General features: G+C 70.5%; 54 protein-coding genes (2 of these 54 only partly in view). 26 read left to right on the top strand and 28 right to left on the bottom strand.

The features are described from left to right. From AC1HIL_RS32535 to AC1HIL_RS32510, 6 genes are all read left to right on the top strand, one after another. Positions 1-419, top strand: the end of a protein-coding gene (locus AC1HIL_RS32535) for a TonB-dependent siderophore receptor (protein WP_479669181.1). The gene continues 2062 nt to the left of window position 1, outside the view; only the last 419 of its 2481 coding nucleotides appear in the window; its start codon lies beyond the left edge, outside the window; the stop codon is at positions 417-419. A gap of 2 nt (positions 420-421) precedes the next feature. Further along, positions 422-1141: a hypothetical protein gene (locus tag AC1HIL_RS32530; protein WP_479669182.1), complete on the top strand. Its 720-nt coding sequence runs from the start codon at positions 422-424 to the stop codon at positions 1139-1141. Between the two features lie 6 nt (positions 1142-1147). Continuing rightward, entirely contained in the window at positions 1148-3745 is a 2598-nt protein-coding gene (locus AC1HIL_RS32525; protein WP_479669653.1) for a PepSY domain-containing protein, read from the top strand. Positions 3746-3824: 79 nt separating this feature from the next. Continuing rightward, positions 3825-4481, top strand: a complete 657-nt coding sequence (locus AC1HIL_RS32520; protein WP_479669183.1) for an ABC transporter ATP-binding protein — start codon at positions 3825-3827, stop codon at positions 4479-4481. Then, positions 4478-5269: an ABC transporter permease gene (locus AC1HIL_RS32515; RefSeq protein ID WP_296724700.1), complete on the top strand. Its 792-nt coding sequence runs from the start codon at positions 4478-4480 to the stop codon at positions 5267-5269. The genes AC1HIL_RS32520 and AC1HIL_RS32515 overlap by 4 nt, the downstream gene beginning before the upstream one ends. Positions 5270-5413: 144 nt before the next feature. Continuing rightward, entirely contained in the window at positions 5414-5896 is a 483-nt protein-coding gene (locus AC1HIL_RS32510; protein ID WP_057598520.1) for a transcriptional repressor, read from the top strand. Position 5897: 1 nt separating this feature from the next. Here AC1HIL_RS32510 and AC1HIL_RS32505 read toward each other — a convergent pair whose 3' ends face one another. Next, positions 5898-6653: an FTR1 family protein gene (locus tag AC1HIL_RS32505; protein WP_296724706.1), complete on the bottom strand. Its 756-nt coding sequence runs from the start codon at positions 6651-6653 to the stop codon at positions 5898-5900. Between the two features lie 147 nt (positions 6654-6800). Here AC1HIL_RS32505 and AC1HIL_RS32500 point away from each other — a divergent pair, with 147 nt between their 5' ends. From AC1HIL_RS32500 to AC1HIL_RS32490, 3 genes are all read left to right on the top strand, one after another. After that, on the top strand, positions 6801-7142 hold the full coding sequence (locus AC1HIL_RS32500; protein ID WP_057589884.1) for a hypothetical protein: 342 nt from the start codon (positions 6801-6803) through the stop codon (positions 7140-7142). Positions 7143-7519: 377 nt separating this feature from the next. Then, positions 7520-9673, top strand: a complete 2154-nt coding sequence (locus AC1HIL_RS32495; protein WP_479669184.1) for a TonB-dependent receptor — start codon at positions 7520-7522, stop codon at positions 9671-9673. Positions 9674-9746: 73 nt separating this feature from the next. Then, positions 9747-10277 (top strand): transcriptional repressor, encoded by a 531-nt coding sequence (locus AC1HIL_RS32490; RefSeq protein ID WP_057598519.1) that lies wholly within the window; start codon positions 9747-9749, stop codon positions 10275-10277. A gap of 25 nt (positions 10278-10302) precedes the next feature. On the opposite strand, the gene AC1HIL_RS32485 is transcribed toward AC1HIL_RS32490, so the two are convergent. From AC1HIL_RS32485 to AC1HIL_RS32425, 13 genes are all read right to left on the bottom strand, one after another. Beyond that, on the bottom strand, positions 10303-12852 hold the full coding sequence (locus AC1HIL_RS32485; protein ID WP_479669185.1) for a TonB-dependent receptor: 2550 nt from the start codon (positions 12850-12852) through the stop codon (positions 10303-10305). 128 nt (positions 12853-12980) lie between these two features. Next, positions 12981-13937 carry a FecR domain-containing protein gene (locus AC1HIL_RS32480; protein ID WP_479669186.1) on the bottom strand — a complete coding sequence of 319 codons (957 nt, stop codon included), beginning with the start codon at positions 13935-13937 and terminating at the stop codon, positions 12981-12983. Beyond that, positions 13934-14461 (bottom strand): sigma-70 family RNA polymerase sigma factor, encoded by a 528-nt coding sequence (locus tag AC1HIL_RS32475; RefSeq protein ID WP_479669187.1) that lies wholly within the window; start codon positions 14459-14461, stop codon positions 13934-13936. The genes AC1HIL_RS32480 and AC1HIL_RS32475 overlap by 4 nt, the downstream gene beginning before the upstream one ends. A gap of 87 nt (positions 14462-14548) precedes the next feature. Then, positions 14549-15286 (bottom strand): DUF4198 domain-containing protein, encoded by a 738-nt coding sequence (locus AC1HIL_RS32470; protein WP_479669188.1) that lies wholly within the window; start codon positions 15284-15286, stop codon positions 14549-14551. A gap of 11 nt (positions 15287-15297) precedes the next feature. Beyond that, positions 15298-17739, bottom strand: a complete 2442-nt coding sequence (locus AC1HIL_RS32465) for a TonB-dependent siderophore receptor (protein WP_479669189.1) — start codon at positions 17737-17739, stop codon at positions 15298-15300. Between the two features lie 135 nt (positions 17740-17874). Further along, positions 17875-18885 carry a FecR domain-containing protein gene (locus AC1HIL_RS32460; RefSeq protein ID WP_479669190.1) on the bottom strand — a complete coding sequence of 337 codons (1011 nt, stop codon included), beginning with the start codon at positions 18883-18885 and terminating at the stop codon, positions 17875-17877. Then, positions 18875-19384, bottom strand: a complete 510-nt coding sequence (locus tag AC1HIL_RS32455) for a sigma-70 family RNA polymerase sigma factor (protein ID WP_413765369.1) — start codon at positions 19382-19384, stop codon at positions 18875-18877. The genes AC1HIL_RS32460 and AC1HIL_RS32455 overlap by 11 nt, the downstream gene beginning before the upstream one ends. Before the next feature lie 103 nt (positions 19385-19487). Continuing rightward, on the bottom strand, positions 19488-20339 hold the full coding sequence (locus tag AC1HIL_RS32450) for a ChbG/HpnK family deacetylase (protein ID WP_479669191.1): 852 nt from the start codon (positions 20337-20339) through the stop codon (positions 19488-19490). Beyond that, positions 20336-21901, bottom strand: a complete 1566-nt coding sequence (locus AC1HIL_RS32445; RefSeq protein WP_057589846.1) for an ArnT family glycosyltransferase — start codon at positions 21899-21901, stop codon at positions 20336-20338. Before AC1HIL_RS32445 ends, AC1HIL_RS32450 begins: the two co-directional genes overlap by 4 nt. Next, a complete protein-coding gene (locus tag AC1HIL_RS32440; RefSeq protein WP_172705300.1) occupies positions 21898-22911 on the bottom strand; it encodes a glycosyltransferase family 2 protein in 1014 nt (337 codons plus the stop codon). Before AC1HIL_RS32440 ends, AC1HIL_RS32445 begins: the two co-directional genes overlap by 4 nt. Further along, positions 22908-23471 (bottom strand): phosphatase PAP2 family protein, encoded by a 564-nt coding sequence (locus AC1HIL_RS32435; RefSeq protein WP_422099079.1) that lies wholly within the window; start codon positions 23469-23471, stop codon positions 22908-22910. The genes AC1HIL_RS32440 and AC1HIL_RS32435 overlap by 4 nt, the downstream gene beginning before the upstream one ends. A gap of 194 nt (positions 23472-23665) precedes the next feature. After that, positions 23666-24115 (bottom strand): hypothetical protein, encoded by a 450-nt coding sequence (locus AC1HIL_RS32430; RefSeq protein WP_479669192.1) that lies wholly within the window; start codon positions 24113-24115, stop codon positions 23666-23668. 102 nt (positions 24116-24217) lie between these two features. Beyond that, positions 24218-25141 (bottom strand): LysR family transcriptional regulator, encoded by a 924-nt coding sequence (locus tag AC1HIL_RS32425; protein WP_057589843.1) that lies wholly within the window; start codon positions 25139-25141, stop codon positions 24218-24220. 95 nt (positions 25142-25236) lie between these two features. On the opposite strand from AC1HIL_RS32425, the gene AC1HIL_RS32420 reads away from it, so the two are divergent. From AC1HIL_RS32420 to AC1HIL_RS32395, 6 genes are read left to right on the top strand one after another with little or no spacing between them, the layout of a single operon-like run. Continuing rightward, positions 25237-26256, top strand: a complete 1020-nt coding sequence (locus tag AC1HIL_RS32420) for a Bug family tripartite tricarboxylate transporter substrate binding protein (protein ID WP_479669193.1) — start codon at positions 25237-25239, stop codon at positions 26254-26256. Positions 26257-26262: 6 nt separating this feature from the next. After that, positions 26263-26949, top strand: coding sequence for an RraA family protein (locus AC1HIL_RS32415; RefSeq protein WP_479669195.1), 687 nt, complete (start codon positions 26263-26265; stop codon positions 26947-26949). Positions 26950-26982: 33 nt separating this feature from the next. Beyond that, entirely contained in the window at positions 26983-27885 is a 903-nt protein-coding gene (locus AC1HIL_RS32410; protein WP_261213228.1) for an amino acid ABC transporter substrate-binding protein, read from the top strand. A 24-nt stretch (positions 27886-27909) separates the two neighbouring features. After that, positions 27910-28575: an RraA family protein gene (locus tag AC1HIL_RS32405; protein WP_479669196.1), complete on the top strand. Its 666-nt coding sequence runs from the start codon at positions 27910-27912 to the stop codon at positions 28573-28575. Between the two features lie 35 nt (positions 28576-28610). Continuing rightward, complete coding sequence (locus AC1HIL_RS32400) at positions 28611-29276, top strand: RraA family protein (RefSeq protein ID WP_479669197.1); 666 nt, start codon at positions 28611-28613, stop codon at positions 29274-29276. Then, positions 29273-30493, top strand: a complete 1221-nt coding sequence (locus AC1HIL_RS32395; protein WP_479669198.1) for a pyridoxal phosphate-dependent aminotransferase — start codon at positions 29273-29275, stop codon at positions 30491-30493. The genes AC1HIL_RS32400 and AC1HIL_RS32395 overlap by 4 nt, the downstream gene beginning before the upstream one ends. A 7-nt stretch (positions 30494-30500) precedes the next feature. Here the strand turns inward: AC1HIL_RS32395 and AC1HIL_RS32390 are convergent, their stop codons facing one another. From AC1HIL_RS32390 to AC1HIL_RS32380, 3 genes are read right to left on the bottom strand one after another with little or no spacing between them, the layout of a single operon-like run. Then, the gene (locus AC1HIL_RS32390; RefSeq protein ID WP_479669199.1) at positions 30501-31181 is read right to left on the bottom strand and encodes an alpha/beta hydrolase family protein; all 681 of its coding nucleotides are present in this window, start codon (positions 31179-31181) and stop codon (positions 30501-30503) included. Beyond that, positions 31178-32005, bottom strand: a complete 828-nt coding sequence (locus AC1HIL_RS32385) for a TatD family hydrolase (protein WP_479669200.1) — start codon at positions 32003-32005, stop codon at positions 31178-31180. Before AC1HIL_RS32385 ends, AC1HIL_RS32390 begins: the two co-directional genes overlap by 4 nt. Positions 32006-32044: 39 nt before the next feature. Next, positions 32045-33658, bottom strand: coding sequence for a tannase/feruloyl esterase family alpha/beta hydrolase (locus AC1HIL_RS32380; RefSeq protein ID WP_479672797.1), 1614 nt, complete (start codon positions 33656-33658; stop codon positions 32045-32047). Between the two features lie 241 nt (positions 33659-33899). Between AC1HIL_RS32380 and AC1HIL_RS32375 the strand changes: the two genes are divergently transcribed. Next, positions 33900-34535: a TetR/AcrR family transcriptional regulator gene (locus tag AC1HIL_RS32375; protein ID WP_479669202.1), complete on the top strand. Its 636-nt coding sequence runs from the start codon at positions 33900-33902 to the stop codon at positions 34533-34535. Between the two features lie 32 nt (positions 34536-34567). Here AC1HIL_RS32375 and AC1HIL_RS32370 read toward each other — a convergent pair whose 3' ends face one another. Both AC1HIL_RS32370 and AC1HIL_RS32365 read right to left on the bottom strand, forming a co-directional pair. Continuing rightward, the gene (locus AC1HIL_RS32370; protein WP_479669203.1) at positions 34568-34804 is read right to left on the bottom strand and encodes a hypothetical protein; all 237 of its coding nucleotides are present in this window, start codon (positions 34802-34804) and stop codon (positions 34568-34570) included. A gap of 22 nt (positions 34805-34826) precedes the next feature. Beyond that, positions 34827-35753: a helix-turn-helix domain-containing protein gene (locus tag AC1HIL_RS32365; protein ID WP_261213212.1), complete on the bottom strand. Its 927-nt coding sequence runs from the start codon at positions 35751-35753 to the stop codon at positions 34827-34829. A 185-nt stretch (positions 35754-35938) separates the two neighbouring features. Here AC1HIL_RS32365 and AC1HIL_RS32360 point away from each other — a divergent pair, with 185 nt between their 5' ends. The 4 genes from AC1HIL_RS32360 to AC1HIL_RS32345 all read left to right on the top strand — a co-directional run bounded on the left by AC1HIL_RS32360 (position 35939) and on the right by AC1HIL_RS32345 (position 40954). Then, on the top strand, positions 35939-36808 hold the full coding sequence (locus AC1HIL_RS32360; protein WP_479669204.1) for a fumarylacetoacetate hydrolase family protein: 870 nt from the start codon (positions 35939-35941) through the stop codon (positions 36806-36808). Positions 36809-36818: 10 nt separating this feature from the next. After that, positions 36819-37607, top strand: coding sequence for an alpha/beta fold hydrolase (locus AC1HIL_RS32355; RefSeq protein ID WP_479669205.1), 789 nt, complete (start codon positions 36819-36821; stop codon positions 37605-37607). Between the two features lie 61 nt (positions 37608-37668). After that, positions 37669-39009 (top strand): metal-dependent hydrolase family protein, encoded by a 1341-nt coding sequence (locus AC1HIL_RS32350; protein ID WP_413765388.1) that lies wholly within the window; start codon positions 37669-37671, stop codon positions 39007-39009. A 106-nt stretch (positions 39010-39115) separates the two neighbouring features. Further along, positions 39116-40954 carry an ATP-binding response regulator gene (locus AC1HIL_RS32345; protein ID WP_413765389.1) on the top strand — a complete coding sequence of 613 codons (1839 nt, stop codon included), beginning with the start codon at positions 39116-39118 and terminating at the stop codon, positions 40952-40954. Between the two features lie 14 nt (positions 40955-40968). Here the strand turns inward: AC1HIL_RS32345 and AC1HIL_RS32340 are convergent, their stop codons facing one another. The 3 genes from AC1HIL_RS32340 to prpR all read right to left on the bottom strand — a co-directional run bounded on the left by AC1HIL_RS32340 (position 40969) and on the right by prpR (position 43631). Further along, a complete protein-coding gene (locus AC1HIL_RS32340; RefSeq protein WP_093349783.1) occupies positions 40969-41262 on the bottom strand; it encodes an addiction module antidote protein in 294 nt (97 codons plus the stop codon). Then, the gene (locus AC1HIL_RS32335) at positions 41234-41554 is read right to left on the bottom strand and encodes a type II toxin-antitoxin system RelE/ParE family toxin (protein ID WP_431514042.1); all 321 of its coding nucleotides are present in this window, start codon (positions 41552-41554) and stop codon (positions 41234-41236) included. Before AC1HIL_RS32335 ends, AC1HIL_RS32340 begins: the two co-directional genes overlap by 29 nt. A 109-nt stretch (positions 41555-41663) precedes the next feature. Then, a complete protein-coding gene (gene prpR, locus AC1HIL_RS32330; protein WP_479669206.1) occupies positions 41664-43631 on the bottom strand; it encodes a propionate catabolism operon regulatory protein PrpR in 1968 nt (655 codons plus the stop codon). A gap of 208 nt (positions 43632-43839) precedes the next feature. Between prpR and AC1HIL_RS32325 the strand changes: the two genes are divergently transcribed. Continuing rightward, a complete protein-coding gene (locus AC1HIL_RS32325; protein WP_057589879.1) occupies positions 43840-44793 on the top strand; it encodes a tripartite tricarboxylate transporter substrate binding protein in 954 nt (317 codons plus the stop codon). Positions 44794-44833: 40 nt separating this feature from the next. Further along, the gene (locus AC1HIL_RS32320) at positions 44834-45694 is read left to right on the top strand and encodes an isocitrate lyase/PEP mutase family protein (RefSeq protein WP_093349771.1); all 861 of its coding nucleotides are present in this window, start codon (positions 44834-44836) and stop codon (positions 45692-45694) included. A 34-nt stretch (positions 45695-45728) separates the two neighbouring features. Here AC1HIL_RS32320 and AC1HIL_RS32315 read toward each other — a convergent pair whose 3' ends face one another. Together AC1HIL_RS32315 and AC1HIL_RS32310 are read right to left on the bottom strand one after the other, a co-directional pair. Beyond that, positions 45729-47312 carry a class I adenylate-forming enzyme family protein gene (locus AC1HIL_RS32315; protein ID WP_479669207.1) on the bottom strand — a complete coding sequence of 528 codons (1584 nt, stop codon included), beginning with the start codon at positions 47310-47312 and terminating at the stop codon, positions 45729-45731. A 35-nt stretch (positions 47313-47347) separates the two neighbouring features. Next, positions 47348-48169 (bottom strand): SDR family oxidoreductase, encoded by an 822-nt coding sequence (locus AC1HIL_RS32310; RefSeq protein ID WP_413765392.1) that lies wholly within the window; start codon positions 48167-48169, stop codon positions 47348-47350. A 185-nt stretch (positions 48170-48354) separates the two neighbouring features. On the opposite strand from AC1HIL_RS32310, the gene AC1HIL_RS32305 reads away from it, so the two are divergent. Then, positions 48355-49047, top strand: a complete 693-nt coding sequence (locus AC1HIL_RS32305; RefSeq protein ID WP_479669209.1) for a glutathione S-transferase family protein — start codon at positions 48355-48357, stop codon at positions 49045-49047. An 11-nt stretch (positions 49048-49058) separates the two neighbouring features. Here the strand turns inward: AC1HIL_RS32305 and AC1HIL_RS32300 are convergent, their stop codons facing one another. Together AC1HIL_RS32300 and AC1HIL_RS32295 are read right to left on the bottom strand one after the other, a co-directional pair. Continuing rightward, positions 49059-49940 (bottom strand): PhzF family phenazine biosynthesis protein, encoded by an 882-nt coding sequence (locus AC1HIL_RS32300; RefSeq protein WP_479669210.1) that lies wholly within the window; start codon positions 49938-49940, stop codon positions 49059-49061. A 44-nt stretch (positions 49941-49984) separates the two neighbouring features. Next, a complete protein-coding gene (locus AC1HIL_RS32295) occupies positions 49985-51160 on the bottom strand; it encodes a pyridoxal phosphate-dependent aminotransferase (RefSeq protein ID WP_479669211.1) in 1176 nt (391 codons plus the stop codon). A 193-nt stretch (positions 51161-51353) separates the two neighbouring features. Between AC1HIL_RS32295 and AC1HIL_RS32290 the strand changes: the two genes are divergently transcribed. After that, positions 51354-52823: an aminotransferase-like domain-containing protein gene (locus tag AC1HIL_RS32290; protein WP_479669212.1), complete on the top strand. Its 1470-nt coding sequence runs from the start codon at positions 51354-51356 to the stop codon at positions 52821-52823. Positions 52824-52836: 13 nt separating this feature from the next. Here the strand turns inward: AC1HIL_RS32290 and AC1HIL_RS32285 are convergent, their stop codons facing one another. Continuing rightward, positions 52837-53439: an NADPH-dependent F420 reductase gene (locus AC1HIL_RS32285; RefSeq protein ID WP_479669213.1), complete on the bottom strand. Its 603-nt coding sequence runs from the start codon at positions 53437-53439 to the stop codon at positions 52837-52839. A gap of 43 nt (positions 53440-53482) precedes the next feature. Continuing rightward, complete coding sequence (locus tag AC1HIL_RS32280) at positions 53483-54454, bottom strand: quinone oxidoreductase family protein (RefSeq protein WP_479669214.1); 972 nt, start codon at positions 54452-54454, stop codon at positions 53483-53485. A gap of 294 nt (positions 54455-54748) precedes the next feature. Between AC1HIL_RS32280 and AC1HIL_RS32275 the strand changes: the two genes are divergently transcribed. Continuing rightward, positions 54749-55375 (top strand): TetR/AcrR family transcriptional regulator, encoded by a 627-nt coding sequence (locus AC1HIL_RS32275; RefSeq protein ID WP_479669215.1) that lies wholly within the window; start codon positions 54749-54751, stop codon positions 55373-55375. A gap of 140 nt (positions 55376-55515) precedes the next feature. Next, on the top strand, positions 55516-55619 hold the 5' portion of the coding sequence (locus AC1HIL_RS32270) for a glycosyl hydrolase family 28-related protein (protein ID WP_479669216.1). 1291 nt of this gene lie beyond the right edge of the window; the window shows 104 of its 1395 coding nt (coding positions 1-104); it begins with the start codon at positions 55516-55518; its stop codon lies off the right edge, out of view.

Raw genomic sequence — 55619 nt, 5'->3', positions numbered from 1 at the left:
AGCTCGGCAGGAACTGGAGCGCGATCGCGAGCTACGCCTACATCGACGCCAAGACCACCGAAGACCCGCTGTACGCCGGCAACCGGCTGTGGAACGTGGCGCGCCAGACCGCGTCGCTGTCGGCCGTGTACGACTTCGGCCAGGTCTTCGGCGCCGAGGGCCGGCTGCGCGTGGGCGGCGGCGTGCACTACGTGGGCAAGCGGCCCGGCGACTCGGCCAACAGCTTCATGCTGCCGGGCTACACCACCGCCGATGCCTTCGCCACCTACGACACGCGCATCCACGGCCGCAAGGTCAAGTTCCAGCTCAACGTGAAGAACCTGTTCGACAAGACCTACTACCCCTCGGCCGCGAACACCTATTTCATCTCCATGGGCGACGCGCGCCAGGTGTCGCTGCTCACCACCTTCGAGTTCTAGGCATGAAGGACGTCGCTTCCATCGATCGCCGTGGCGCGCTGCTGCGGCTCGCGCTGCCGCTTGCAGCGGGACTGGCCGGCGCGGCCGGCGCTCAGGCCGCGTCCGGCCGCAAGCTCGTGCTGCTGGTGCAGCGCGGCAGCCCCAACGCGGCGGTCGACGAGCAGGTCGCGCAGCACCTGGGCACGCACGGCTTCGCGGTCGCCATGCTCGACCAGGCGGTGGAGCCCGGCGCGGCGGCGGGCGCCGAGCTGGTCGTGATCTCCTCGACCGTGGCCGCGAAGGACGTGCATCCCGGCTGGCGCCAGCTGCCGGTACCGCTGCTGACCTGGGAGAACGACCTGCTCGACGATCTCGCGATGACGGGCAAGCGGCACGACGTCGATTTCGGCGAAGCCGCGAAGGAACGCTACCTGTGGCTGGTCAACGCACCGCATCCGATGGGCGCGGGCCTGCCAGCCGGCGTGGCCAACGTCTACCAGCGACAGGCCGGCATGAGCTGGGGCCGGCCCGGACTCGGTGCCACCACCATCGCCACCCTCTACGGCCAGCCCGAGAAGGCGGCCATCTTCGGCTACGAGAAGGGCGCCACCATGGACTACGAGTCGCTCGCGCCGGCGCGCCGCGTGATGTTCTTCCTCGGCAACGACGGCTTCACCAACTTGGCACCGGCCGGTCGCGCGCTCTTCGACGCGGCCGTGGACTGGGCCGCGGGAGCGCGCTGAATGACGATGCCGACATGGCGCCAGGCCTGGTTCCAGCTGCACTGGCTGCTGGGCATCACAGCGGGCAGCGTGCTGCTCGTGATCGGGCTCAGCGGCGCGGTGCTGTCGTTCCGCGAGGAGCTGATCGATGCGCTCAACCCGGGCGGCCGCCATGTGGCGGTGCAGCCGCAGGAGGCGCTCGCGCCGCCGCAGCTGCTCGCGGCCGTGCGCGAGGCCTTCCCGGGCCGCCAGGTCGGCACGCTCGCGCTGTTCGCCGAACCCGGCGCCGCAGCGCGCGTGATTTTCGCGCCGCGCCCCGGCGAGCGCCGCGGCGACACCGTCTACCTCGATCCCTACGCGGGCCGGCCGCTGCCGCCGCTGGTGGGCGCGGAGTTCTTCGAATGGGTCGAGGCGCTGCACCGCTGGCTGCTGCTGCCGCGCGAGCCGGGCCGCGTCGCGGCCGGCGTGCTGGCGATCGGGCTGTTCGTGCTGGCGCTGTCGGGCCTGTACCTGCGCTGGCCGCGGCGGCCGCTCGACTGGCGCGCCTGGTTCACCTTCGATCCCGCGCTCGAGGGCCGGCCCTTTCTCTGGGGGCTGCATTCGGTGGCCGGCACCTGCGCCCTGCTGCTGTACCTGGTGTTCACCACCACCGGCGTCTACTGGGCCTTCGACGTCGTGCGCGACCGCGTCGATGCCTTCGCGGGCCAGCCGCGCGCGCCCGCGCAGGCACGCAATGCGCCGCGCGTGCGCAACATGCCGCGCGACGACGCCGGTGCGGTCGACGTGGCGCCCGCCTGGGCCACGTTCCAGCGCCGGGCCGCCGCGAGCGGCTGGAGCGAGGTCATCCTGCGCGTGCCCACGGGGGCCGCGCCCACGGTGCTGTTCACCTGGCTCGATGCGCATCCCGCGCACGAACGCGCGCGCAACCGCATGACGGTGCGCCTGCCGGGCGGCGAGGTCGCGCAGGACGAGCGCCATGCGGACAAGCCCGCGGGCGGCCGCTTCCTGGCCGCCATCTATCCGCTGCACATGGGCACCTATTTCGGGCTGCCGGGGCGCATCGCGATGATGCTCGCGGCGCTGATGCTGCCGGTGTTCACGGTCACGGGCTGGATGCTCTACCTCGATCGCCGACGCAAGAAGCGCGCGGTGGCCGCGGAACGCTCGGCGTTCGCGGCCGGGGCAGGGCGGCCGCCGGCGGACAGCGCGACAGCGCCCGAGAGCGTGCTCGTGGCCTTCGCGAGCCAGTCGGGCACGGCCGAGGGCATCGCGCTGCGCAGCGCCGCTGCGCTCGAGGCCGGCGGCCTGCGCGTGACCGTCGCTTCGCTCGCGCGGCTCGACCCCGAGCAGCTGCGCCATCACCAGCGCCTGCTGCTGGTGGCCAGCAGCTTCGGCGAGGGCGGCCCGCCCGATGCGGCGCGGCGCTTCGCCCAGCGGCTGGTGCGGGTCGGCGGCGATGCGCTCGCGCACCTGCGCTACGGCCTGCTGGCGCTCGGCGACCGGCACTACGCGTGCTTCTGCGGCTTCGGCCATGCGCTCGACCATGCGCTGGTGGCGGCGGGCGCGCAGTCGCTGTTTCCGATGATCGAGGTCGACAACGGCGACACGGCCGCGCTCGCGCGCTGGCGCCGCCAACTGGTGGCGCTGCGCGGCGCCGATGCGGGGCCGGCCGGGGCGCTGGCCGATGAACCGCTCGAGCCCGCGTTCGAACCCTGGACCTTGAACGCGCGCCGGCTGCTGAATCCCGGCAGCCTCGGTGCGCCGCTCTACGAGATCGAACTCGCCGCGCCGCCCGAAGCGGCTACGGCGTGGCGGCCCGGCGCGCTGGCCGAACTGCAGCCGCGGCTGGCGGCCGACACGGTGGCAGCCCTGTTGCGCACGACGCCGTGGACCGCGGATGCACCCGTCGTGTTCCAGGGCCGGCACTGCACGCTCGCCGAGGCCCTGGCCCGCAGCGCCGTGCCCGCGCCGCAGGCCCTGGTGCAAGGCCTCGACGCGCAGGCGCTGGCCGATGCGTTGGTGCCGCTGGCCACGCGCCGCTATTCGATCGCGAGCCTGCCTTCGGAGGGCCACGTGCGGCTGCTGGTGCGGCAGGCGCGCCATGAGCAGGGCCTGGGCATCGCCTCGGGCTGGCTCACGGCGCATGCGCCGTTGACGGCGCAGGTGCCGCTGCGCCTGCTCGCCAACCCCGGTTTCGCGCCCGTGGCCGACGACCGCCCCTGCATCTTCGTGGGTAACGGCTCGGGTTATGCCGGCCTGCGCGGCCACCTGCGCGAGCGCATCGAGCGCGGCCATCGGCGCAACTGGCTGGTGTTCGGCGAACGCCAGCTGGCGCGCGACGCCTTCTTCATGGACGAACTGCGCCACTGGCAGGCCGCGGGCCAGGTCGAACGCGTCGACCTCGCGTTCTCGCGCGACCATGCGCCGCGCATCTACGTGCAGGACCGCCTGCGCGAGCATGCGGGCGACCTGCGCCGCTGGGTGGGCGAGGGTGCCGCGATCTTCGTCTGCGGCAGCCTGCATGGCATGGCGGCGGGCGTGGACGAGGCGCTCGAGGCCGCATTGGGGCGTGCCACGCTCGACGACCTGATCGCCGAAGGGCGTTACCGGCGCGACGTGTACTGAGAAGGCGTGCGCGGAGGCGGCGCTTCAGCCGCCGTTCAGCTTGATCGGCAAGCTCGGGGCTTTGGCCATTCTTTCGCGCATGCCCGAGCTTTCCCGTCCTTCCGCCCCTGCCCCGGCCCCGGCCCACCTGTCCATCGAGGGCCTGCGTGCATTGCACGTCGGCCCCATCGCGCTGCAGGCCGCGCGCGGCGAATGCATCGCCATCCTCGGCCCCTCAGGCTCGGGCAAGAGCGTGTTCCTGCGGCTGGTGGCCGACCTCGACCCGGGCGAGGGCCGCGTGGTGCTCGACGGCATCGATCGCGCGGCGCTGTCGGGTCCCGAATGGCGCCGGCGCGTGATCTACCAGGCGGCGGAGCCGGCGTGGTGGGGCATGGGCGTGGCCGAGCACTTCCCGGCCGGCCTCGACAGCGGCGTGCTCGCGGGATGGATTGCGGAGCTGGGCCTGCCGCGCGACGTGCTGCAGGCCGACATCGCGCGGCTGTCGACCGGCGAGCGCCAGCGGCTGGCCCTGCTGCGCTCGCTCGCGCACCGCCCCGTGGTGCTGCTGCTCGACGAACCCACCGCCTCGCTCGACCCCGCCACCACGCTCGCGGTCGAAGCGCTGCTGGCGCGCGAACAGGCCGCGGGGCTCACGCTGCTGTGGGTCACGCATTCGCACGAGCAGGCCGCGCGCGTCGCGGCACGCCATCTCGAACTGAACGCGGGCCGGCTGCAGCCGGCGGGGAACGTCGCATGAGCCCCATCCACCTCGACGCCACCGACCTCGTGCTGGCCACGGTGCTGGTGCTGCTGAACGCGCTCGCCTCGCTGCTGCTGGGGCTGCAACTGCATCGGCAGGTGCTGTGGGCGGCCGTGCGCATGGTGGTGCAGTTGCTGCTGGTAGGGCTGGTGCTGCGCTTCGTGTTCGCGGCGGCCTCGCCGGGCGCCACCCTGGCCATCGTGCTGCTGATGATCCTGGCCGCGGCGCGCGAGGTGGCGGTGCGGCCCGCGCACCGGTTGCGCGGCGGCGGCAACTTCGGCATCGGCGCGGCGGCCGTGGGCGTGTCGAGCGTGGCGACGGTGGTGCTGGCGCTGATGACCGCGATCCGGCCACAGCCCTGGTACGACCCGCGCTATGCGATCCCGCTGATGGGCATCGTGCTCGGCAGCGTGCTCAATTCGGCCAGCCTGGGCCTCGACAGCTTCTTCGAGGGCGTGACCGAGGGGCGTGCGCGCATCGAGGCCCGGCTGGCGCTGGGCGCGACCATTCACCAGGCGATGGCGGCGCTGATCCGCGCGTCCATCCGCAAGGGGATGATCCCGATCGTCAACCAGATGTCGGCGGCCGGCGTGATCACCTTGCCCGGCATCATGACCGGCCAGCTGCTCGCGGGCATGGACCCGGTCGAGGCCGCGAAGTACCAGATCCTGCTGCTGTTCCTGCTCACAGGTGCCGGTGGCATGGCCGCCGCCGGCGCAGTCTACCTGGCGGCGCGCTCGCTGACCGACGACCGGCAGCGGCTGCGTGCCGACCGCCTGCGCTGAACCGGCAACCCCCTGGACGGACGATGCGCCCATCTTTACCTGCTGTTTTCAATCCGTTCGGCAGTTTTGCAACTGCGCTGCATCATGCTTTTGGAGAGCGCGCCGCACCGCGGCAGCCACCGTACCGACCCATCGACCATGCCCATGCCTGCTGAAAAACACCGGGAAGAAACGCTCGGCGACGACGTCGTCCGCCAGCGCCTCGAGGAAGCGGACATCCGCGTCAACGCCGAGCGGCTGCAGATCCTCGGCCGGCTGATGTCGAACGCCGGCCAGGCCTGCACGGCCCAGGAGCTCTATCCGCGCGGGGTCGAGGAATCGAATGCCGCCGCGGTGTCGCGCGTGTACCGGACGTTGCACCTGCTCGAGAAGAAGAAGGTGATCGAGCGGCGGGTGCGGCAGGTGCGCGGACGGCCGGTGTTCAGCTACGTCTACGGTGCGCAGAGCGCGCCCTCGCGCATCCGCTTCCAGTGCCGGAGCTGCGGCGCCAGCGTGGTCGCCGAGGATGTCGAGCTGCGCGAGCAGGTCGCGAAGGTGGGAGCCGACCAGGGGCTGCCCGTCGCCTCGAAGGAGGACATCGTGGTGTGGATCGCGTGCAACCGCTGCAGCGCGGGCGCGCCCGACTGAGCTACTCGACGCGCGCGGCCGTCTCCGACCACCAGCCGCGCAGCACCCAGTAGAGCGGCGGCAGCATCAGCACGGCGCACAGCCAGGCATGGCGGGCGCCCTCCTCGAAGAAAGGCGCCACGGTCAGCGCCCAGGCCACGCCGTCGTCGCGCAGTTCGGGAATGCGCAGCAGGTCGGCCACGCTGTAGAGCAGCAGCTGGATCGCGAGCAGGGCCAGCAGCAGCGCCGAGACGCGAAACGCCAGCAGCAGCCGCGCGCGCAGGTGCAGCCACTGCCATGCGGGCAGCAGCAGCCCGGTGGCCGCGACGCCCAGCAGCACGCCCAGCGCGGCATCCACCATGCCGGCGCGCGCGCCGATCGCGCGCACGAAGACCGCGATCTCGAGCGATTCGCGAAAGGCCGACAGCGCGACGAAGGCCACGACCAGGAAGGGCGCGGCCGGGCTGTCCAGCCAGGCTTCATGGAACAGGTGGACGCGGCCGCGGATCTGCCGCACCGAGGCCGCCATGCTCGTGGCCATGACCAGGATGCCGATCGCCATCAGGGTGCTGAGCCCGGCGCTGACGTTGCGGTCGATGGAGGCATCCATCAGCAGCATCGACAGCGCCGCGGCCGGCGCGAGCCCCAGGCCCAGGCCCCAGCCGACGTACTTGAGCAGCGAGAGACGCCGGGATTCGCGCAGGCAGGCATACAGCGAGCCCACGATCAGGATCAGCTCGGCCAGCTCGCGCAGGGTGATGGCGAAGGCGTCAAACATCGGTGGATCGGCGCGGCATCGAGATGACAACGATTCTCATTGTTAAAGTATCGCACGGCCGTCCTCGAGCGGCCCCGTGCGACACTGCCGTCGCGCCTTCGACAACAGAAACAGCGCTCAGCAGCACTCAGGGGTATCGCCGTGGCCGTGAACGATCAAGAAATCCTCAGCATCGTCGACCGGGCCGTCGATGAGTTCAACGGCGACCTCGACGACCTCGAAAGCGCGATCGGCATGCTGCTGCTCGGGCGGCATTACGGCTGGCGCGTGGTGTTGCTGATCCACAGCCCGACCACCGTGCGCAAGTACCTGAAGATCCTCGGCCTGAAGAACCTGCGCGACGTGCTGCCCGAGGTCGGCGTGCTCGCGCATCGCTCGAACGCCTGGCGCCTGCTCGACGGCACCAAGAACTTCTGGAAGGTCGTGCGCGGCCAGATCAGCGGCGTGCGTTCCGCCCGGGTCGAGAAGACCCCGAGCAAGCCCTCCTGACCCCCTCCGATTCGTCTGGATCCGGGACTCGCCGGAGGGTCGGCCGTGCGCGCTTGCGTGGCATTTCCCCAACACGAAAGTAGTTCTTGCAAGGACTACTTGTCTTTGGCTTTCAGAGCCGACGACTTCATTTTTCTCCTTTGAATCAGGATCGCAAGGCTCGATTCACGTCGAATCAGTAGCACTTGACAGTACTACTACCTGCTTCTACATTTGCTCGAAATTGCGAATCGTTCGTATTTCCGTCTCTTTCGCGGCCGCGATCAGAAGGGGGAGATGGCAGCGGCGATGCGCTCTTTCGCAGCCGGCGCGAATGCGCCTTCTCTTTCCTTCATCGGTTCCAAATGAACAAGTCACGCAGCCCGCGCCTTCCGGGCATGGCACCCGCTACCGCGCCCAGCGCCGTCGTCCGGGCGATTCACCTGCTCACCGCCGGCGCCACCCTGGCCCTCGGCGCATCGACCGCCTGGTCGCAGACCGCGACCGGCACCAACTCGCTGCCGCCCATCACCGCCACGGGCGCCGAGCAGGGCTACGCCGCCCGGCGCAGCACCACCGCCACCAAGACCGACACGCCGCTGCGCGACACGCCGCAGTCGATCAGCGTGGTGACCGGCGACGAGCTGCGCGACCGCGCGGTGCAGAGCATTGCCGAGGCCGCGCGCTACGTGCCGGGCGTGGGCTTCGCGCAGGGCGAGGGCAACCGCGAGACGCCGATCTTCCGCGGCATCAGCACCACCGGCGACTTCTTCATCGACGGCATCCGCGACGACGTCCAGTACTACCGCGACCTCTACAACATCGAACGCGTGGAGGTGTTCAAGGGCCCGAACGCGATGATCTTCGGCCGTGGCGCCACCGGCGGGCTGATCAACCGCGTGAGCAAGCAGCCCGAGTGGACGCCGTCCTACGGCGCCTCGGTCACGCTGGGCTCGCACAGCAACCGCCGCCTCACGGCGGACATCAACCAGCCGATCAACGACCAGCTGTCGTTGCGCCTCAATGGCCTGTACGAGAACTCCAAGAGCTACCGCGACGGCGTCTGGCTCGAGCGCTCGGGCATCAACCCGACCCTGAGCTGGCGCCCGAGCGCGAAGACGCTGGTGACGCTGGGCTACGAGCACTTCAAGGACAAGCGCATCGCCGACCGCGGCATCACCTCGTTCCGCGGCGTGCCGGTGGCGACCGATCCCTCGACCTTCTTCGGCAACGCGGCCGGCAGCCCGACCTGGTCCTCGCTCGATGCCTTCAACGCGCTGGTCGAGCACGAGTTCGACAACGGCGTGGTGCTGCGCAACCGCACGCGCTGGTCCGAGCAGGACAAGTTCTACCGCAACGTGTTCCCCGGCGCGGTCAACGCGCTCGGCACCACGGTGGCGATCAGCGCCTACGACAACGCGACCACGCGCAAGAGCTTCTTCAATCAGACGGACGTCAGCTTCACGCTGAACACTGGCGCGGTGAAGCACAAGTTCCTCGTGGGCGCGGAGATCGGCAAGCAGGACACCGACAACTTCCGCAACACCGGCTACTTCAACAACACGGCCACCAGCGTGAACGTGCCGCTGTGGCTGCCGACGACCTACGCGCCGGTGTTCTACCGCCAGTCCGCGACCGATGCCAACAACAGCGGCACCGCCAAGGTCGCGGCGCTCTACGTGCAGGACCAGATCGAGCTGAGCCCGCAGTTCCAGCTGATCGCGGGCCTGCGCTACGACCGCTTCCGCGTCGACTTCCGGAACAACCGCAACGGCGACCGCTTCAAGACCGACGACGACCTCGTGTCGCCGCGCCTGGGCGTGATCTACAAGCCGGTCGAGCCGCTGTCGCTGTATGCGAACTACAGCATCGCCTACCAGCCGCGCGCGGGCGACCAGCTGTCCTCGCTCACGCTGAGCTCGTCGGCGCTCAAGCCCGAGAAGTTCAAGAACTACGAGATCGGCGCCAAGTGGGACGTGCTGCCCGCGCTCGCGGCCACCGCCGCGCTCTACCGCCTCGACCGCTCCAACGTGGTGGTGCTCGATCCGACCGACCCGACCGGCGCGCGCACCATCCTCAGCGACGGCCAGCGCACCCAGGGCTTCGAGCTCGGCCTCAGCGGCAACATCACGCCGGCCTGGAGCGTCTCGGGCGGCTACTCCTACACCGACGCCAAGTTCAAGGCCGACACCTCGGCCACGATCCGCGCCGGCGCCCGCGTCGGCCAGGTGCCCAAGCACACCTTCGCGTTGTGGAACCGCTACGACTTCACGCCCATGTGGGGAGCGGGTGTCGGCGTGATCCACCAGGCCAAGATGTTCGCGTCGAGCGAGCAGATCGTGACCGCCGCGCAGCCGTTCCCGAACGTGGTGCTGCCGGGCTACACGCGCGTCGACGCGGCCGTGTTCTTCACGCTCAACCGCAACGTGCAGATGCAGCTGAACGTCGAGAACCTGTTCAACCGCAAGTACTTCCTCAACGCGAACAGCAACACCAACATCACGCCGGGCGCGCCGCGCTCGTTCCGCGTGTCGCTGAACGCGAAGTTCTGATGCGCGCGGCCGGCGGCCTTCATCGCCCGCCGGCCGTGTCCGCCCGCGAACCGAAGCTTTCAGGAGCCCGACGATGAATCCACCCACGAGCCCGCCTTGGCAGCCCGACGCGATGATCCGCCTCGTCAACCGCAAGGCGGGCCTGCGCCATCCGGCGTTCGGAGCGCATTCCGGCGTCACCGACCGCAACCAGCTGCAGCACGACCGCATCCTCGCGGTCATGGCCGAGCCCGAGGGCGACAGCTTCCATCCGCGCGATCTGCACCGCAGGCTCACGCAGCGGGGCACGCCGATGAACATGTCGGCGATCTATTCGGCGCTCAAGCGCCTGGCCGCCGAGGGCGCGATCGAGCACCTGCTGGTGGAGCGCAACGGCCGCGCCGTCTCGACCTACCGCCTGCCCGAGCACGAAGCCGCCGCGCCTTCCGAGGCCGCGGGCCGGCTGGTGTGCACCGGCTGCGGGCGCTCGGTCGACCTCCGCGGCACGGGCCTGCTCTCGCGGCTCATCGCCGATGCGGGCAAGGCCCATGGCCTGCCGCTGCCGGTGGAGGCGGTCGAGGTGCAGGTGCTGTGCGAAGCCTGCCGCGAAGCGCGGGACGACTGAGCTTCGTGCCTCCCGCGCGCCGCCATCACCAGCGGTGCGTATAGCTCAGCTTCAGCACGGCACCGGGAGCCGGCAGGCGGCTCGTGTTGTTGTTGCTGCGAAGCAGCTGGCTGTAGAGCGGGAAGTACTTCCGGTTGAAGAGGTTCTCCACGCCGATCGCCAGGTTGTTCCTGTCGTCGATCTTCCAGCGGCTGATCAGGTCGACGGTGGTGTAGCCGCTGGTGTCGCGGCGTCCGAAGCTGCTCACGCCGTCGAGGCGGTAGTCCTTGCCCGCATACGAGGTCGCCTGCAGCCGGTGGCTCCACCGGCCATCGGGTTTGTACTCGACGTAGGCCGTCAGCTTGAGCGGCGGGATGCGGTAGCCGGTCATGTCCTGGTAGCGCGCGGCGCCCTGCGGCAGTTCGCGGCCCTTCATCCAGGTGAAGCTGCCGCCCAGGGCCCAGCGCTCGTCGTCGCTGAAGTAGTCGAGCGCGCCTTCGAGGCCGTGGATGCGCTCCTTGGTGCGCAGCAGGTTCAGCCCGTTGTTGAAGCTCTGCACGGCGCCGAGGTCCGACTGCGACTGGAAGGCCGCGAGGTTCGCGACCACGTTGGAGAAGCGGCCGCGCCATCCGAGCTCGAAGGTGTCGGTCTTGACCGGCTGCAGGTCGGAGCCCGCGATGTTGAAGGCCGGTGTGGCATTGCGCACCTGCAGGCCGATGTCGGGCAGCTCGAAGCCCTGGCTGTACGACAGGTAGAGGTCGTGCGCCTTGGTCGGGTTGAAGACAAGGCCCGCGTTGTAGGTCCAGCCCTTGTAGTCGACCGCGCCGCCGTTGACGGCACGCGGGTTGGCCACGCGCGATTGCGACAGCGGCACGAAGCTGTCGAAGCGCGTGCGGGCGCGGTCGTAGCGCACGCCGCCTTCGACCGACCACCGGTCGTCGAAGCGGTGCTGCAGCTGGGCGAAGCCGCCGAGGCTGCGCGTGGTGATCGGCGGCATGAAGATGCGCGAGCCGGTCTTGAGGAAACTCAGGCCGCCGCTCAGGTCGTACAGGCGCGGCTCGAACACGTCCAGCGGCATGTCGCTGCGTTCCTGATTGAAGTCGGCGCCCCAGGTCAGTTGCGTCTTCCTGTCCGCGCCCAGCGGCGTCTTGATGGTCAGCCGGCCGCCGTAGACCTCGGAGTTCTGCGTGACCTGGTCCACGTTGGCGCCGCGCACCGACACGCCGCGCGCATCGAAGGGCGCGAAGCGGGTGAAGAAGTCGCGGTAGTAGAACTGCGCGGCCAGCGAGCTGCCGGCGATGTCGCGGTGCTGGTAGTCGATGCCCACCAGCGTGTTCTTCACGCGGTTCTGCTCGGCCAGCTGCAGCCCGCGCAGCGGCCGGGCTGCGGCGCTGCCGGCGGGCAGCTTCGCCACCGAGGGATCGGAGCCGTAGTCGGTGTCCTGCTTCGCGTCGTAGTGGCTCGCGGACAGCTGCAGCCGCTGGTTCGCATCGATGCGCCAGCCGATCTTGGCCGAGGCGCTGTAGATGTTCGAGTCGAACAGGTCGCCCTGGCTGGGCTCGGGCGCGATGCGGTTGCCTTTGGCGTCGTAGGAGGCACCGACGTGGCGCGCGCCGAGGCTCAGCGTGTAGTCGAGCTTCTCGCCCGCGCCCGAGAGGTAGTGCTGCACCTCGCCGCCGAAGCCCGCCGAGCCGATGCGCGACAGCGGCGTCACGCCGGTCACCGTGGTCTCGGCGCGGGTCTGCCCGTCGGGCTGGCGCGTGCGGATGGAGACGATGCCGCCGGCCGCGCCGCTGCCGTAGATCGCGCTGCTGCCGCGCAGCACCTCGATCTGCTCGACGTCGGCCGGATTGACGTTGGCGAGGTTGCGCGAGGAGTCGCGGTTGGTGTTGAGCGGAATGCCGTCGACCAGCACCAGCATGTTGCGTCCGCGCAGGGTCTGGCCATAGTCGGTGATGGTGTGGCTGGAGTCGGCCATGCCGGGCACCACCTTGCTCAGCAGGGTGGCCACGCTGTCGGAGCCCTGGCGCAGGACCTCGAGCTCCTGGCGCTCGATCACCGTGACCTGGCGCGTGGGTGCCATCAGGTTGCTCTGGGTGCGATCGGTGACCGTGATCGGCGCGAGCGAATCGACCGGGCTCGCGGGATCGGCGGCCGGCGCGGCGGCGCCCGCGGGTGCGGGCGCGGGACGGCTGGCCGGTACCGCCGCATCGGCTGCCTCCAGCGTGAAGTTGCCGCCGCCCAGCGCGCGCGTGCGCAGGCCGCTGCCGGCCAGCAGGCGTTCGAAGCCTTCCTGCACCGCGAACGCGCCGCGCAGGCCCGGCGTCGAGAGGCCGCGCGTGCGCGCCAGGTCCATGCTGAGGTTGACGCCGGCCTGGCCCGCGAAATTCAGCAGCGCCGGGCCCAGCGGGCCGGCGGGAATGTCGTAGCGCGCGGCGGCCTGTGCCACGGCGGGATCGGCGGCCCGGGCCAGCGGCGCGGCCAGCGTGCCGCACAGGCCGAGCAGGCACAGCGCGCCGCGCACGCTGCGCACGAGCGGGCGCGGCGGCGCCGCGCGGAGGGTTCGGGAAGCGGAAGGGCGGGGCCGTTCGGTCATGAAGGGGTTCCTGTCGTCGATCGTTGAAAGCGGGTCTCGTCCTGCATGACAGGCGAGCCGCGAAAACCGGACAGGGCGGCGCAAAAAAAGAACCCGCCGGGATGGCGGGCCAAAGGGGTGGTGGTCGGTCAACGCGCGGCGATGGTCACCCAGTAGCGCGTTCTGGATTCGATGCGCACCGGCAGGGTCTGGGCCAGCAGTTCCAGGATCCGGTCGGTGTCGTCGAGCTGGAAGGCGCCCGAGACGCGGATCTCGGCCGCCGCCGGATCGCAGTGCAGGACACCGCTGCGGTAGCGCGCGAGCTCGGCCGCGAAGTCCGCGAGCCGCATCTCCTCGGCATAGAGCACGCCGCGCGCCCAGGCATCGGCGCCGGCTGGCAGCGCGCGTGGCGCCGACACGCTCGTCGCGCTGAAGACGGCCTGGCGACCCGCGGCCACGATGACGGTGGCATCGGGATTGCGCACGGGCCGGATCTCGACCGCGCCTTCCAGCACGCCGAGCCGGCCGCGCGCGTCGTCGCTGCGCACCACGAAGCGCGTGCCGAGCGCGCGCAGGCTGGCATGCGCGGTCCGCACGAGAAAGGGGCGCGGGTCGGGCGCGGTCTCGATCAGGATCTCCCCGGCCCGGTGGCGCAGCAGCCGCTGCGTGTCGTCGAAGTCCAGGCTCACGGCCGATGCGGTGTCGAGGTCGAGCCCGCTGCCGTCGGGCAGCGTCAGGTGCCTGCGCTCGCCGGTGGCGGTGCTGATGTCCGCGCCGATCGCCTGCCAGGGCAGGGTGCGATAGCCGATCCATGCAGCCGATGGCACGCCGAGCAGCAGCGCCACCGTGCGCAGCAGCGCGCGCCGGCCGGCCGCGTCCCGGCGCCGGTCGAGCACCGGCATGCCCACGGCCGCGGGCACCGCGCCGAAGCGGCGGCTCAATTGCTCGGCGCTCTGCCAGACGCGCTGGTGCTCGGGGCTCTGGTTGCGCCATGCCTCGCAGCCTTGCAGGTCGGCCGCGCTCGGGCGCCCGGCATGCAGGCGCGCGAGCCACTGCGCGGCTTCGTCGAGCAGCCGGGGATCGACCGGGGCGCCCGCGGGTCTCACGCGTCCTGCGCCAGCATCAGCCGCAGGCATTGCCGGAACCCCTGCGCCATGTAGCGCGTGACGGTCCGCACGCTGAGCTTCAGCCGCGCGGCGATCTCGTCATAGGACAGGCCTTCGAGCTGCGACATCAGGAAGGCGGTGCGCACCGCGGGCGGGAGTTCGTCGAGCAGGGCGTCGAGTTCGTGCAGCGTTTCGAGCAGGATCGCGCGCTCCTCGACCGAGGGCACCAGCGCCTCGGGCAGCAGGGCCAGCGAGGCCAGGTAGGCGCGCTCGAGCGACTGGCGCTCGAAGTGATTGACCATCAGGCGCCGCGCCACGGTCGTGAGGTAGGCGCGCGGCTCGCGCAGCGGCGGAATGGCATCGGCGCGGTAGCCGGTCCACACGCGCATGAAGGTGTCGTGCGCGATGTCCGCCGCGTCGCAGCTGTTGCCGAGCCGGCTCCGCAGCCACCCGCAGAGCCACCCGTGGTGATCGCTGTAGAGCGCGTGGACCTCCCGCTGCAGGGCTGATTCGCCGACCACCATGCGCTTTCTCGTGCAGACCTGCTGCCGCCCTCTGTTTCTAAATAGGAATCCTTCGCATTGTAATGCCTTGTGGCTACGCGCCCCCGCTCAGTGGCCGGCGCGCGGCAGCACGAAGGCGAGGGTGGCTTCCAGCCCGTCCTCGTCGGCCTCGCTGGTGTCGCCGCGCGGGCGCACCAGCGAGGCCGCGATCACGTTGAGGCCGCTGCTGCCCAGCGTGACCGTCGCGCGGCCCTCGCGGTCCGTCCTCACGCGCGGACCCGCGGTGTGGCCCGTGAAATCGCCGATCACCTCCACACCCGCCACCGGCTGGCCCTTCGACAGCACGCGAACCGCGAGGCGCTGGCCGCGCCGCAATGCGAAGGGATCGGCCAGCGGCACGATCTCCAGTTCGGCACCGAGCGGCGCGAACGGCAGGCGGACCGGCGCGAGCAGGGTCGTGCCGTACTTCATGTAGTGCCCGGCCTTGCGCGCATCGGGCACCTGCCGGCGCGAGCCGCCGACCCACTTGCCGTCGCGGCCCTGCGACCAGAAGCCGTCCTCGAGCGCCACCCACAGCACGGCCGCATCCTTCGCCGGCTCGACCACCGCGTTGCGCGCACGCGCCGACACCTGCGCCTGCGCTGCCGCGCCGCTGGCGGTGAAGGCCTTCGTCTCGCGCAGCTGCCGCGGCTCGTAGGCCTCGTCGAGCGCGCCTTCGCCGAGCACCACGGCCAGCTCGCCCGCGCGCTGCGCGACCCACACGCCATGGGCCGCCGACGCGCCGCAGCACAGGGCCGCGAGCGCCAGGACCATGTGCCGCAGGCCACTTCTTGCATCGATCTTCATGCGGGTCTCCGTCAGAAGTTGGCCGTCATCGACAGCCGGACGATGCGCGGATTGCCCTGCGTCACGCCGCCGTAGTTGACCGAGCTCCAGTAGCGCCGGTTCGTCACGTTCTCGATCGACAGCCGCAGGATCGATTGCGCGCCCATCAGCCGTGTGACGTAGGCCGCGCCCAGGTCCCAGCGCGTGAAGCTCGGCACGATCAGCGTGTTGGCGCGGTCCAGCGGCCGGTTGCCGACGTGGTAGATGCCGGTGTTGAGCGACAGCCCCGGCACCGCCATCAGCCGGTAGTCGAGGAACAGGTTGGCCTGGAAGCGCGCCACGTTGCTCGGGCGGCGGCCCTCGAGCGCGGGGTCGCCGGTCTCACGCTGCTGCGCATCGAGCCAGGACACGCCGGCGATGCCACTGAGTTGCGGCGTGATCTCGCCATTGGCCGTGAACTCCACGCCGCGATGCCGCTGGCGGCCCTGCTCGCGGAAGACGTTGTCGGCCGGCGAGACCGCCTGCAGTGGCTTGTCCATGTCGAAGGCCGCGGCCGTCACCATCAGCCCGTCGCGCACGCGGCTCTTCACGCCGATCTCGTACTGCCGGCTCTTGATCGGCCCGAGCTTCTGCAGCGCGTTGTCGGCGTAGCTCGGTGCATAGGCTCCCTGCTCGAAGCCCTCGCCATAGGTCGCATAGAAGGTGGTGCGCTCCGAGGGCTTGTACATCGCGCTCACCGTGGGCACGGTCACGTTGGTCGTGTACTTCGGCGTGCCGTCGTACTTGCTGCCGATGTCGCTGCCGTAGTCGATGTGGCGCGCGCCGATCAGCAGTTGCCAGTTCGGCCCGAAGGAGATCGTGTCGCTCGCGAACAGGCTGCTCTGGCGCGCCTTGCTCGCGGGCAGGTGCGTGTCCTCGGGAATGAAGGGCGCGAAGTAGGGCAGCGGCCGGTAGATATTGCCGATGTACTGCGGGAAGCGCAGGTAGTCGCCGTCGGGCGACTGCAGGCTCGAGTACGAGTAGCCGATGACCGCCTCGTGCCCGATCGAGCCGGTGTCGAAACGTCCGGTCGTGAACACCTGGCCCGCGGTGGTGGGATAGGCCTCGCCCTCGTAGCGCGTGTTGCCGGCGAGCACGTCGCCGTTCGGCGCCACCTTCGAGGCATTGAAGAAGATCGCGTTGCGCTTGGTGCGGCTCAGCGCGAGCTGCGCCGTCAGGTCCCAGTGCTCGCCGAGCGCGTAGTTCAGCCGCGCGCCGAGATTCCACGCGTCGGTCTTGTACTGGCCCCAGGGTTGGCCGACCAGCGTGCGTGGATCGAAGCTGCGCGCGGGCACCAGCAGGCCGTCGCTGCGCGGGCCGATCATGCCGCTGGCGGCCAGCGACTTGCGCTGCCAGTCGAAGTCGAGCTGCAGCAGCGCGTCGCGGTTGAGCTTGATGTCCACCGCGCCGCTGAGGAAGTCGCGCCGCAGGTCGCCGAAATGGGTGAAGTCGCCGACCCGCTCGCTCGCGGCATTGAAGCGGTAGCCCACGGTGCCGGCCTCGTTCAGCGGACCGCCGGCATCGACGCTGGCATAGCGGCCGGCGTAGCTGCGCACCTCGGCGCTCACGCTGGCGAAGCGCTCGCGCGTCGGGCGCTTGAGCACGTAGTTGACGATGCCGCTGGGTTCGCCCACGCCGTAGAGGAAGCCCGACAGCCCCTTGAGCACGTCGACGCGCTCCTTGTTCTCCAGCGGCACGTCGCTGTAGATGTTCGCCAGCAGGCCGTCGCGGCGCACGTTGTTGAAGGAATTGGCCGAGAAGCCGCGCACCGCGACGCCGTCGAACGAGGAGAAGCCCGAGGTGGGCGTGACCGAGGGATCGTTGCGCAGCACGTCGAGCGCGGTGCGCGCGCGCTGGTTCTCGATGGTGTCGACGGTGTAGGAGCCGACCGCGAAGGGCAGGTCCTGCAGCGAACGCACGCCGAGCGCGCCGGCGTTCACGTCCTGCACGTCGTAGAGCCGTTCGCGCTGGGCGCTGACCACCACCGGCGCCAGCGTGCCGGTGCGCGCCGCGGCCTCGGCGGCCGCGTCGGACGGCGCGCTCGCACCGGTGGCCAGCGCGCCGATGCGGCGCAGTCGCCAGCCGCCGCCGGCCCCCGGCACCGCCTCGAGGCCGCTGCCGGCCAGCAGCCTGGCCAGGGCCTCGTGCACCGCGTAGCGGCCCTGCAGGCCGGGACTCGCGAGGCCCTGCGTCAGGGTCGGGTCGATCGCGATCATGGTGCCCGACTCGCGGCCGAAGCGGCCCAGCACGCTGTCGAGCGAGCCGGCGCCGGTGGCATAGCTGCGCGCAGCCTCGGCGGCCGGCGCGGGCTGGGCCAGCGTCGGGGCGGCCGAGGCACCGAGCAGCGCCAGGGCCGCGCTCAGGCAGCCGGAGCGGGCGAAGGGCGCGAGCGGGAAGGGGCCGGTCCGGGCGGCGGACCGAGCATCGAATGCCATGGGAAGAACTCTCCGTGATCGTTGGAAGATGGGGCCCCGCGGCCTTCGCCGCGGGGTGTCTCTTCCTGCTTGATGCACGAGGTCTGGAAACCTGCCGTTTTTCTTCGATCTTTTTTTCGCGGCCCGTTGCCCCTGCTATCGCGCCGCGATCGTCGTCCAGTAGGGCCCGAGCGAACGGCGACGCACCGGCAGCGCTTCTTCGAGCATGTCGAGCACCGCATCGGTCCGCGCGACCGGGAACGCGCCGCTCACGAGGATGGCGCCCACCGCCGGGTCGCAGCGCAGCACACCCGGCCTATAGCGCCCCAGCTCCACGAGGAAGTCGTCGAGCCGCATGCGCTCGACCACCAGCACGCCCTGGGTCCAGGCCGCGGCGTTCTCGCTGCCGGGCTCGGGTGCCGAGATGCCATCCGCCGCGTAGCGCGCGGCTTGGCCCGCGGGCAGGCGCAGCGTGCCTTCGCGGCCGGCCACGCCGAGCTCGACCTGGCCTTCGAGCACGACGACCTGCCCCGGGGCGGAGGCATCGGGCGCGCGCACCAGGAAGCGCGTGCCGATCGGCACCACGCGCGCGGGCCCCGCATGCACGACCAGCGGCCGCGCGGCCGGGTCGTGGCCCGAGCTGACCATGATCTCGCCGCCGAGCAGGCGGATGCCGCGCTCGGCCGCGCCGAAATCCACGTCGATCGCGCTGCGCGTGTTCAGCGCCACGCGCGTGCCGTCCGGCAGCAGCACGTCGCGCCGTTCGCCGGTGGCGGTTCGATAGTCGGCGCGCCAGTAGGCCATGTCGTCGCGCAGCACCCAGGCGCCCACGCCGCCGCTCGCGGCCAGCACGAAGGCCTTGAGCGCCCAGCGCCGCCGCGCCGCGTCGGCGCCGCGCAATGCGCCGCGGGCCGTCTCGGGCGCGAGGCCGTGCACGCCGTCGCGCAGGTCGGCACCGAGGCCGCGCACGCGCTGCCAGGCTTGCTCGTGGTCGGGATGCGCGCCGCGCCAATGCTCGCAGGCCGCGCGCTCGGCGGCGGAGGCGGCGCCCGATTGCAGCCGCACCAGCCATTCGACCGCCTGCGCGACGATGGCGCGATCGAGCGCCGCATCGCCCGCGGGCTGGAAGACCGCGCGCCGCGGCGCCGTGCCGGTCTCAGCCGCCATAGACGGCGTCGTAGCAATGCGCGTAGGCCTTCACCATGTCCTTCTGCACGACGTGGATCGACAGGCCGAGCCGCTGCGCGATCTCCGCATAGGGCAGGCCGTCGAGCTGCGACAGCAGGAAGACCTCGCGCGTGCGCGGCTTCAGCCCGTCGAGCACGCGGCTGACCGCGGCCAGCGCCTCGAGCACCAGCAGGCGCTCCTCGGGCGAGGGGCTCGTGGCCTCGGGCAGGTGGGCGATCGCCTCGAGGTAGGCGCGCTCGAGCGCGAGGCGACGGAAGTACTGCGCCGCGATGCGGCCGGCCACGGTCGTGAGGTAGGCGCGCGGTTCGCGCAGCGGGCCGGTCTCGTCGGCCGACAGGATGCGCGCGAAGGTGTCCTGCGCCAGGTCGGCCGCGTTCTCGAGGTTGCCGAGCTTGCGCCGCAGCATCTGCAGCAGCCACGAATGGTGTTCGCCGTACAGCGCGGCGACCAGTCGCACGGAGGCATCGGAGGTGGACATCGGAGGACGGCAGGCCGCACGGCTCGTTGAGAATGGTTCTCATTGTACGAACTTCGTGTGCATGCCGGCCGCGACCGTCGCGACCGGACAACGCCGGCGACGTTCAGCCGCCCTGGAGCACCGCCGACAGCGGCGCGATCCGGATCGCGCCCGGCTCGCCGGCCGCGGGCAGCGCCAGCGCGCGCAGCACCGCGTATTCGCGCATGCGCGCCGCGCCGTGCGGATCGCCGGGCACGCGGCCCAGCGAGGGATGGCACATCAGCACGTCACCGCGCCCGGCCACCGCGAGCCAGGCCAGCAGGCGCGCGCGATAGGCCTGGCCGTCGCCCGAGAAACCGTAGACCCCGAGCAGGCGCCGGCTGATGGGGATGCCGTGCTCGCGCGCCAGCGCCGCGAGCGCCGCGCCGCCCAGGCGGTGGATGACACCGGCCTTGAAGCCGTCGCTGCCGCGGCGCCAGACGGGCTCGGTGCTGCGCAGCCACGGCGGCGCATCGGGATAGCGGCGCGCGAGCTCGGCGACCAGCAGCTCGCGCACTCCCGCGAACTGGTGCACGTGCCGATGGCCGTCGACGAAGGCGGGCGCGCGGCCCATCGCGTCCTCGAAGCGCGCGAGCTGGGTGCGGATCTCCGCCTGGATCGCCTGCCGTGCCGCCGGGCGCAGCCGAGGCGCGACCAGCAGGCCGAGCAGGCCCGGCTCGCGGCCGCCGGGCGCGGCCGGCGGCGTCAGGTCCAGGTGCAGGCCGATGTCGGTGCGTTGCCGGTCGAGCCGGCGCAGCAGGCGCGCGCCCGACGACCAGGCGGCGCGGCGCACCATGTAGCCCACGGCACTGAGGCGCTCGTGCTCGACCAGCGCGAGCACCGCTTCGTTGATGGCATGCCCCATGCCGAAGTCGTCGGCGCAGATGCAGACCGGCCGGGTGCCCTCGGGGGCCGTGTCGCGCGGCGATGCGTTCATGGTTGCCGCTCCGGCAGGTCGTCGGACAGGCCCGCGCAATGCGATCCGCGGCGCGCCGCGCCGTCGTGGCGCCAGACGGCCAGCCGGTCGTTGACCGCCACCAGCTTCGTGCCCGCGAGCCACGGATGCTGGAGCTGCGAGTTGTTGGGGCCGACCAGCCAGGTGACGCGAGGCGCGCACAGGATCGCGGGCAGCCGCGATGCATCGACCAGCAGCCGCGAGGCCCGGGCCTCGTCGAAGCGCGCGGCATCCGCGAGTTCCTTGCGCCAGTCGTCGCGCTCGGGCTCCGGCCGGTTCTTCCATTCGCCGAGCACCATCACCGGCGCGCGCAGATGCCAGTAGAACGGGATCTCGTAGATGTAGCTGTCGAGCATCAGCACCTGGTCGTCGGGTCCGATGCGCGCGTCCGCGGGCAGGCGCAGCCGCGCGCCCGGCTGCGGCATCGCGACCAGCGTGCCCACGCCCGCCAGGCACAGCGCCATCGCCGCCGCGGCGGCCGCCTTCAGGCCCCGCCCTTCGCGCATCGGGCCGCTGGCCAGGATGCGCCGCGCCACCACGCAGGCCAGCGGCGCGAGCACCGGCAGCACGTAGCCGACGAGCTTCGAGCGCGGCAGCGAGAAGAAGACCACGATGACGATCAGCCAGGTCCACATCAGCCGGTCGACGTCGCGCGCGGCGGCGCCAGGCTCCGGCGCCGCGTTCCCGCGGCGCGGCAGCAGCAGGCCGAGCGACCACGGCAGCGTCAGGCCCGCCAGCACCGGCAGGTAGAACCAGAACGGCTGCTCGTTGTTGAAGCCGCTCGAGGCGAAGCGCCGGAAGTGCTGCGTGATCACGAAATAGTCGAAGAACTCCGGATACGCGCGCTGCATCGCCACGAACCAGGGCGCCGCGAGCGCGAGCAGCAGCGCCCAGCCGGGCAGCCAGCGGCACAGCCGCCACAGCGTCGCCAGGCGCCGGGTCCAGGCGCACCAGGCGGCCAGCACCAGGAACGGCAGCAGCAGGCCGATCAGGCCCTTGGCGAGCAGGCCGGCGGCGGCGCCGGCATGCGCGAGCGCCAGCGCCGCGCGCCATGGCCGCCCCTCGTCGTGCGCCAGCACCGCCCAGGCCGCGAGCAGCACCGTCGCCGAGATGCAGCCGGCCACCAGCATGTCGAGATTCGCGAACTGCGCGCCCAGGAAGAAGTAGGGCATGGTGGCGAGCACCACCGTCGACCACAGCGCCAGCCGGTCGTCGGTCCAGCGCCGCAGGAAGGCGAACAGCGCGATGCCGGCGGCGCTCGCGCCCAGCACCGAGGGCAGCCGCGCGGCCCATTCGACCGGCCCCGCCACGCCCATCGCCGCGGCGCCGATCCAGTAGAACAGCGGCGGCTTGTGGAAGAAGGGCAGGCCGTCGAGCCGCGGCACCAGCCAGTCGCCCGAATGCAGCATGGCCAGCGCCACCCCCACGTAGCGGCCTTCGTCGGGCGCCATCAGCGACCGGGCCCCCGAGGTCGCCAGCAGCCACGCGACCAGCACGATACCGACCCGCAGAACCTGCGCGCGCCCTCGAGCCTCGCCGCTCACGGACCCTCCGTGGCGAGGCCGCTGCCACGCTCGCGGCGGACCACGTACAGTGGCCGCCCCTTCGACTCCTCGTAGATTCGCGCGACGTACTCGCCGAGGATGCCGGTGGAGATCAGCTGGATGCCGATGAAGAACATCAGGCTCACGACGATCGTGGTCCAGCCCGACACCGCGTTGCCGAACAGCAGCCGTTCGACGCACAGGTAGAGGCCATAGGCGAAGGCCGGCAGCGCGATCGCGAGGCCCGCCACGCTCACCATGCGCAACGGCCAGGTCGTGAAGGCGGTGAGCCCGTCGAGCGCCAGCAGCACGAGGCGGCGCGCGTTGAAGCTCGAGTGCCCCTCGGCGCGCGGCGCCGGCGTGTAGGGCAGCGCCACCGCGCGGAAGCCGACCCAGGCGTAGAGCCCCTTCATGAAGCGGCCGCGCTCGGGCAGGCGCATCAGCGCGTCGACCACCTTGCGGTCCATCAGCCGGAAATCGCCCGCGTCCTCGGGCACCGCGAAGCGGTCCGAGGCATTGAGCAGCCGATAGAAGAGCCGGCTGCCGAGCCGCTTGAAACGGCTCTCATCGTCGCGCCGCTCGCGCACCGCATAGACCACTTCCGCGCCCGCGCGCCACTGCGCGAGCATCGCGTGCAGCAGCTCGGGCGGATGCTGCAGGTCGCCGTCGAGCAGCACCACCGCGTCGCCCACGGCCGCGGCCAGCCCCGCGGTGAGCGCGGCCTCCTTGCCGAAATTGCGCGACAGCGAGATGCAGCGGAAGCCGCGCAGCTCGCACCAGGCCTCGGCCACCGCGGCCGTGTCGTCGGTGCTGCCGTCGTCCACGATCACGATCTCCCAGCTCAGATGCGTGGACCAGAGGATGTCTTCCAGCAGCGGCAGCAGCCGGCGCAGGTTCGGGCCTTCGTTGAAGCAGGGGATCACGCAGGAGAGGCTGCGCGTTCGTGCCTCGGGGGCCGTGGGCGCCAGTACCGCTTCGGGCGCGCGGTGCAAGGGTGTGCGCGCGTTCACGGCAGCCTCCAGGTCGCGGGCGCCGTATCGTCGGCGGGCAGCAGGCGGCGCGCGAGCCGCAGCGCGACGGCCAGCGCGCATGCGAGCGCCGTGCCGAGCGCGAGGCCGGCGGCGATGTCGAGCGGGAAATGCACGCCCACGTAGATGCGCGCCCAGCCCGTGACGATGGCCGATGCCAGCAGCGCGAGCCCGACACGGCGCAGGCTCGGGCGCAGCAGGCAGGCCGCGGCCACCATGAACATCACGCTCGCATGCGTGCTGGGCAGCGAGCCGCGGCCCGCGTGCTCGATGTAGGCCTGCGCCATGCCCAGCACGAAGGGACGCGGCTGGTCCAGACGCAACGCGATGGCATGAGAGAGCATCGCGCAGGGCCCCGCGGCCGCGAGCACGATCCACAGGTAGGCCCGGTCGGCGGCCTTTTTCCAGATCGCGAGGCCGACGATTCCGGCGCTGAGCCAGGCGCCGCCGAGCGCGAAGGCGGTGGCGAGGAGCAGCGCCGGGCGCGCCGGCGGCGTGCCGGCCGCGAGCCATTGGAACAGGGCGATGTTCAGATCGCTCATCGCGCAGGCCTCGACGCGGCAGCGAAGACGATTGAAGAGGGCAAGCCGATGCGCGCGAGCGGCGCAGGGCTGCACAGGGCGCGGCTTGCGCACCCGGAAAAGACGAACACGGGAGACCTCCGATCGAGGAAGAGAAGGGCTGCCGCGGCAAGGCATGCGCGGCGCGGGGGGCAACGCGCGAGGCGTCGCTTCTCTCAGTGCGCGAGGGGTGGTGCGGCGGCGGGAGGGCGGCGCTTCCACGGCAATGCGGGCGGTGGCGCGCCACCGCGGGGCGGCACCTGCTCGGGGCCGAGACGGCTGGCCGGCCGGATCGGCCGGATGGGGATCAGCGCCAGGGGCAGCAGCGCGAGCACCAGCGCCAGCAGTGTGTTCAGGCCCGCATTCAGCGCATGGGGGTGATCGATGCCCGCGGGCACCTGCGCAAAGATCGTGGTCTCGCGATCGGAGGCATGGTTCTCGCGGTCGTCGGCCTCGAACTGGCTCGTTTCTCCGAGCGCGCGCACCCGCAGCATGGGCTCGTCCTCGATGCCGTCGCAACAGAAGTGGACGGCGATGAAGGGCTGCAGGAACACCAGCAGGATGCCCGCGAAGCACCATGCGCGATGGTGCGCTTCGGCGAATCGGCGGATGCGTGCGAGCAGCATGCGCGGATGCTAGAAGCCTTGCGTGAACGGAACCTGATCGGGCCGGTCAGCATCCCGCAAGCTGCGCGAAGGCTGACGCCACCCGGTTGCGTCATGGATCTGTCATCGCCCGGCCACGGGCTTTCGGTAGGCGGCGCCCATCGAGGCGGCGATGGCCACGACGCGCTCGACCATCGGATCCCGCGTCCTCGCGCTCCATGCGACCGCGATGGTCACGATGTCCACGGGTTCCTTCAAGGGCTTGATCGCGACCCGCTCGCCACCGAGGTCGTGCAGCCCCAGCGGTACCAGCGCGATGCCCTGGCTGCAGCCGACCATGGCGATCTGCGAGGTGACCGAGCGCGACTCGTGCAGGATGCGCGGCGTGAAGCCGTGCGAGCGGCAGGCCGCGACGATGCCGTCGAAGAAGCTCGGGCTCACCGCGCGCGGGAACATGATGAACTCCTCGTCCGCGAGTTCGCGCATCGCGATGGTCTTGCGCGCGGCCAGCCGGTGCCATGACGGCAGGGCGACGCCGAGCCGTTCGGTGCGCAGCGGCCGCGCCTGGACCTGCAGCCCCGCATCGCCCTCGATGCGCGCGAAGGCGACGTCGATCGCGCCCTCGTCGAGCGCGACCAGTGCCTCGGCGCTGTCGATCTCGATCACCGAGATGCTCGCGTCCGGCACCTCGGCCTTCAGCTGCTCGATCACGGCGGGCAGGGGACTGGCCATGGCCGTGGTGATGGCGCCGATGGTGAGCATGCGCCCGCGGCCGCGCAGTGCCTCCTGCACCGAAACCTCCACGCGGTCCATCTGGAACACCAGCTTCTTCACGGCCGGCAGGATGGCCGCGCCCTCGGCCGTGAGCTGCACGCCCTTGCTCGAGCGCTCGAAGAGCCGCACCTTGAGCGCGGCCTCCAGCACCTGGATCTGTTCGGTGAGCGGCGGCTGCGACATGCCCAGCCGCGCCGCGGCGCGCCGGAAGTGCAGCTCCTCGGCGACCACCGAGAAAAGGTAGAGATGGCGGAGCAGGCGAAAGTTGATCATCGATAGGCCAAGCGTATCAAGTTCTTCCTGTCTTGCGAATGGACGTATCAGGCACGGCCCCGGAACATCGGTGCTTCCTTGCCTCGATGAACGCCATGAAAGACTCGATCGCCTCCCTCGATGCCGTTGCGCGCCGCCTGTGGCGGCTGCTGGTTCGCGGCGCGCTGGCGCTGCCGCTCGTGCTGCCCGTCCTCGGCGGGGCCGCGCAGGCCGGCTATCCCGACAAGCCGATCCGGATGGTCGTGCCCTATCCCGCGGGCGGCGCCGCGGACGTCGTCGCCCGCGGCTTCGGCCTGCTGCTGGCCGACAGGCTCGGGCAGCCGATCGTGATCGACAACAAGCCCGGCGCCTCGGGGAACATCGGCACGCTCGACGTCATGCGGGCCCGGCCCGATGGCTACACGCTGCTGTTCAATCCGTCGGCGCACGTGATCAACCCCGAGGTGCTCGACAAGACGCCCTACCGCGCGCTCGAGGACTTCACGCCGATCAGCCAGGTGGCGAAGGGCCCGCTGGTGCTGATGGCGAGCCCGGCGCTGCCGGTGAAGTCGCTCGCGGAGTTCGTCCGGCTGGCGCGCTCGCAGCCGAAGGACATCAGCTTCGCCACCTCCGTGATCGGCTCCGCCAGCCACCTGGCCGAGGAGCTCTTCAACCGCATCAACGGGCTCGACCTGCTGATCGTTCCCTACAAGGGCAACGCGCCCGCGCTCAACGACCTGATGGGCGGCCAGGTGTCGGCGATGTTCGATCCCGCGGTGACCGCCGTGCCCCTGGCCCGCGGCGGCCGGGTGCGCGCGCTAGCCGTGACCGGAAAGACCCGGCTGCGCTCCGCGCCCGAGATTCCCACCACCGAGGAGGCCGGCCTGCAGGGCCTGGAGTTCTACACCTGGTACGGGCTCTGGGCGCCGAAGGGCCTGCCCGGCCCGATCGCCGCGGCGCTCGAAGCCGCCGCGCGCGAGATCGCCGCGAACCCGAAGTTCGTGGCCGCCATGGACGACAAGGGCCTGCAGGCGATCGGATCGAGCAGCGCGGAGTTCGCCGCGCTCATCGCGACGGAAAGCAGGCTCTACCGATCGATCGCCCAGCGGTCGAACCTCCGCATCACCAGCCCCTGAAAGACCATGAGCACCGACGCCCAACGACTCGCCCGCCTCGCCGACCTCGACACCAACACCGTGTCCGACGCGCTCGACTTCCTCGAACTGCCCGGCGCCACCGTGGGCCTGCGCCCGCTGTGGCATTGCCCGAGGATCGTCGGCCGCGCCTCCACCATCCAGTTGGCGCCCAAGCAGGCCGACGGCGGCCTCACGGTGCATCCCATCACCAGTGTGATCGCCGAGAGCCAGGGCGACGACCGGGTGCTGGTGATCGCCGGCGGCATCGAGGGCGTCTCGTGCTGGGGCGACATCGTCGCCAATGCCGCCACGATGAAGCACATCCGCGGCACGGTGATCGACGGCTTCAGCCGCGACATCGACGGCAGCGAGGAGATCGGCTATCCGGTGTACGGCCGCGGCGTCACCATGGTCAGTGCGCGCAACCGCCTGATGCAGACGAGCTCGGGCGCACCCGTGACGGTCGCCGGTGTCGAGGTCGCGCAGGACGACTTCGTGATCGCCGACCGCTGCGGCACGGTCTTCGTGCCGGCCGCGCGCATCGACGAGGTCCTCGACATCGCCGAGCGAACGGCCGCGAAGCAGGCCGGCATGGTGTCGCGCATCCGCGCCGGCCAGTCGGTGGCCGAGGCCATGCACGACAGGCACTTCGCGGCGGTGATGGAAGAACGCCGTCCCGCCGAAACGCGATAGGCCGGTCCGCATCGATCCTTCCCGAGGTACTTCATGAAGAAACTCGCAAGCCTCCTGGCCGTCGCGCTCGCGCTGGGCATCGCGGCCGAAGCACCGGCCCAGACCCTCGATCGCATCCGCGCCACCGGCGTCGTCACGCTCGGCGTGCGCGACAGCTCGCTGCCGATGTCCTATGTGCTGGGCAGCGACCAGGCCGTGGGCTTCCAGGTCGACATCTGCCAGCGGATCGTCGCCGCGATCAAGAGGCAGTTGAACCTGCAGAAGCTCGAGGTCCGCTACCAGGTCGTCACTTCGCAGAACCGCGTGCCGCTGGTCAGGAACGGCGCGGTCGACCTCGAGTGCGGCTCCACCACCAACAACCAGGCCCGCCAGCAGGACGTCGCGTTCACGCTCACCACCTACATCGAGGAGGTGCGCATGGCGGTGCGGGCCAACTCGGGCATCCGCTCGATCAGGGACCTCGAGGGCCGGACCGTGGTCGCGACCACGGGCACGACCTCGGTCCAGCACCTGCGGCGCAACAGCCGCGCCACCGGTCTGAAGTTCAACGAGATCCTCGGCAAGGACCACGCCGAGAGCTTCCTGATCCTCGAATCGGGCAAGGCCGACGCCTGGGTGATCGACGCCGGCCTGCTCAATGCGTCGATCGCGAACGCGCGGAACCCGGCCGACTTCGCCGTGGTGGGCGAGGTGCTCAACACCGAGCCGCTGGCGATCATGCTGAGCAAGGACGACGCGCCGCTCAAGGCGCTGGCCGACCAGACCCTGCGCGACATGATGCGTTCGGGCGAGATGAAGGCGCTGTGGAACAAGTGGTACGCCGAACCCATTCCACCGCGCAACGTGCGGCTGAACATGGCGCCGCCCGCCGCGCTGCAGAAGCTCTGGCAGGACCCGAACGACCTGCCGATGGAAAGCTACGCGGCCCCGCGATAGACCACGACACCCAGCGAGATCATCTTGACCCCTTCCAATTTCGACATCGGGCCCGTCCCGAAGCTCGCGCCCGAGGCGCTGACCGCCGCGCTGCGGGACGTGGTCACGCCGCACATCAGCGACAACCTGCAACGCATGTCGGGCATGCTCGGCCTGCGGCGCTTCAACCGCTCGCGCAAGCTCGTCGGCACCGCGTACACGATCAAGGCGCGGCCCGGCGACAACCTGCTCGTCTACCGCGCGCTCAAGGAGATCGAGCCGGGCCATGTGCTCGTGATCGATGGCGGCGGCGACCCGAACAACGCCCTGGTGGGCGAACTCATCATGCTGTACGCGATCCAGCGCGGCTGCGCGGGCTTCGTGATCGACGGCGCGATCCGCGACGTGCGCGCCTTCTTCGAGGCCGACTTCCCATGCCACGCACGCAGCAGCACGCATCGCGGGCCCTACAAGTTCGGCCCCGGCTCCATGAACCGCGACGTCTGCGTCGGCGGGCAGGTGGTGCATCCGGGCGACGTGGTGGTCGGCGACGAGGACGGCGTGGTCTGCTTCGATCCCGCGGACGGGGAGCGCCTGCTCGCGGCCGTCGCGCAGACCGCCCGGACCGAGGACGCGATCAAGGCGGAGATCGCCACCGGGCGCGTCGAACAGGGCTGGCTCGAGCGAACCCTGTCGGCCCACGGCCTCTGAATCCCGTCACCACACTCCCAGTGAAAGCCATTCCCATGCAACAAGAAGACAAGGACCTCGTGGCCCTGTTCGAAGGCCTCGACACCCCCGGCGTTTCGGACGCCATGGACAAGCTCGGCCTGCCGGGCCACTGCTTCGGCCTCGTGCCGCTGGCCGACTACGCCGGCGTGACCGTGGGGCCCGCCTTCACGGTGAAGTACGTCCCGGCCAGCACGCCCGCGGGCTCGGTCGGCGATTTCATCGACGAGGTGGCCGAGGGCGACGTGCTCGTGATCGACAACGGCGGCCGCACCGACTGCACGGTGTGGGGCGACATCATGACCCAGTACGCCGGCCAGCGGCGGATCGCCGCCACCGTGATCGACGGCGTCTGCCGCGACGTGTCGAAGGCATTGGACGACGGCTACCCGCTGTTCACGCGCGGGCGCTTCATGCGCACCGGCAAGGACCGCGTGCAGGTCGAGGGCGTGAACGTCCCGGTGTCCATCGGCCAGGCCCGCGTGGCCGCGCGCGACATCGTGGTGGCGGACGCGAACGGCGTGCTGGTCGTGCCGCGCGCGCGGACCCGCGAGGTCGCGGAACTCGCGCGCGGGATCGAAGCGGCCGAGTCGCAGATCCGCGCCTGGATCGCCGAGGGCAAGACCCTGGGCGAAGCGCGCGCGGCGATGGGCTATCACACGCTGCAGCGCAAGGCACCATGAGCGGCGACACCGCGGCGGCGAGATTGAACGTCCACCTCGCGGCGGCGCAGCCCTCCGCGACCTACAGGATGATGGACCGGGTGGCGGCGCGCCGCGCGAGCGGCGCGCGCATCGTTTCGCTGTCGGCCGGCGAGCCCGACTTCGACACGCCCGCGCACATCGGCGACGCGGCGGTGGCGGCCATCCGGGGGGGCCACACGCGCTACACGCAGGTCGCGGGCCTGCGCGCGCTGCGCGAGACCGTCGCGGCCAAGTTCCGGCGCGAGAACGGCCTGGACGTCGGCTGGCAAGACACGATCGTCTGCTCGGGCGGCAAGCAGGTGATCTTCAACGCGCTCGCGGCGACCTTGAACCTCGGCGACGAGGTGATCGTGCCGGCGCCGTACTGGGTCAGCTACCCCGAGATCGTGCAACTGTGCGGCGCCCGGCCGGTCGTGGTCCCTTGCGGCGTCGCTTCCGGGTTCAAGCTCGGGCCCGAAGCGCTGGAAGCCGCGATCACGCCGCGCACCCGGTGGCTGATCCTCAACTCGCCGAGCAATCCGACGGGCGCCGTGTACACGCTCGTGGAACTGCGCGCGCTCGCCGAGGTGCTGCTGCGCCATCCCCAGGTGCTGGTGCTGGCCGACGACATCTACGAGCACCTGGTCTTCGACGGGCTGGCCTTCCACACGCTGGCCCAGGCCGAACCCCGCCTCGCCGCGCGCACGCTGACGATGAACGGCGTCTCGAAGGCCTATGCCATGACCGGCTGGCGCATCGGCTTCGGCACCGGCCCGCGCTGGCTGCTCGAAGCGATGGAAAAGCTGCAGGGCCAGCAGACCTCGGGCGCCAGTTCGATCTCGCAGCACGCGGCGATCGCCGCGCTCGACGGGCCGCAGGATTTCATCGCGCGATCGCGCGCGAGCTTCGAGCGGCGGCGCGACCTGCTGGTCGCGGCGCTGAACGCCACCCCAGGCTTGCGCTGCGATGCGCCCTCGGGCGCCTTCTATGCCTTCGTCGCGTGCGAGGAGCTGATCGGCCGGACGACGGCGGCCGGCACCCTGCTGGCCAGCGACGAGGATGTCGCGCTCGCGTTGCTGGAGGAGGCGGATGTCGGCGTGGTCCACGGCGCGGCTTTCGGGCTCTCGCCGTACTTCCGCATCGCCTACGCGCTCGACGAGGAGTCGCTGCGCATCGCCTGCGATCGCATCGAACGCTTCTGCCGCGCGCTGCGTTGAGCCGGATTCAGGGCAGCAGCCGGGCCTGCATCCACACCGCCATGCGGTCGAGCAGTTGCTCGATCACCAACTCGTCGGTCAGGCCCGATTTCTTCGGCACATGGAAGCCGTGGTCGGCCGCCGCGTATTCGTCGACGCTCGCCCAGTCACCGAGCGAGGCGACGACCTGCGCGAAGCAGGGCGGCTCCGCGAGCTTGTCCTGCGCGCCGTGCACGAACAGCATCGGCACGTCGACCTCGTGCAGGTGCGCCGCGCGATCGATCGAGGGCTTGCCGGCCGCATGCAGCGGGAAGCCGAGGAAGACCAGCCCGGCCACACCGGGCAGCAGGCCCAGCGCCTGGGCCTGCGACGTCATGCGTCCGCCGAAGGACTTGCCGCCCGCGAACAGCGGCAGGCCCTGGAAATGCGCCGCGGCACTGGCCACGGCCGCGCGCACCGCGGCATGCGCGAGCGGCGGCACGTCGGGCCGCTTCGAACCGCGCTCCATGTACGGGAACTGATAGCGCAGGCAGGCGATGCGGCGCTCGGCGAGGCCGCGTGCCACGGCCTCCATGAACGCATGCGTCATGCCCGCGCCCGCACCGTGCGCGAGCACCAGGGCGAAGCGCGCATCGTCGGCCGCATCGATCAGGCCCGACACGCGCAGCTCGGCGTCGACCTCGATCGCGATCTTTCTCGACGTGCTCATGCGGCGGCCTCGACGGGTGGGAGTCCGAACAAGCGCCGGCTGTTGGCGCTGCAGGCCGCGATGATCTCGGCGACATCGCGTTCGAGCAGTTCAGCCACGCCCGCGGCCACCCAAGGCAGGTACGCCGGTTCGTTCGGCTTGCCGCGCAGGCCCGCGTTCTTCGGCATCAGGTAGGGCGCATCGGTCTCGAGGTGCAGCCGGTCCAGCGGAATGGCCGGGATGGCCGCGCGCAAGGCCTGGCCGCGCTGCAGGTCCGTCACCCAGCCCGTGATGCCGATATCGAGGCCCATCGCGAGAAAGGCCTCGGCTTCGGCGCGGTCGCCGGTGAAGCAGTGCACCACGCCGTGCGCGCCATCGGCCACCACGGGCGCGAGCATGTCGTGGAAATCGGCGAAGGCATCGCGGCAGTGCAGGAACAGCGGCTTGCCTGTCCGCGCGGCCATCGAGAGCTGCCGGTCGAAGGCCGCGCGCTGCGCCTCGGGCGTCGAGAAGTTGCGGTTGTAGTCGAGGCCGCACTCGCCGACGGCCACGACCTCGGGGCAGGCCCAGAGTTCGGCGAGCCGGTCGAAGGTGGCGCCATCGAAGGTCTTCGCGTCATGCGGATGCACGCCCGCGGTCGCGAAGACCAGGCCCCGATGCGCCCGCGCCAGCTCGAGCGCGCGCAGGCTCGAGGCGAGCGAGGTGCCCGTGGCCAGGATCTGCGCGACGCCCGCGGCCTTGGCGCGCGCCAGCAGCGGCGCGGTCATCGACGCCAACTGGCTCGAGTGGAAGTTGACGCCGATGTCGACGAGGAGAGGGGAGGCGGCTTGCGCTTCGATGCTCATGCATCGATGGTACGAGAACACCGCGCGATGCCGCGGCCCTCAGCTGCAGCTGTAGCTCGCCGCCGCGTTCACATCGCCCGAGCCCTTGTACTTCGGGTACTTGGGGTACTGGCAGGCCGGCATGCTGCGCGCCGTGCCGCCGCTGGTGAAGTTGTAGGTCAGCTGCGTGGGCGCGTCGTCGTTCTCCACCCAACCCATGATGGCCGAGGCCCAGTCCACTTCCTGCAGGCTGCCGCCCGCGCCATGCCCGCCGCCGGGAACGATGAAGAAGCGCGTCGCGCTGTTCGGATCGGCGAGCCCCAGCGACCTGGCGATGCCCGTCATGGTGGTCCAGTTGCGATAGTGGTCGTTCGGCGACAGCAGCGCGTCGCTGCCGGCGTGCCAGGAGATCAGCTTGCGGCCCGAGGCCACGTAGCTGGCGATGGCGGCCTTGTCGTGGTCGGCGCCGATGCGCGCCAGGCCTGCCCCGAGCATGTAGTAGTCGGTCTCGAGCTGGAAGCCCGCCTGCCTGGCCGGCGTGAGCCAGGCGGGGTCGCCGCTCGCGAGCAGCGCGAAGCCGCCGCCGAGTCCGCCCCAGCCGAGCCCGAGGCCGTTGCCCCACGAATAGCCCGAGAGCACGGTCGAGCCGTTCGAGAGCTTCAGCGGCGACAGGAAGGACTGGAGCGTGCCCACCTGCGCGGCGCTCAGGCAGAGGGCCGGATCGCTGCTCGCGCCCGCCATGCCACACTGCAGCACGGCCGGATCGAAGCTGCAGGCCTGCGGATTGCCGATCAGGTTGTCGCTGGCGCCGTCGAGCGCATCGCAGGCCGACAGTGCGGCCGCATAGGCCGCGCCGGTCTGCGCGGGGCTCAGCGCCGCGGGCGTGCCGGTCAGCGAGGCCGCGCGCAGCCAGGCGCTGGTCTGGCCCGCCATGTCCATGGTCTCGCAGCCGGAGACGATGCCATCGAACTCCTGCGGCCAGCGCTGCGCGGCGATGTAGGCATTGCGTCCGCCGTTGGAGCAGCCGTTGAAATAGCTGTGCGTCGGCGCCTTGCCGAAGAAGGCCTGGGCGACGGCCTTGCCGAAGCGCAGCGTGGTGCCCACCGCGGCATAGGCGTAGTCGGTCGCCGACTGCTGGCCCTCGGCCGTGCCGCTGGCCCAGACGCCGGGCGCCGCCTGCGCGGGCACGCTCGCGCGGTTGCCGCCGTTCGAGGCCGCGTACACCGCGCCCTTGATCGCGAGCGTGGGGTCGACCGCCGTCACCGCGCCGCCGCCGTCCTTGGTCACCGCCGAGGCGATGCGTCCGTCGAAACCGCCGCCACCCTGTTGCCAGTAGCGGCCGGTCCAGTTGTCGGGCACGTCGATCTCGATGTCGAGGAAGGGCGCGCGCGTGCCCAGCACCTGGCAGAAGCCCGAAGCGTTGACCGCCGCCTTGGCTTCGAAGCGCGCGGTCTGCGTGACCGTGACGCCCGCCAGCACCTGTCCCTTGAGGCCGTTGCAGGTGCTCTTGAGCTGCTCGACGCTGGGGCCCGACGGACCCGCGGGCGGCGGCGCGGCCGGTGCGGGCGCGGGCGCCGGAATCGGGAAGAAGCCGCTGCCGCCGCCACCTCCGCAGCCCTGCAGGGCCAGGCCGGCGGCCATCAGCAGGCCCGCCGACAGCAGGACACGGTTCACACACTTCTCGTCACGCATGGTTGTCTCCGATTTTTGATGGGGTGCCGGATGGCCGGCGGATCTCGCTCGATGGCTTCGTCGTCCGGCCGATGTGATCGAACAGAAAACCAACCGACCGGTCGGTTTGGAAGCCGCGCAAGGCTAACGCAGCAGTGCGGACACGGGCAAGCGGCAAGGGCTCGGGACTAACCCCTAAGATCGCGGACCGCGTGGCCTCGCGCGCAGCCCCTCATTGCCCTCCATGACCGTTGACACCGCTTCCTCCCGCCCCGGCGACCAGCGCAGCCTGATCGCCAGAGCCGCCGCCGAGCTGTTCGCCCGCAAGGGCTATGCGGCGACGTCGATGAACGAGATCGCCGAGGCCAGCCACCTGTCCAAGCCCGGCCTCTACCACCACTTCAAGGACAAGGCCGAGGTGTTGCTTCACATCGCCGACGGCCATGTGTCGCGCCTGGTCGACATCGTCACGGGCGTGGAAGCGCTGCAGCTCGCGCCCGACGAGCGGCTGCCCGAGCTGATCGAGGCCTTCATGGCCGAGTACGCCGAGGCGCAGCACGAGCACCGCGTGCTCACCGAGGACGTGCGCTTCCTGGCCCCCGAGGCGCAGGCACGCGTGCTCGACAAGGAGCGCACGGTGGTGCGGGTGTTCGCCGACGCCATCGCCGCCACGCGCCCGGATCTGCACGCCTCGCAGCTGCACAAGCTGCTGACGATGTTCCTGTTCGGCATGCTCAACTGGATGTTCACCTGGTTCAAGCCCGGGGGACGCTTCTCCTACGACCAGATGGCACCGATCGCGACGCAGCTGTTCCTCAACGGCATCACGGGGCTGGAGATCGCGCCGGCGAAGAAGGCGCCGAAGGCGCGCAAGCCGTGATCGGCTGATCGAACCCATCGCGCGCCTCTCCGTCATGGATCTTGCGAAGGCCGGGCCGCTCCATCGAGCTTGATACGGCCGCTCGCGAGCAGCGCGCGGTGGCGCGCGATCTCGGCGGCGACGGTGCGCTGCATTTCCACGGGATCGCCCGAGGCGGGCTCGAAGCCCCGCGCGACCAGGGGCTGGCGCAGCTTCGGACTGATCAGCGCGCGCTGCCAGGCCTGCGGGACTTCGCGCCGCGCCGCCACCGGCATGCCGGCGGGCAGCACCAGACCGATTCAGGAGTGGTTTTCATATGCTGCGGATATGGCCGCGTTCGCCTTCATCTTCCGGCACATCGGCGGATGGAGAGGGGCTCTGCCCCTCGCGCGGAATGCCCGTCACGGTGACAGGAGAAGGCGCGCGCGTGGCCCGCTTGAAGATCGATGGCGAAATCCCCGTGTGCTCCTTGAAGAAGCGCGAGAAGTTGCCTGGCGCCGAAAAACCCAGGTCGAGCGCAACGTCCGTGAGTTCGCCACCTTCGCTGACGCGACGCATCGCCTCCTCGACGCGCACGCCGCTCCAGAACACCTGCGGCGTCGTGTGCAACTGGTCGCGGAACAGCGCGAAGAAGTGCGCGCGCGACAGGCCCACCTTGGCAGCGATCTCGTCGATGGTCGTTTTCTCCGAGACGTGCGCGCGCATATGGGCGATGGCGGCCCGAAGGCGATGATCGAGCGTGACGCCGATGCCCGCCGCGACCGAAGGGGCCTCGCCGCCCGTCCTGGAGGCCGCGATGGCGGCTTCCAGCAGGCGCTCCACCTCCCTGTCGACCTGGTCGCGTCCGCTGCCGGCCGAGATCATCAGGTCCAGCACACGCCAGCATGAACGGCGCAGCGCATCGCCGATGGGCACCCGCGGCGAGGGAAAGCGAAAGCTGCGGTCCTTCGCCTGGCCGAGCTCGTCGAGCCACTCCTTCTTGATCATGAAGACGATGAACAGGCTCGATCCACTGTCGTCCAGGCGAACCATGTCGTGCGCCTCGAACGCGTTCACGCCCAGCGCCACGCTCTCGCTGTAGGGCACGGTTTGCGCACCGACATGCGCGCAGGCGCGCGCCCCGCCGAGCCAAAGGGCGAGCTGCGTTTCCGAGTGGGCGTGCGACACCAGATTGGCGCTCGCCTCCAGGACGATCGCCGTGCCGAACGCGCCTTCGTGAAGTGCATAGGCTTCCTGCATCTGTCTGCTTCATCGAGGTGGTTTGCGGCGATTGTTCCTTCCCGGCTCCGCGACCGGCACCGCGCCTCGGGTAAGTCCTTAGGAGGACACCAGACGATCCGATACGTCGCCGGATCGACCGATAAGCGGCGTGGGCCCGCAATTCCTAGAGTTGCCGCATCGCCACAACACAGGAGCAAAGCTTCATGCGAATCGCCACTTTCACGAGCGAAGGCCACCGCAAGGTCGGGCTCGTCTCCGCCGACGGGAAGACCGTCACCCCGCTGCAGCTCACGCAGGTCCAGGCCGACAGCGGCGTGCTGACGCTGATCCAGTCCCTTGCCGAAGGCGGCTCGCTCCCGGAGCGGGCCGGCCCGGCCGTCGACCTGGGCGAGGTGGTGCTCGATGCGCCGCTGCCCAGGCCCCGCCGCAACCTCTGGTGCGTGGGCCGCAACTACCATGCGCACGCCAAGGAACTGGCGGCCTCGGTGTTCAAGGACAACACGGCCAGGACCGACGAGTGGCCCATCGTCTTCACCAAGGTGCCCGAGTGCGTCGTGGGCCCGCACGACGACGTGCTCGTTCCTTCCGGGGTCTCCACCCAGATCGACTACGAAGCCGAACTGGCCGTCGTGATCGGCAAGGGCGGCAAGAACATCGCGCGCGCCGCTGCGATGTCGCATGTGTTCGGCTACACGGTCGTCAACGACGTGACCGCGCGCGATGTGCAGATGCGCCACGGCCAGTGGGACCTGGGCAAGTCTTTCGACACCTTCTGCCCGATGGGCCCGTGGATCGTCACCGCCGACGAGTTCGACGGCACCAGGACGCGCGTGCGCTGCTGGGTCAACGGGGAACTGCGCCAGGACGGTCCCACCGAGAACATGATCTTCGACATCCCCACGCTCATCGAGACCATCTCGCGCGGCATCACGCTCTACCCCGGCGACGTCATCGCGACCGGCACGCCGGCCGGCGTGGGCATGGGCATGAGTCCGCCGCGTTACCTGCGCGCCGGCGACGTGGTGCGCGTGGAGATCGACCGGCTCGGCGCCATCGAGAACAAGTTCGTCTGAAGGGCTGCGCATGACGACTCGAATTCTGAACGACCTGACCGTCGAGATCGACGGCACCGGCGAGGCACTGCTGTGCATCCACGGGCTCGGCGGCTCCTCGAACAACTGGACACCCCTGTTGCCGGTGCTCGGCGGCTTCCACTGCATCAGGCCCGATCTTCCAGGCAGCGCGAGGTCGCCGCTGCCGCAAGACGGCAAGGCGCTGTCGATCGAGCGCTACGTGGACGCGATGGTGCAGTTGCTCTCGGCGCTCGACATTGGATCGGTGCATGTCATGGCCCACTCGATGGGCACGATCGTCGCCCAACACCTGGCGCTTCGCCGTCCCGGCACGGTGAAATCGCTGGTGCTCCTCGGCCCGCTGGCCGCGCCTCCCGATGCCGCCCGCCCCAACATCGCGGCCCGTGCGAACGCGGCGCGAGGCGGCGTGGCCGCCATGCAGGAAATCGCCGATGCCATCGTGAAGGGTGCGACCAGCACGCAGACGAAGGAACAACAACCGGCGGTGCTCGCGCTGGTGCGGGAGAGCGTGATGCGCCAGTCGCCCGAGGGCTACGCGCAAAGCTGCACGGCGCTCGCCGATGCTCGGTCGGCCGCGCTCGAACGCCTGGATGTGCCCACCCTGCTGGTCACCGGCGATCAGGATGGCGTGGCGCCGCCGCACAACGTCCGCGCCATGCAGGAGCGCATCGCGGGCAGCCGCGTCGTCGTGCTCGACGGATGCGGCCACTGGACGACCTTCGAACAACCGCAGCGCTGCGCACGAGAAATCGACGCCTTCTACGCGGCACTGCGCTGAGACGGCGCCAGGCGCCATTCGACAACCCCATGGCCGGCAACGCATGCCGGAGGAGACAACGATGACCCGTATTGCATTCACCAACGTTCGCATCTTCGACGGCTCGGGCGAGGACCCGTACGCCGGCGACCTTCTCGTGGAGGGAAAGCGCATCGTCGAAGTGGCGCGCTTCCCCCAGCGAGTGAGCACCGATGACGCACGCGTGATCGACGGCAAAGGCCGCTTTCTGATGCCGGGCATGACCGAGGCCCACACGCATTTCTCGTGGAACGACCAGCCGTCCCTCGCTGCCATTCAGTTCATGCCGCCCGAGGAACACATGCTCTGGTGCGTGCGCGTGGCCAAGCGCTACCTCGACATGGGGTGGACCTCCGCGATCGGCGCGGCGGCAGCCAAGCCGCGGCTGGACGTGGTCTTGCGCAACGCCATCGACGCGGGCGAGTTCCCCGGCCCGCGCTATCTGGCCGGCAGCCAGGAGATCACCACCATCGGCGCACTGGGCGACAACACGCTGCCGCACATGAAGTTCGAGGAACTGAGTTTCGGCAGCGTCTGCAGCGGCCCCGAGGAGATCCGCAAGTCGGCCCGTACCTTCATCAAGTACGGCGTGGACCACCTGAAGATCAATCTGTCGGGCGAGTACATCGCCGGCCTGCCCGCGGAGATGTCGCCGTTCGCCGAAGACGAGGTCGCCATGCTGGCGCAGGAAGCGAAGCGCTACGGCAAGCGCATGGCCGCGCATGCGCGCTCCAGCGAGTCGGTCAAGCAGTGCGTGCGCCACGGCATCGAGATGGTCTACCACGCCAGCTTCGCCGATTCGGAAGCGCTCGACATGCTCGAGGCGGCCAAGGACCGGCACTTCGTCGCGCCGGGCATCGGCTGGCTCATTCGCACGACCTACAACGCGGCCGAGTACGGCATCACGGAGGCGGTCGCCACGCAGATGGGCTACAAGCGCGAACTGGAGATCGCATCGGCGTCGCTGCGCGAGATGCACAAGCGCGGCATTCGCATCCTGCCGGGCGGCGACTACGGATTCGCGTGGATGCCGCACGGCACCAATGCCAACGACCTCCAGTACTTCGTCGACTACATCGGCATGACACCCAAGGAGGCGCTGATGGCTGCGACCCGGCTTGGCGGACAGATCATGCTGCGCCCCGACGAACTGGGACGCTTGAAGGCCGGCTTTCTCGCCGACATCGTCCTGGTGGACGGTGACCCGCTGCAGGACCTGTCGCTGCTGACGGACCCGGCCAGGGTGCAACTGGTGATGAAGGATGGCGTGATCCATAAGGACTGCGCAACCCCGGTACCGCCGCACGCGGCCTTGCACCTCGACGGCGGCGACACGCCATTGCAGGAGCAGGGCGTCAAGGAGGCGCTGGCCGAGATGCAGTGAGCTTGGCTTGCAAGCCCGCCCGTGATGAGCCGGCGTGCTGCCTCGATCGCGTTCCCGGCGGCCGCCGGGCCTCGGCCCGAAGCGGCCGACCCTTACACTGCCGCCCATGCGTACGCCGGGCGCCACCTCCACCCCGTCGGGCCAAGTGCCCGGACCCGCCGATTCCCATGCGCAGTTGGTCCGCGAACGCCTGCTGCGCCGCATGTTCGTGATGGGCCCGCCCACGGTGCTGACGGCGCTGGCCTCGGCGATCGCGATGGCCGGCGTGTTCTTCGGGATGACGCGCGGCTACGGCGCGCTGGCATGGGGCGTCGCGATCTGCACGCTGCTGTGCCTGCGGCTGGTGTTCATGCGCTGGAACGCGCGCCTCTATCCGGAGCCCGAGTTCACGCTGCGCCAGCCCGATGGCGCCTGGCGCTTCATGCTGCCGCTGGGTGCCTACATGTCGATGTGGACCCTGGCGCCCTGGGCGCTGATGCCGCCGGGCACCGAATCGCCGATGCGCATCCTGATCCTGCTGCTGGGCATGTTCGCGGTGCTGATGGGCTCGGTGCCGGTGATCGCCACCTGGCGCGCGATGGTGCCCGTGGTCACGATTCCGCTCACGCTGGGCGTGGTCACGCGCTTCGCCTGGATGGGCGGCACCGACGGCTGGTTCACCTGCGTGGTCGGGCTGCTGTTCGGCGGCTCGATGGCGCGCTATGCGCTGTCGCAGCACCAGCTGATCCGGCGCAGCCTGTCCGACCAGATCGACAAGGAGCTGCTGAGCGAGCAGCTGCTGCGCCAGTCCTTCGAGCTGCAGCGGCTCAACCGCGAGCGCAGCCGCTTCTTCGCCTCGGCCAGCCACGACCTGCGTCAGCCGGTGCATGCGCTGGCGCTGTTCTCGCGCTCGCTCGAGCGCGACCTGGCCGACCATCCGCTGGCGCCCGTGGCCGGCCGCGTGGTGCAGGCCACCGATGCGGTGAGCGGCCTGCTCAACGCGATGCTCGACATCTCGAAGATCGATGCCGGCACCGTGGTGCCGCAGCCGGTACGAATGGCGGTGGACCCGCTGTTCCTGCGGCTGTCGCAGATCTTCGAGCCGCGCACCCAGCAGGCGGGCTTGGCGCTGCGCTTCCACACCGCGCCCGAATGGCTGCAGACCGATGGCGACCTGCTGCTGCGCGTGCTGACCAACTTCGTCGACAACGCGCTCAAGTACACGCGCCAGGGCGGCATCCTCGTGAGCGCGCGGCCGCGCGGCGACCGCCTGCGGCTGGCCGTGTGGGACACCGGCCTGGGCATCGCGCCCGAGCACCTGCCGCATGTGTTCGACGAGTTCTACCAGGTCGACAACCCGCAGCGCGACGTCGCGCGCGGCCTGGGCATCGGGCTGGCGATCGTCAAGCGGCTGGTGGACCTGCTCGGCGGCGAGATCGGCGTGCGTTCGCGGCTCGGCCACGGCAGCGTGTTCTGGGTCGACCTGCCGCGCCGCCCGCCCGTGCCCGCCGCCTTGCCCGTCGCGCCCGCGGCCGTGCCCGATGCCGCGCAGGCCGACACCACCGAACCGCCGCTGGTGCCGCCGCGCGTGCTGCTGCTCGACGACGAGCAGCCGGTGGGCGAGGCGGTGCGCATGTGGCTCGCGCCCTACTGCGAGCGCATCGAGATCACCTGCCGGCTCGCCGATGCCAGCGCGCAGGTGCGCGCCACGCCCGACGGCTTCGACGCCTTCCTCATCGACTTCCGGCTCGCCGATCCGCAGGACGGCATCGAGGCGACCGCCGAACTGCGCCGGCTCGCAGGCCGCCGCGTGCCCACGATCCTGGTCACTGGCGATACCGATCCCGAGCGGGTGCGCGCGGCCTATGCCAGCGGGCTGGTCGTGATGTTCAAGCCGGTGCAGCCGGAGGTGCTGTTGCGCACGTTGCACCAGATCATTCGCGGGGAGCACAAGGAGCGGGGCTGAGAGGGCCCCGCGGTTCAGGTGTCCGCAGGCTCCACCGTCAGCTTGAAGCCCAGCGCCTTGATGACCTTGAACAAGGTATCGCTGCTGGGCGCTCTTTCTCCCGAAAGACTCTTGTACAGGCTCTCGCGGGACAGCCCCGTGTCCTTGGCGAGCTGGGCCATGCCGCGCGCACGCGCAATGGCGCCAAGTGCCCCTGCCAGTTCGGCCGGGTCGTTGTCATCCACGACCTGGCGCAGGTACTCCACCATGTCGGCCTCGCTGGCGAGGTAGTTGGCGATGTCAAAGGGACGGGTCTTGATCTTGCTCATTTCGCAACTCCAGAGCCATCTTCCTGGCTCGTTCAATGTCGCGCTGCTGGGTCGACTTGTCGCCACCACCCAGCATGACGATGATGGTCCCGGCCTGCTCGATGAAATACATCCGCCAACCGGGGCCGAAGAACTCACGCATTTCGAAAACGCCTTCACCGACGGGCGCGACGTCCCCCAGGTTCCCTCGGCGCGCCTTGTCGAGCCGACGAGCCAGCCGGATGCGCGTCATGCCATCCTTCAAACCCTCCAGCCACCCTGAAAACTCATCGGTTTCAATGACCGTGAACATGGCCTCATTGTAGCCGCAAGGCTACATATTCGCAAGGTCGCACCAGATCGTCGCTTGGATGCTTGCGAGGCTGCGCAGAAGCGGGTGCCACCCGAAAGGAATCGCCTCGTCAGGCCTTCGGCGCCTCGTCGCGCAACCGCCACCACAGCGTCGAACGGCTGATGCCGAGAATGACGCAGGCCTGGTCCTGGTCACCCTGGACCGACTGCAGCACATCGCGCACCCGTTGCCGCTCCGCGGCCGTGCGCGCGCCCTTGAGCAGGCGATTGCGCGCGGGCGCCGGACGCGCCTGCGTGCATTCCGCGAACACCTCGAGCAGCCGGGCGCGGTCCAGCCGGCCCTCGGGCGCCAGGTAGCCGTGGCAGGCCAGCAGGCGCTCGACGAGGTTCTCGAGTTCGCGCACATTGCCGGGCCAGCCGTAGCCCGCGGCCAGCTCCAGCAAGGCGGCGAGCCAGGCCGATGCCCGGTCCGCGGGCACACCCGCCGCGGGCGCGCGGCGCGCCATCAGGCCGGCGGCCAGGGACGCGATATCGGCACCGCGCTCGCGCAGCGGTGGCGTCTCGATGCGCAGCACCGCGAGCCGGTAGTACAGGTCACGCCGAAAGAGGCCACGCTCCACCTGGCCCGCCAGGTCGGCATGGGTGGCCGCGATCACGCGCAGGTCGACCGGCACCGCCGCGGTGGCGCCCACGCGCAGCACCTCCCGCTCCTGCAGCACGCGCAGCAACCGGGTCTGCAGCGCCAGGGGCATGTCCCCGATCTCGTCGAGGAACAGGGTGCCCGTGTGGGCGGCCTCGATCAGGCCGGTCTTGCCGCCGCGCCGCGCGCCGGTGAAGGCGCCTTCCTCGTGGCCGAACAGTTCGCTTTCGAGCAGGCTCTCTCCCAGCGCGGCGCAGTTCACGGCCAGGAAGGGCTGGGTGGCGCGCCGGCTCGCGCTGTGGATGCCCTGGGCCACCAGCTCCTTGCCGGTGCCGCTCTCGCCGACGATGAGTACGGTGGCGTCGCTGGCCGCGCACTGCCGCGCCAGCTCGCGCACGCGCCGTGCCGCGGCGCCGTCGCCCGCGAAGGCCTCGATCCGGTAGCGCGCGGGCGCGCCGCGTTGCCGCTGGTTGGCGCGCAGGTGGCGGTCGGCGCGCTGGATCGCGGCAGGGTCGCGGCACACCAGCAGCGCGCCGGTGACCTCGCCGTTCTCGACGATGGGCGCGCGCCGCACGACCAGCGTGCGCATGCCGATCTGCAGCACTTCCTCGACCGGGGCTTCGCCCAGGCGCAAGGTGGCGCCGAGGTCCAGCACGGGCTCCACCTCGCTCAGCACGCGGCCGACGAGCTGCGCCACGGAAGCGCCGAGCAGTTGCGCCATGGCGGGGTTCAGGGCCTCGATGCGCTGGCGCAGGTCGACCGCGACCACGCCGTCCTGCAACTGGCCGAGGATGGTGCCGAGCCGTTCGCGGCGCGCGCGCTCGGCATGGCCGTGGCGTGCCAGGTGGAGGGCGTCCTGCAGCGCCTGGCGCACCGCATCCTCGGAGTACATCAGCACGCTGGCGATGCCGGCCTGCTCGGCCAGGTCGGCCACCAGCCCGGGCGACACCACGGCCTCGATGCCGGCGGCGCGCAGGGCCTCCACGCAGGCCGGCGCGTCCTCCGCGCCGCGGTAGCTGAACTGCGCGATGCCCATGCCGAACAGCGCGTCGAGCTGCGCGAGGTGCTCCGACGGACCGTCGAACGACACCAGACCTACCCGGGGCGAGAGGGCGCGCGCCGCGGCCAGCGCGCGCATCAGGTCGAAGCCGCGCACCTCCACGATGGCCACCGGAATGTCCAGGTGCCGGCGCAGCCATTCGCCGCTGGCGCCCGCGGCCACCACCGCGTCGACGGGGCGCCGGGCATGCAGCGCGCGCACGGCCGCCACGGCATCGTCGAAGGCCTGCCCGACCAGCTCGACCTCCGCCTGCCCGGCCACCTCCGGTATCAGCCGCGCCAGCACGCGGCCCAGTCGGTGGCGGGCCACGGCCACGATGTGCAGCGGCCGCGGCGTGGTGGGGGAATGAGGGCTCGGAGCGGCGGGCAATGTATTCATTTCAATGGATTTCATTGTCTCATTCATGAAATCAAATTGAAATCCAGACCCGGGCGAGCGCCCGCCGAGGCAGCGCGAATTCCTTTCGAATCAATGACTTGGAAACGAGGGACGCACCCCTGGCACCGATGGCACAACGCTTGCGCAAACCCCGGCTTCCAGCCCAAAACCAAGGAGACCTCCCGTGCGCTTCCATCGCCTTTCCACCATCGCCTGCCTGACCGCCACCGCGCTGGCCTGTGCCTTGCCGCTGGCCGCGCAGGCCCAGGCCTGGCCCGCCAAGTCCATCCGCTTCGTCGTGCCATTCGCGGCGGGCGGCGCCAACGACCTGCTGGCGCGCTCGGCGGCCGAAGGGGCGGCCAAGGTGCTGGGCCAGCCGGTCATCATCGACAACCGTCCCGGCGCGGGCGGCTCGCTCGGCGCCGACCTGGTGGCGCGCAGCGCGCCCGACGGCTACACCTTCCTGATCAGCGCCGCGGGCGTGATCTCCAACAGCATGATCAAGAAGTCCCTGCCGTTCAAGGACGAGGACTTGGTGCCCGTGGTCATGATCGGCCTGGCGCCCTCGGTGATCGTGGTGCCCCAGTCGGCCCCGTACGACAACCTGCGCGACTTCGTCGAGGCCTCGAAGAAGGGCGCGGGCTTCAACTTCGCGACCGCGGGCACCGGCAGCACGCCGCACTTCGTGGCCGAGATGCTCAACGTGAAGTACGGCGCGAAGCTGCAGGCCGTGCCGTACAAGAGCGGCTCGGAGAGCACGACGGCCGTGCTGGGCGGGCAGGTCGAGGGCACCTCCGAGGCCAGCATCATCGCGTTGCCGCACATCCGGGGCGAGGGCAAGTTCAAGCCGCTGGCCACCACCTGGACCCAGCGCATCTCGGCCTACCCGCAACTGCCCACGGCCGTCGAGCAGGGCTTCCCCGAGCTGCAGATCGCGCACTGGGCCGGGCTGCATGCGCCGCGCGGCACGCCCAACGACATCCTGGACAAGCTCGCCGCGGCCGTCGACAAGGCCATGCGCGATCCCGCCACCGTGGCCAAGCTCCAGGGCCTGGGCATCGAGCCCGTGGGCGGCACGCGCCAGGAGTTCGTGAAGTTCACCGATGCCGAGCGCAAGCGCCTGGGCGAGATCGTCAAGGCGGCCCGGATGCAGGAGAAGTGAGCGCACCGCGGGCTCTCCTTCCTTTTTTTCCAGCCGATCCATGAATACCAAACAACAACTGCGCGCCCTGGCGCAGGCCCGCCGCGGCGTCATCGTTCCGGGCGCCTTCAATGCGCTGTCGGCCCGCATCGTCGAGGACCTGGGTTTCGAGGCGATCTACATCACCGGCGCCGGCGTCACCAACATGTGGTTCGGCCTGCCGGACCAGGGCTTCGTGGGCCTGGCCGAGATGGCCGACCACACGGCGCGCATCCGCGATGCGGTGCGCGTGCCGCTGATCGTCGATGCCGACACCGGCTTCGGCAACGCGCTCAACGTGCGCCATGCGGTGCGCACCCTCGAGCGCGCGGGCGCCGACTGCATCCAGCTCGAGGACCAGATCGCGCCCAAGCGCTGCGGCCACTTCGAGGGCAAGGCCGTCATCTCGACGGAGGAGGCCGTGAGCAAGATCAAGGCGGCCGTCGATGCGCGGCAGGACCCCGACCTGCTGATCCTGGCGCGCACCGACGCCTGTGCCGTGCTGGGCTTCGAAGCCGCGATCGAGCGCGCGCAGCAGTTCGCCGAGGCCGGCGCCGACATCCTGTTCGTCGAGGCGGTCACCAGCGCCGAGCAGATCCGCGCCTTGCCGCAGCGCCTCGACCGGCCGCAGCTCATGAACATGGTGATCGGCGGCAAGACGCCCGTCTTCGGCGCCGAGGACCTCGGCGGCATGGGCTATGGCCTCGTGCTGTACGCGAACGCCGCGCTGCAGGGCGCCGTGGTCGGCATGCAGAAGGCGCTCACGGTGCTGCGCGATGCGAGGCGGCTCGAGGAAGATCCCGCGCTGGTCGCACCGTTCGCCGAGCGCCAGCGGCTGGTGGGCAAGCCCGAATGGGATGCGCTCGAGCGACGCTACACATGAAAGGGGTGTTCGGGCGTTGAGGGGTGCGGACCCTTCATCGCTGCCCGGACGCGAACAGTTCCAGGTGCCCGCTGCGCAGCTGGAACTTCTGCACCTTGCCCGTCGGCGTCATCGGCAGCGCGTCGACGAAGCGGATCGACTTCGGCACCTCGAAGCGGCCCAGGCGCTCGCGGCAGAAGGCCAGCAGCTCGTCCTCGCCGCAGGCCTCGGCGGCGGGGCGCCGCACCACGAAGGCCGCGACCGCCTCGCCCCAGTGCGGATGCGGCAGGCCCACCACGGCCGCGGCGCCCACCGCGGGATGGGCCAGCAGCACCGCCTCGAGCTTGATGCTCGAGACGTTCTCGCCGCCGGACTTGATCATGTCCTTCTTGCGGTCGAGGAACAGCATCTGCCCGTCGGCCTCGAACATGCCGATGTCGCCCGTGTGGTGCCAGCCGAAGCGGCGCGCCGCGGCCGTCGCCTCGGGGTCCTTGAGGTAGCCGAGGAAGACGTTGGGACCGCGATGGACGATCTCGCCGATCTCGCCCGGTCCGAGCAGGCGGCCGTCATCGTCCATCACCGCGGTCTCGACGCCCGCCACCGACATGCCCCAGCAGTTGCCGTCCTTGCCGGGATGGTCGCTCGCGCGGTAGACCATGGTCGGCGGGTACATCTCGGTCTGGCCGGTGCCCAGGCGCACATCGGCGCACATCTCGCTGCGGATCTGCGCGAGCAGGTTCTTCGGTATCGGCGCCAGGCCGTACATGCACAGGCGCAGCGACGAGAGATCAGTGGCGGGGCGCCGCGGATGCTTCATCAGCGCGTCGTACATCATCGGCAGGCACGACAGCCAACTGATGCGCTCGCGCTCGATCGCCGCCAGCATGGCCGCGGGATCGAAGCCGCTGGCCAGCCAGATCGTGGCACCGGTTAGCAGCGCGCCCATGCTGATGGTGTGCTGCGCGCAATGGAACAGCGGCAGCACCGAGCCGACCACGTCGTGCTCGGTGGCCTCGAAGCTCTGCGCGCAGCTCAGCAGCGCGCCGTGCACCGAGCGGTGCGAATGCATCACGCCCTTCTGCTTGCCGGTGGTGCCGCTGGTGTACATGATCAGCGCGAGCTCGTCGTCGCCGCCCGGCGCGCCCAGCGGCTGCGTGGGCGCGCGCGAGGCCAGCGCGTCGAAGGGCAGGGTGCCCGCGGCGGCCGGCTGCGGGCCGCCGATCACCACCGTCAGCAGGCCCAGGCGCTCGATCAGCGCGCGCAGCGCCGGCACGGCGTAGAGCGCGGCGTCGATGAAGGCCCCCCCGACCTCGGCATGGCTCAGCACGTGCTCGATCGCTGCCGCGTCGAGCTGCACGTTGACCGGCACCCAGACATTGCCGGACTTGTGGATGGCCTGGATCGCGCTCAGGTGCTCGATCGAGTTGAGGCACAGGGTCGCGATGCGGTGGCCCGTGAATCCCTGGTCGCGCAGCGCCTCGCCGACGCGCTCGCTGCCCGCGTCGAGCTCGGCGAAGCTGATGCGGCGCTCGCCCTGGATCACGGCGGTCTTGCCGGGATGGCGGCGGGCGCCGCGGCGCACGATGTCGGCGAGGGACACGCGCGCGATGGCCGCGCGTTCGGGGTCGATGGTCTGCATGCGAGGGTCTCCTGAAGGGTGTCGAAGCGAAGAGGTCACGGTTCCACGAAGAAGTCGATCAGCGGCTCGACGCCCGGCGTCACGAGGTAGGGCGCGAAGTCGGTCACGCCGGCCTCGCGCAGCACCTGCTCGTCGAGCAGCAGCTGGCCCGTGAGCTCGCGGCTCGGCCGGGTCAGGATGTGCCAGGCGGCGTCGGCCATGACGGCCGGCACGCGTGCCTGGCCCGCCACCTCGGGCGCCGCGATGCGCAGCGCGCTGGTGGCGATCACGGTGCGCGGCCACAACGAATTGCTCGCGATACCGCGTTCGCGCAGCTCCTCGGCCAGGCCGCGGCTCAGCATGCTCATCGCGTATTTCGAGGTGGTGTAGGCCGCATGGCGCGCGAACCACTTGGGGTTCAGGTCCAGCGGCGGCGACAGGGTCAGGATGTGCGGATTGGCGGCCTTCTCGAGATGCGGCAGGCAGGCCTGCGCGCAGAGGTAGCTGCCGCGCGCATTGATCTCGAACATCAGGTCGTAGCGCTTCATCGGCGTGCGCTCCACCGTCTCGAGGTGGATCGCGCTGGCGTTGTTGACCAGGATGTCGATGCCGCCGAAGCGCGCCACGGCGGCATCGACGGCCGCGCGGACCTGCGCCTCGTCGCGCACGTCGACCACCACCGCGAGCGCCTGGCCGCCGGCCGCGACGATCTCCTCGGCGGCGCTGTGGATGGTGCCCGGCAGGCGCGGATCGGCCGTCGCCGTCTTGGCGGCGACCACGATGTTGGCGCCGTCGCGCGCGGCCCGCAAAGCGATGGCCTTGCCGATGCCGCGGCTCGCGCCGGTGACGAAGAGGGTCTTGGATCTGAGGGAAGGCATGAACGCTCCGGAATCGCGATCGCTCGATCGCGGGATGCGCAGGCTATGCGCGCCGGGCGGGGCGGCGCTTGCGCAGACTGGCTGGCATGGCGCCGCGCGGCAACTCAGCCAATCGACGCAAGGCGCGCCGGCACGCTGCGAGCGACGATCGGCGGGCCCACTTCCGGCGTCGAGCCCCGCACCCGATGATCACGCTCTACCACTGCGCGAATGCCCGTTCGTTCCGCGTTCTCTGGATGCTCGAGGAACTCGGCACGCCATACCGGCTGGAGATGCTGCCGTTTCCGCCGCGCGTGCTGCAGCGCGACTACCTAGCGATCCATCCGCAGGGCACGGTGCCGCTGCTGGTCGATGGCGAGATCCGCATGAACGAGTCGGTCGCGATCTGCCAGTACCTCGCCAGCCTGCATGCGCCGACGCCGCTGAACGTGGAGCGCGACGAGGCCGGCTATGCGCAGTACCTCAACTGGCTGCACTTCGGCGAGGCCTCGCTGACCTTTCCGCAGGCCCTGGTGCTGCGCTACGGAACGCTCGAGCCGCAGGAGCGCCGACTGCCCCAGGCCGCGCAGGACTACGCGCAGTTCTTCCACGGCCGCCTGCGGACGATCGAGCAGCTGCTGGAGACGCAGGACTTCGCCTGCGCCGGCCGCTTCACGGCCGCCGACATCTCGCTCGGCTATGCGCTGATGCTGGCGCGCGTGCTGGGGCTGCACGAGCGCTTCGGCCCGGCGGTGGGCGCGTACTGGTCGCGGCTGAGTGCGCGCGCGGGCTTCGAGCGCGCGATGGCGGTGCAGGAAGAGGCGGCCGCGCGGCTGGGGCTGCCATTGGTGCCGACCGCCGGCGTGGGCACCGGCAGGCGGCCACCGGCGCACGGCTGAAGCGCGGGCCGCTACAGCGAGAGCGTGCCCTCCACGCAGCTCACGCAGGCACCGCCCACGCGCACCTTGCCGTGGGCATCGACGCGCACCTTCACGCGCCCATCGCGTCCCACGCAGCGCCCCTGCGCGGCCACGTAGGCGGTGCCGTCGGACGGCAGCAGGCCGCGTTCCCACTGGAAGGCCGCCGCGCTGGCATTGCCGCTGCCGCAGACGGGGTCTTCCTCGACCCCGCTCGAGGGTGCGAAGGCCCGGACCTCCATCGCCACCTCGCCTTGCGCATAGCGGCCGTACACGATGAGGCCGGTGACGCCGAGGCGGCGCTCGAAGGCCGCGAGCCGCGCGAAGTCGGGCTGCAGGTCGATCACCGTGGCCGCGTCGGCCAGCGGCAGCACGACCCAGCGCGGGCCCACGTCCACGATGGCCGGCGCGGCCTCGGGATTCGGCTGGCGGCCCAGGATGCGTCCGAGCTCCGCGAGGTCGTCGGCCGCCAGCGGCGCCAGTTGCGCGGAGGGCAGGGCGAAGGCCAGTTCGCGGCCCTCGGGGCCGTCCTCCACCGTCACGTCGACGAGGCCCACGCCGCACTGCTGCACCAGCCGGCCGCCGTCGCGCAGCGTGCCGCGTTTGGCTTCGAGGAAGGCATGCGCGCTGCCCAGGGTCGGATGGCCGGCGAAGGGCAGCTCGTTGCGCGGCGTGAAGATGCGCAGGCGATAGTCGGCCTCGGGCACGGTGGGCGGCAGCACGAAGGTGGTTTCCGAGAGATTGGTCCAGCGCGCGATGGCCTGCATGGCCTCGGTGTCCAGGCCGTCGGCGTCGAACACCACGGCCACCGGATTGCCGGCCAGCGGTCGGGCGGTGAAGACGTCGACCACGGTGTAGCGATGGGGTTGTTTCATGCGGGGCTCCAGGGGATGTCGGTGCGTCAGGCAGTGTCGTGCATTCACTTCGCGGCGGCGTCCAGCACCGTCGAAAGGGCGGACAGCGCGGGCGCCAGGCGGTCCGGCGGCAGGTAGCCGAAGCCCAGGCGAAAGACGCGCTCGCTCTCGCCGAACCAGGCGCCCGAGGCCAGCTGCAGTTCGTGCCGCGGCAGCAGGTCCCAGAAGCGCGAGACGGCCGCGTCGTCGAAGCGATCGGCGCGCAGGCGCAGGCAGCACAGCGCGCCGCCGTCCGGGCGGATCCATTCGATGCGCTCGCGCTCGGCATCGCACCAGGCCGCCAGTGCCGCGAGGCCTTCGGCGAGCAGCCGGCGGCGCGGCGCGAGCACGGGCTCGCGATGGCGCAGCAGCGCGGTGGCCAGCGCCTCGTCGAGCACCGAGCCCGAGATCACGGTGTTCATCCTGGCCACGACCAGCCGCGCGCGCAGGTCCGCATCGGGCACCGTGAGCCAGCCGGTGCGCAGGCCCGGCGCGCCCAGCGCCTTCGACACCGAGGCACCCGTGACGATGCGCGGATGCAGCGCGGCCAGGCTTTCCGGCACGGCCTCGTCGCCGTAGCCGGCCTCGCGGTAGGTCTCGTCGACGAACAGGATGGCCTGCGGCGCCTGGCGCTGCAGCAGCGCGAGCAGTTGCTCGATGGCGGCGCGCGGCGTGCGCACCCCGCTGGGGTTCTGCGGCGAGGCGAGGCTCACCAGCCTCGTCTTCGGCGACAGGCTGGCAGCGATCGCGTCCAGGTCGAGCCGGTAGTCGTTCTCGAAGCGCAGCCCGACCTCGCGCACGGTGACGCCCGCGCCGCGCAGGCAGTCGCGGCTCGGCGGAAAGCAGGGCGTCACGAGCACCGCTTCGTCGCCGGGCCGGCAGACCTCGAAGGCCAGCAGGAACAGCCCGAGCGCCGTGCCCTGGGTGGTGACGATCTGCTCGGCGGGCACGCCGCAGGCCTTGGCGATCTCCTCGCGCAGTTCGACCGAGCCGGCGGAGCGGCCGTAGCCCAGCTTCAGGCCGCGCAGGGTCTCGAGGCCGGCCATGTCGAGCACGTCGCCGACCGTCAGGTCCTGCGAGGTGCTCTCGGCCAGGTTGAACGGCCGGTTCACGTCGAGCAGGGAAATGATCTCGTTGCAGGGAAAGCGGCCGCGCCACGCCGGCTGCGCCGCCGCGGGGGCTTCGTGTTCAAGCACTGTCATTCGTTTCCAGGTCGCCCGGGTGGGAGGGTCATTCAGAGCCCGGGGCGTGTCGGGCAGCAGGGAATACGGGCCATGCTAGTGATCGCCGGGCCATCGGAACAGCCACAATTTCCGTGAATTCGGACCAGTACAGTTCGCGTGCCTTCGGAAGCCGCTTCACCCACAATCGAGCCTCGTCATGCACGAGCCCCCCATGAACACAGGCACCCTTCGGCGCAACAGGCAAGCGGCCGGCAGCGTGCCCGCACCCCATCGCTACGAGCAGCTCGCGGAACTCATCGTCGACACGATCGACAACGGCACGCTCGCGCCCGGCGAGCGCCTGCCGTCGGTGCGCGCCGTCAGCGAGCAGCACGGCATCAGCATCTCGACGGTGCTGCAGGCCTACCGCCTGCTCGAAGACCGCGGCGTGCTGGTCGCGCGGCCGCAGTCGGGCTTCTACGTCGCCGCCACGCAGGGCGGAACGCTGGCGCTGCCCTCGGCCTCGCGCCTGCGTTCGAAGGCCTCGACCGTGTCGATCAGCGGCGCCGTCGCGGCCCTGCTCGAGCACGCCTCCAACCCGGCGCTCGTGCCGCTGGGCTGCGCGGTGCCCGACGCGGCCCTGCTGCGTTCCCACCGGCTCGACCTCGCGCTCGCGCGTGCCGCGCGCCAGCATGGCGATCGCCACAACGTCTACGGCACGCCGCGCGGCGACCCGCGGCTGCGCCGCGAGATCTCGCGGCGCGCAATGCGCATCGGGCATGCGCTCTCGCCCGACGACGTGGTCATCACCAACGGCTGCACCGAAGCCTTCACGCTCGCGCTGAGCGCCGTCGCCAGGCCCGGCGACACCATCGCGGTGGAGTCGCCCACCTACTTCGGCTTTCTCCACACGCTCGAGGTGCTCGGACTCAAGGTGCTGGAGCTGCCCACCGATCCCGTCGAGGGCATCCACATCGAGGCCTTCGCTCGGCTGCTCGATGCCGGCCCGGTGGCGGCCTGCCTGCTGTCGTCGAGCTTCAGCAATCCGCTGGGCGTGTCGATGCCCGATGCACGCAAGCGCGAGCTGCTGGCCTTGCTCGCGCGGCACGGCGTGCCGCTGATCGAGGACGATGTCTACGGCGACATCCACTTCGCGCGCGAGCGGCCCACGCCCTTCATCGCGCTCGACGGCGGCGCGAACACGCTCTACTGCAGCTCGTTCTCGAAGAGCCTCGCGCCCGGCTATCGCGTGGGCTGGATCGCGCCAGGCAAATACGCGCAGCAGGTGGTCGACCGCAAGCTGGCCTTCAGTCTCTGCAGCCCGGTGCTGCCGCAGGTCGCGCTCGCGGACTTTCTGGCCAGCGGCGCCTACGACGCGCACATGCGCCGGCTGCGCCGCCTGCTCGAAGAAAACCTGCGGCACCTGACCCGCGCCATCGAGGCCAGCTTTCCGGCCGAGACCCGCGTCAGCCGGCCCGCCGGGGGCTTCGCTCTGTGGGTCGAACTGCCGCGCGGCTTCGACTCGCGCGCGCTGTTCGACGCGGCGCTCGAGCTCGGCATCTGCTTCGCGCCGGGGGATGTCTTCTCGGCGAGCCGGCGCTTTCGCAACTGCCTGCGACTGAGCGCCGGCTGGAGCTGGAGCGAGCGGATCGAGGAGGGGGTTCGGCGGCTGGGGACACTGGCTCGCCGACAACACATCTGAAGGTCGGCGGCCCTCAGCCTCGACGCAGCAGATCGAGGCCGGAGAACGGACCGCGCCCTTGCTGCAGCCTGCCGCCGGTCGACAAGCCCCCGAGCTCGATCGACACCCAACCCACGGTGGCGATCATCGACGCCACCTGCGCATTCGCGTCCACGTGATCGCCCGACACGAAGATCACGCGTCGCCCGCCCTGCTGCTGCGGGTCTTCCGCGAGCAGTGCCGCCGGCAGCGTGTTGAAGGCCTTGACCAGCTTGGCGCCCGGAACGAGATCGGCCACGATCTCGCTCGAGCTGCGGCCACGAAGGTCGGCGACGACGAGCTGGCCGTTCCTCTCCAGGTACGGGTTGCTGGTGTCGATGACGATTTTTCCGGCCAGCGATCCCAGGGTCGGCAGGGCCTCGGGAAGATGGCTCCATCGGAGTGCCAGGACCACCGCCGGTTCGGCGGCGGCCTCGGCTGCCGTGCCCGCGCGTGCCTTGGGGCCGAGCTGCTCGACGAAGTCGGCCAGCGAATCCGGCCCCCGGCTGTTGGCGAGGACGACCTCGTAGCCGGCCCGCGTGAACTGCGCCGCGAGCGCCTTTCCGATCCTGCCCGCTCCAATGATGCCGATCGCCATGGGTCCGTGTCCTTTCACTGTCGTGATTGAAACTGTCCGCGCGTCAAGGAATGAGAACGACCGAGCCCATGACTTCGCGCGCCGCGATCGCGCGGTGGGCCGCGGCGGCGTCCTTCAGCGGGTAGCTGCGATCGATGGCGGCGGTGATGCGGCCCGACCTGAACGCGTCGAACAGCGAGTCGGCGCCCGCCAGCAAGGCTTCGCGGGTCATCAGATAGTGGGAGGACGACAGCCCCGTGAGGAACAGCGAACCCTTGGCCATCAGGAGGCTGGCATCGACGGGCGGCGTCGGGCCCGAACTGAAACCGAAGCTCACCATCGATCCAAGCGGCCGCAGGCAATCGAGCGACGGCAGGAATGTCTTCCGGCCGACGCCGTCGTACACGACATCGACGCCCTGGCCCGCCGTCAATTCTAGCACCCGGGCCACGAAATCCTCCTCGCTGTAGTCGATGACCTCGTCGCAACCGTTGGCGCGGGCCACGGCCATCTTGCCGGCCGAACCGACCGTGCCGATCACGCGCGCGCCGAGCGACCTGGCCCATCGGCATGCGATATGCCCCACGCCGCCCGTGGCGCCGTGATAGAGGATCGTGTCGCCTGCCGCGATCGGCCGCGCCTTGAACAGCAGGCACCAGGCGGACAAGCCCTTGGACAGGATGGCGGCGACCTGCCGATCGTCGATGTCGTCGGGCACGGCGATGACATGGTCCGCCTGCACCAGGCACTCCTGCGCATAGGTTCCGCTGGCGCTGCGGTAGGCGACGCGGTCGCCCGGCGCGATGTCCGTGACTTCCGCGCCGACCGCGACGACCACGCCGACGCCCTCGGTGCCGGGCACGAACGGCATCGGCGCGGGAAGAACGCCCGCGCGCCGAAGGGTGTCGCTGAAATTGACGCCGATCGCGGTCTGCCTCACGCGCACCTGCGAGGGGCCAGGTTCGGCCGTGGGTACCTGCCCGAACTCGAGGACCTCGGGCCCCCCGGCCGCGCGAACGACGATGACTTGGTTCACTCTTTTTTCTCCCTGTGGCATTGCCCGGTGTGTGCGTCCATTCCGGTGATCGGGAGAGCGCACGAAGACAGCAGAAGCGGATCTTAGAATGATCATTCTAAAGATGCCGAAGCGGCCTTGCCGTGGCACTACCTTCGCCAGGGTTTCTCGCGGCTTCGTTCGCACAAGGATGGCCGGGCTTGCGACGGCTTCGCGGCAGCACCTCGCCGTCTAAGATGCCCGCGAGAAGCGCCGGCCCGCAGGCCTGGCGAAGCGGCATCGACCATCGCAGCCGGGTCTCCCGGGATCGTTCAAATGGCAGGAAAAAAAGTCATCCACCCCAATGAAGCCGAAGCCGGCCAGAACCGCCGCGCCCAGGTCCTGGAAGCCGCCGCGGTCTGCTTCAGCAAAAACGGCTTCCACGGCACGAGCATCCAGAAGATCTCCGAAGCCGCCGGCATGAGCCCGGGCCACATCTATCACTACTTCCAGAACAAGGAAGCCATCATTCATGCGTTGATCCAGCAGAACCTGGGACGTGCCTTCGAGCACCTGTCCCATATCGAGGAGCGCAGCCGGGTCGCGGGCCCCGCCGATGCGCTGGTCGAGGAGATGAGCCATGCGGTGCGCACGCGCACCGATCCCCGGCACGTGCCCCTCGAGCTCGAGATCCTGGCCGAGTCCGCCCGGAACAGGAGCGTGGCGAAGTTCTTCCAGCGCGCCGATCGGGCGATCTACGAAAAGATCGAAGGCGTCGTCAAGGCGATCCCGTCGTCGCGCGGCCTCTCTCCGGCGGAACTGCAAGCGACGATCGACGTGATCGTCGCCATGTCCGACGGGCTGGTGTTCCGGGCCGTCGGGAATCCGAAGATGGACAAGGAGGAGGTCGGGAAGGTCATGCAAAGGGTCGTGCGGTTCCTGGTGCAGAACGAGACCTCTTGACGCCTGTCGGCGTGATCTGCGGGCGTGCCAGTTAAAGGGTTGAAGCCACCCCTGTTAATACTGTACAAACATACAGCATTCGCGATGAATGGGTCACGCGAATGTCGCCCTCGAGGCAGTCTCAACAGAGGTGAACAGCTATGAGTACCCCCGCATATGACATCGCCTACACGGCACCTTTCACGGGTGCGGTCGTGCGCACCGGCGAAGCCAAATTTGCCGAGAAAGTCAGCGTCAAGGATTT

This window comes from Variovorax sp. ISS6, from assembly GCF_056523145.1.
The sequence above is the reverse complement of the archived record's forward strand: the minus strand, read 5'-3'. Positions and strand labels throughout refer to the sequence as shown.

Coding starts and splice junctions, on each gene's coding strand:
- AC1HIL_RS32530 (WP_479669182.1), top strand. CDS start 422: ATGAAGGACGTCGCTTCCATCGATCGCCGTGGCGCGCTGCTGCGGCTC.
- AC1HIL_RS32525 (WP_479669653.1), top strand. CDS start 1,148: ATGCCGACATGGCGCCAGGCCTGGTTCCAGCTGCACTGGCTGCTGGGC.
- AC1HIL_RS32520 (WP_479669183.1), top strand. CDS start 3,825: ATGCCCGAGCTTTCCCGTCCTTCCGCCCCTGCCCCGGCCCCGGCCCAC.
- AC1HIL_RS32515 (WP_296724700.1), top strand. CDS start 4,478: ATGAGCCCCATCCACCTCGACGCCACCGACCTCGTGCTGGCCACGGTG.
- AC1HIL_RS32510 (WP_057598520.1), top strand. CDS start 5,414: ATGCCTGCTGAAAAACACCGGGAAGAAACGCTCGGCGACGACGTCGTC.
- AC1HIL_RS32505 (WP_296724706.1), bottom strand. CDS start 6,653: ATGTTTGACGCCTTCGCCATCACCCTGCGCGAGCTGGCCGAGCTGATC.
- AC1HIL_RS32495 (WP_479669184.1), top strand. CDS start 7,520: ATGGCACCCGCTACCGCGCCCAGCGCCGTCGTCCGGGCGATTCACCTG.
- AC1HIL_RS32490 (WP_057598519.1), top strand. CDS start 9,747: ATGAATCCACCCACGAGCCCGCCTTGGCAGCCCGACGCGATGATCCGC.
- AC1HIL_RS32485 (WP_479669185.1), bottom strand. CDS start 12,852: ATGACCGAACGGCCCCGCCCTTCCGCTTCCCGAACCCTCCGCGCGGCG.
- AC1HIL_RS32475 (WP_479669187.1), bottom strand. CDS start 14,461: ATGGTGGTCGGCGAATCAGCCCTGCAGCGGGAGGTCCACGCGCTCTAC.
- AC1HIL_RS32470 (WP_479669188.1), bottom strand. CDS start 15,286: ATGAAGATCGATGCAAGAAGTGGCCTGCGGCACATGGTCCTGGCGCTC.
- AC1HIL_RS32465 (WP_479669189.1), bottom strand. CDS start 17,739: ATGGCATTCGATGCTCGGTCCGCCGCCCGGACCGGCCCCTTCCCGCTC.
- AC1HIL_RS32460 (WP_479669190.1), bottom strand. CDS start 18,885: ATGGCGGCTGAGACCGGCACGGCGCCGCGGCGCGCGGTCTTCCAGCCC.
- AC1HIL_RS32455 (WP_413765369.1), bottom strand. CDS start 19,384: ATGTCCACCTCCGATGCCTCCGTGCGACTGGTCGCCGCGCTGTACGGC.
- AC1HIL_RS32450 (WP_479669191.1), bottom strand. CDS start 20,339: ATGAACGCATCGCCGCGCGACACGGCCCCCGAGGGCACCCGGCCGGTC.
- AC1HIL_RS32435 (WP_422099079.1), bottom strand. CDS start 23,471: ATGAGCGATCTGAACATCGCCCTGTTCCAATGGCTCGCGGCCGGCACG.
- AC1HIL_RS32430 (WP_479669192.1), bottom strand. CDS start 24,115: ATGCTGCTCGCACGCATCCGCCGATTCGCCGAAGCGCACCATCGCGCA.
- AC1HIL_RS32425 (WP_057589843.1), bottom strand. CDS start 25,141: ATGATCAACTTTCGCCTGCTCCGCCATCTCTACCTTTTCTCGGTGGTC.
- AC1HIL_RS32420 (WP_479669193.1), top strand. CDS start 25,237: ATGAAAGACTCGATCGCCTCCCTCGATGCCGTTGCGCGCCGCCTGTGG.
- AC1HIL_RS32415 (WP_479669195.1), top strand. CDS start 26,263: ATGAGCACCGACGCCCAACGACTCGCCCGCCTCGCCGACCTCGACACC.
- AC1HIL_RS32410 (WP_261213228.1), top strand. CDS start 26,983: ATGAAGAAACTCGCAAGCCTCCTGGCCGTCGCGCTCGCGCTGGGCATC.
- AC1HIL_RS32400 (WP_479669197.1), top strand. CDS start 28,611: ATGCAACAAGAAGACAAGGACCTCGTGGCCCTGTTCGAAGGCCTCGAC.
- AC1HIL_RS32395 (WP_479669198.1), top strand. CDS start 29,273: ATGAGCGGCGACACCGCGGCGGCGAGATTGAACGTCCACCTCGCGGCG.
- AC1HIL_RS32390 (WP_479669199.1), bottom strand. CDS start 31,181: ATGAGCACGTCGAGAAAGATCGCGATCGAGGTCGACGCCGAGCTGCGC.
- AC1HIL_RS32385 (WP_479669200.1), bottom strand. CDS start 32,005: ATGAGCATCGAAGCGCAAGCCGCCTCCCCTCTCCTCGTCGACATCGGC.
- AC1HIL_RS32375 (WP_479669202.1), top strand. CDS start 33,900: ATGACCGTTGACACCGCTTCCTCCCGCCCCGGCGACCAGCGCAGCCTG.
- AC1HIL_RS32365 (WP_261213212.1), bottom strand. CDS start 35,753: ATGCAGGAAGCCTATGCACTTCACGAAGGCGCGTTCGGCACGGCGATC.
- AC1HIL_RS32360 (WP_479669204.1), top strand. CDS start 35,939: ATGCGAATCGCCACTTTCACGAGCGAAGGCCACCGCAAGGTCGGGCTC.
- AC1HIL_RS32355 (WP_479669205.1), top strand. CDS start 36,819: ATGACGACTCGAATTCTGAACGACCTGACCGTCGAGATCGACGGCACC.
- AC1HIL_RS32350 (WP_413765388.1), top strand. CDS start 37,669: ATGACCCGTATTGCATTCACCAACGTTCGCATCTTCGACGGCTCGGGC.
- AC1HIL_RS32345 (WP_413765389.1), top strand. CDS start 39,116: ATGCGTACGCCGGGCGCCACCTCCACCCCGTCGGGCCAAGTGCCCGGA.
- AC1HIL_RS32340 (WP_093349783.1), bottom strand. CDS start 41,262: ATGAGCAAGATCAAGACCCGTCCCTTTGACATCGCCAACTACCTCGCC.
- AC1HIL_RS32335 (WP_431514042.1), bottom strand. CDS start 41,554: ATGTTCACGGTCATTGAAACCGATGAGTTTTCAGGGTGGCTGGAGGGT.
- prpR (WP_479669206.1), bottom strand. CDS start 43,631: ATGAATACATTGCCCGCCGCTCCGAGCCCTCATTCCCCCACCACGCCG.
- AC1HIL_RS32320 (WP_093349771.1), top strand. CDS start 44,834: ATGAATACCAAACAACAACTGCGCGCCCTGGCGCAGGCCCGCCGCGGC.
- AC1HIL_RS32315 (WP_479669207.1), bottom strand. CDS start 47,312: ATGCAGACCATCGACCCCGAACGCGCGGCCATCGCGCGCGTGTCCCTC.
- AC1HIL_RS32310 (WP_413765392.1), bottom strand. CDS start 48,169: ATGCCTTCCCTCAGATCCAAGACCCTCTTCGTCACCGGCGCGAGCCGC.
- AC1HIL_RS32305 (WP_479669209.1), top strand. CDS start 48,355: ATGATCACGCTCTACCACTGCGCGAATGCCCGTTCGTTCCGCGTTCTC.
- AC1HIL_RS32300 (WP_479669210.1), bottom strand. CDS start 49,940: ATGAAACAACCCCATCGCTACACCGTGGTCGACGTCTTCACCGCCCGA.
- AC1HIL_RS32295 (WP_479669211.1), bottom strand. CDS start 51,160: ATGACAGTGCTTGAACACGAAGCCCCCGCGGCGGCGCAGCCGGCGTGG.
- AC1HIL_RS32290 (WP_479669212.1), top strand. CDS start 51,354: ATGAACACAGGCACCCTTCGGCGCAACAGGCAAGCGGCCGGCAGCGTG.
- AC1HIL_RS32285 (WP_479669213.1), bottom strand. CDS start 53,439: ATGGCGATCGGCATCATTGGAGCGGGCAGGATCGGAAAGGCGCTCGCG.
- AC1HIL_RS32275 (WP_479669215.1), top strand. CDS start 54,749: ATGGCAGGAAAAAAAGTCATCCACCCCAATGAAGCCGAAGCCGGCCAG.